Annotated in this window: 49 protein-coding genes (2 of these 49 running past the window's edge); 29 read left to right on the top strand and 20 right to left on the bottom strand. The window is 37.3% G+C overall.

What is annotated here, in order from left to right:
- The 6 genes from porM to P278_RS16005 all read right to left on the bottom strand — a co-directional run.
- Positions 1-1,419, bottom strand: the 5' portion of a protein-coding gene (gene porM, locus P278_RS16030) for a type IX secretion system motor protein PorM/GldM (RefSeq protein ID WP_152973953.1). Its footprint begins 177 nt before the window's first position; 1,419 of the gene's 1,596 nt are visible here — the first part of the coding sequence; the start codon lies at positions 1,417-1,419; its stop codon lies off the left edge, out of view.
- Between the two features lie 49 nt (positions 1,420-1,468).
- The gene (gene porL / locus P278_RS16025) at positions 1,469-2,122 is read right to left on the bottom strand and encodes a type IX secretion system motor protein PorL/GldL (protein ID WP_038268980.1); all 654 of its coding nucleotides are present in this window, start codon (positions 2,120-2,122) and stop codon (positions 1,469-1,471) included.
- Positions 2,123-2,192: 70 nt separating this feature from the next.
- Positions 2,193-3,548: a T9SS ring complex lipoprotein PorK/GldK gene (porK, locus tag P278_RS16020; protein WP_038268978.1), complete on the bottom strand. Its 1,356-nt coding sequence runs from the start codon at positions 3,546-3,548 to the stop codon at positions 2,193-2,195.
- Positions 3,549-3,702: 154 nt separating this feature from the next.
- Positions 3,703-4,863, bottom strand: a complete 1,161-nt coding sequence (locus P278_RS16015; protein ID WP_038268976.1) for a formimidoylglutamase — start codon at positions 4,861-4,863, stop codon at positions 3,703-3,705.
- Positions 4,864-7,362: a type I DNA topoisomerase gene (gene topA / locus P278_RS16010; protein ID WP_038268974.1), complete on the bottom strand. Its 2,499-nt coding sequence runs from the start codon at positions 7,360-7,362 to the stop codon at positions 4,864-4,866.
- A gap of 129 nt (positions 7,363-7,491) precedes the next feature.
- Positions 7,492-8,727 carry an LVIVD repeat-containing protein gene (locus P278_RS16005; RefSeq protein WP_038268971.1) on the bottom strand — a complete coding sequence of 412 codons (1,236 nt, stop codon included), beginning with the start codon at positions 8,725-8,727 and terminating at the stop codon, positions 7,492-7,494.
- A 143-nt stretch (positions 8,728-8,870) separates the two neighbouring features.
- On the opposite strand from P278_RS16005, the gene miaB reads away from it, so the two are divergent.
- The 8 genes from miaB (at position 8,871) to P278_RS15965 (ending at position 16,931) form a co-directional block, all read left to right on the top strand.
- Complete coding sequence (miaB, locus tag P278_RS16000) at positions 8,871-10,316, top strand: tRNA (N6-isopentenyl adenosine(37)-C2)-methylthiotransferase MiaB (protein ID WP_038269179.1); 1,446 nt, start codon at positions 8,871-8,873, stop codon at positions 10,314-10,316.
- Between the two features lie 81 nt (positions 10,317-10,397).
- Positions 10,398-11,672, top strand: coding sequence for a sigma-54 interaction domain-containing protein (locus P278_RS15995; protein ID WP_038268969.1), 1,275 nt, complete (start codon positions 10,398-10,400; stop codon positions 11,670-11,672).
- A 36-nt stretch (positions 11,673-11,708) separates the two neighbouring features.
- On the top strand, positions 11,709-12,200 hold the full coding sequence (gene lptE / locus P278_RS15990) for an LPS assembly lipoprotein LptE (RefSeq protein WP_038268966.1): 492 nt from the start codon (positions 11,709-11,711) through the stop codon (positions 12,198-12,200).
- Between the two features lie 3 nt (positions 12,201-12,203).
- Positions 12,204-13,022, top strand: a complete 819-nt coding sequence (locus P278_RS15985; protein ID WP_038268964.1) for a hypothetical protein — start codon at positions 12,204-12,206, stop codon at positions 13,020-13,022.
- Between the two features lie 3 nt (positions 13,023-13,025).
- Positions 13,026-13,379 carry a preprotein translocase subunit SecG gene (secG, locus tag P278_RS15980; RefSeq protein WP_038268961.1) on the top strand — a complete coding sequence of 118 codons (354 nt, stop codon included), beginning with the start codon at positions 13,026-13,028 and terminating at the stop codon, positions 13,377-13,379.
- Between the two features lie 153 nt (positions 13,380-13,532).
- On the top strand, positions 13,533-13,811 hold the full coding sequence (locus P278_RS15975; RefSeq protein WP_038268959.1) for a co-chaperone GroES: 279 nt from the start codon (positions 13,533-13,535) through the stop codon (positions 13,809-13,811).
- A gap of 76 nt (positions 13,812-13,887) precedes the next feature.
- Entirely contained in the window at positions 13,888-15,519 is a 1,632-nt protein-coding gene (gene groL, locus P278_RS15970) for a chaperonin GroEL (RefSeq protein WP_038268957.1), read from the top strand.
- A gap of 128 nt (positions 15,520-15,647) precedes the next feature.
- A complete protein-coding gene (locus P278_RS15965; RefSeq protein ID WP_038268954.1) occupies positions 15,648-16,931 on the top strand; it encodes a DoxX family protein in 1,284 nt (427 codons plus the stop codon).
- Positions 16,932-17,044: 113 nt separating this feature from the next.
- Here P278_RS15965 and P278_RS15960 read toward each other — a convergent pair whose 3' ends face one another.
- On the bottom strand, positions 17,045-19,546 hold the full coding sequence (locus P278_RS15960) for a heavy metal translocating P-type ATPase (RefSeq protein WP_038268953.1): 2,502 nt from the start codon (positions 19,544-19,546) through the stop codon (positions 17,045-17,047).
- 78 nt (positions 19,547-19,624) lie between these two features.
- The gene (locus tag P278_RS15955; protein WP_051413627.1) at positions 19,625-20,146 is read right to left on the bottom strand and encodes an AraC family transcriptional regulator; all 522 of its coding nucleotides are present in this window, start codon (positions 20,144-20,146) and stop codon (positions 19,625-19,627) included.
- A gap of 136 nt (positions 20,147-20,282) precedes the next feature.
- Between P278_RS15955 and P278_RS15950 the strand changes: the two genes are divergently transcribed.
- The 7 genes from P278_RS15950 (at position 20,283) to rodA (ending at position 27,917) form a co-directional block, all read left to right on the top strand.
- Positions 20,283-20,738 carry a GAF domain-containing protein gene (locus tag P278_RS15950; RefSeq protein ID WP_038268949.1) on the top strand — a complete coding sequence of 152 codons (456 nt, stop codon included), beginning with the start codon at positions 20,283-20,285 and terminating at the stop codon, positions 20,736-20,738.
- Between the two features lie 81 nt (positions 20,739-20,819).
- Positions 20,820-22,352: a bifunctional phosphoribosylaminoimidazolecarboxamide formyltransferase/IMP cyclohydrolase gene (gene purH, locus P278_RS15945; RefSeq protein ID WP_038268947.1), complete on the top strand. Its 1,533-nt coding sequence runs from the start codon at positions 20,820-20,822 to the stop codon at positions 22,350-22,352.
- A 55-nt stretch (positions 22,353-22,407) separates the two neighbouring features.
- Positions 22,408-23,436, top strand: coding sequence for a rod shape-determining protein (locus P278_RS15940; protein ID WP_038268945.1), 1,029 nt, complete (start codon positions 22,408-22,410; stop codon positions 23,434-23,436).
- Between the two features lie 9 nt (positions 23,437-23,445).
- The gene (gene mreC, locus P278_RS15935) at positions 23,446-24,276 is read left to right on the top strand and encodes a rod shape-determining protein MreC (protein ID WP_038268943.1); all 831 of its coding nucleotides are present in this window, start codon (positions 23,446-23,448) and stop codon (positions 24,274-24,276) included.
- Complete coding sequence (locus P278_RS15930; protein WP_038268940.1) at positions 24,269-24,778, top strand: hypothetical protein; 510 nt, start codon at positions 24,269-24,271, stop codon at positions 24,776-24,778. Before mreC ends, P278_RS15930 begins: the two co-directional genes overlap by 8 nt.
- Positions 24,775-26,637 (top strand): penicillin-binding protein 2, encoded by a 1,863-nt coding sequence (gene mrdA / locus P278_RS15925; RefSeq protein ID WP_038268937.1) that lies wholly within the window; start codon positions 24,775-24,777, stop codon positions 26,635-26,637. Before P278_RS15930 ends, mrdA begins: the two co-directional genes overlap by 4 nt.
- A complete protein-coding gene (gene rodA / locus P278_RS15920; RefSeq protein ID WP_038268935.1) occupies positions 26,634-27,917 on the top strand; it encodes a rod shape-determining protein RodA in 1,284 nt (427 codons plus the stop codon). The genes mrdA and rodA overlap by 4 nt, the downstream gene beginning before the upstream one ends.
- A gap of 4 nt (positions 27,918-27,921) precedes the next feature.
- Here the strand turns inward: rodA and P278_RS15915 are convergent, their stop codons facing one another.
- Genes P278_RS15915 through P278_RS15905 form a run of 3 tightly spaced genes read right to left on the bottom strand, consistent with a single transcriptional unit; the run spans position 27,922 to position 32,017 of the window.
- Positions 27,922-28,755, bottom strand: a complete 834-nt coding sequence (locus P278_RS15915) for a DNA/RNA non-specific endonuclease (RefSeq protein WP_038268932.1) — start codon at positions 28,753-28,755, stop codon at positions 27,922-27,924.
- A 1-nt stretch (position 28,756) separates the two neighbouring features.
- Positions 28,757-29,863 carry an ABC transporter permease gene (locus P278_RS15910; RefSeq protein ID WP_038268930.1) on the bottom strand — a complete coding sequence of 369 codons (1,107 nt, stop codon included), beginning with the start codon at positions 29,861-29,863 and terminating at the stop codon, positions 28,757-28,759.
- Between the two features lie 3 nt (positions 29,864-29,866).
- Complete coding sequence (locus P278_RS15905) at positions 29,867-32,017, bottom strand: carboxy terminal-processing peptidase (RefSeq protein WP_038269176.1); 2,151 nt, start codon at positions 32,015-32,017, stop codon at positions 29,867-29,869.
- A gap of 254 nt (positions 32,018-32,271) precedes the next feature.
- On the opposite strand from P278_RS15905, the gene surE reads away from it, so the two are divergent.
- The 3 genes from surE to lpxB are packed head-to-tail and all read left to right on the top strand — an operon-like array spanning position 32,272 to position 34,466.
- A complete protein-coding gene (gene surE / locus P278_RS15900) occupies positions 32,272-33,048 on the top strand; it encodes a 5'/3'-nucleotidase SurE (RefSeq protein WP_038268927.1) in 777 nt (258 codons plus the stop codon).
- Positions 33,041-33,331, top strand: coding sequence for a hypothetical protein (locus tag P278_RS15895; protein ID WP_038268924.1), 291 nt, complete (start codon positions 33,041-33,043; stop codon positions 33,329-33,331). The genes surE and P278_RS15895 overlap by 8 nt, the downstream gene beginning before the upstream one ends.
- A 19-nt stretch (positions 33,332-33,350) precedes the next feature.
- Positions 33,351-34,466 carry a lipid-A-disaccharide synthase gene (lpxB, locus tag P278_RS15890; RefSeq protein ID WP_038268922.1) on the top strand — a complete coding sequence of 372 codons (1,116 nt, stop codon included), beginning with the start codon at positions 33,351-33,353 and terminating at the stop codon, positions 34,464-34,466.
- A 122-nt stretch (positions 34,467-34,588) separates the two neighbouring features.
- On the opposite strand, the gene P278_RS15885 is transcribed toward lpxB, so the two are convergent.
- The 3 genes from P278_RS15885 to P278_RS15875 form a co-directional block, all read right to left on the bottom strand.
- A complete protein-coding gene (locus P278_RS15885; protein ID WP_038268920.1) occupies positions 34,589-35,041 on the bottom strand; it encodes a hypothetical protein in 453 nt (150 codons plus the stop codon).
- A gap of 127 nt (positions 35,042-35,168) precedes the next feature.
- Complete coding sequence (locus P278_RS15880) at positions 35,169-36,665, bottom strand: serine hydrolase domain-containing protein (protein ID WP_038268918.1); 1,497 nt, start codon at positions 36,663-36,665, stop codon at positions 35,169-35,171.
- 147 nt (positions 36,666-36,812) lie between these two features.
- Positions 36,813-38,540 carry a DUF885 domain-containing protein gene (locus P278_RS15875; RefSeq protein WP_038268916.1) on the bottom strand — a complete coding sequence of 576 codons (1,728 nt, stop codon included), beginning with the start codon at positions 38,538-38,540 and terminating at the stop codon, positions 36,813-36,815.
- 253 nt (positions 38,541-38,793) lie between these two features.
- Here P278_RS15875 and P278_RS15870 point away from each other — a divergent pair, with 253 nt between their 5' ends.
- The 4 genes from P278_RS15870 to P278_RS15855 all read left to right on the top strand — a co-directional run bounded on the left by P278_RS15870 (position 38,794) and on the right by P278_RS15855 (position 41,662).
- Positions 38,794-39,321 (top strand): hypothetical protein, encoded by a 528-nt coding sequence (locus P278_RS15870; RefSeq protein ID WP_038268915.1) that lies wholly within the window; start codon positions 38,794-38,796, stop codon positions 39,319-39,321.
- 25 nt (positions 39,322-39,346) lie between these two features.
- Complete coding sequence (locus tag P278_RS15865; protein ID WP_038268913.1) at positions 39,347-39,844, top strand: hypothetical protein; 498 nt, start codon at positions 39,347-39,349, stop codon at positions 39,842-39,844.
- Positions 39,845-39,917: 73 nt separating this feature from the next.
- Positions 39,918-41,192, top strand: a complete 1,275-nt coding sequence (locus tag P278_RS15860; protein WP_038268912.1) for a TlpA disulfide reductase family protein — start codon at positions 39,918-39,920, stop codon at positions 41,190-41,192.
- Positions 41,193-41,236: 44 nt separating this feature from the next.
- Positions 41,237-41,662 carry an RDD family protein gene (locus tag P278_RS15855; RefSeq protein ID WP_051413626.1) on the top strand — a complete coding sequence of 142 codons (426 nt, stop codon included), beginning with the start codon at positions 41,237-41,239 and terminating at the stop codon, positions 41,660-41,662.
- A gap of 72 nt (positions 41,663-41,734) precedes the next feature.
- Here the strand turns inward: P278_RS15855 and P278_RS15850 are convergent, their stop codons facing one another.
- Positions 41,735-42,499, bottom strand: a complete 765-nt coding sequence (locus tag P278_RS15850) for an oxygenase MpaB family protein (protein ID WP_038268911.1) — start codon at positions 42,497-42,499, stop codon at positions 41,735-41,737.
- Between the two features lie 131 nt (positions 42,500-42,630).
- Between P278_RS15850 and P278_RS15845 the strand changes: the two genes are divergently transcribed.
- A complete protein-coding gene (locus P278_RS15845) occupies positions 42,631-43,662 on the top strand; it encodes a DUF5694 domain-containing protein (protein WP_038268910.1) in 1,032 nt (343 codons plus the stop codon).
- A gap of 55 nt (positions 43,663-43,717) precedes the next feature.
- Here the strand turns inward: P278_RS15845 and P278_RS15840 are convergent, their stop codons facing one another.
- Positions 43,718-44,719, bottom strand: coding sequence for a DUF6340 family protein (locus P278_RS15840; RefSeq protein ID WP_038268909.1), 1,002 nt, complete (start codon positions 44,717-44,719; stop codon positions 43,718-43,720).
- Positions 44,720-44,883: 164 nt separating this feature from the next.
- Between P278_RS15840 and P278_RS15835 the strand changes: the two genes are divergently transcribed.
- The 4 genes from P278_RS15835 (at position 44,884) to P278_RS15820 (ending at position 48,016) form a co-directional block, all read left to right on the top strand.
- Positions 44,884-45,261, top strand: a complete 378-nt coding sequence (locus tag P278_RS15835; protein ID WP_038269171.1) for a DoxX family protein — start codon at positions 44,884-44,886, stop codon at positions 45,259-45,261.
- A 112-nt stretch (positions 45,262-45,373) separates the two neighbouring features.
- The gene (locus tag P278_RS15830; RefSeq protein WP_038268908.1) at positions 45,374-45,985 is read left to right on the top strand and encodes a GNAT family N-acetyltransferase; all 612 of its coding nucleotides are present in this window, start codon (positions 45,374-45,376) and stop codon (positions 45,983-45,985) included.
- A 192-nt stretch (positions 45,986-46,177) separates the two neighbouring features.
- The gene (locus P278_RS15825; protein WP_038268907.1) at positions 46,178-46,705 is read left to right on the top strand and encodes a GNAT family N-acetyltransferase; all 528 of its coding nucleotides are present in this window, start codon (positions 46,178-46,180) and stop codon (positions 46,703-46,705) included.
- A 21-nt stretch (positions 46,706-46,726) separates the two neighbouring features.
- Complete coding sequence (locus tag P278_RS15820) at positions 46,727-48,016, top strand: APC family permease (RefSeq protein ID WP_038268906.1); 1,290 nt, start codon at positions 46,727-46,729, stop codon at positions 48,014-48,016.
- On the opposite strand, the gene P278_RS15815 is transcribed toward P278_RS15820, so the two are convergent.
- Positions 48,008-49,276: an acetyl-CoA hydrolase/transferase family protein gene (locus P278_RS15815; RefSeq protein ID WP_038268904.1), complete on the bottom strand. Its 1,269-nt coding sequence runs from the start codon at positions 49,274-49,276 to the stop codon at positions 48,008-48,010. The two genes, P278_RS15820 and P278_RS15815, sit on opposite strands and share 9 nt — an antisense overlap.
- A 128-nt stretch (positions 49,277-49,404) precedes the next feature.
- On the opposite strand from P278_RS15815, the gene P278_RS15810 reads away from it, so the two are divergent.
- On the top strand, positions 49,405-49,950 hold the full coding sequence (locus P278_RS15810) for a C40 family peptidase (protein ID WP_038268903.1): 546 nt from the start codon (positions 49,405-49,407) through the stop codon (positions 49,948-49,950).
- Between the two features lie 77 nt (positions 49,951-50,027).
- Positions 50,028-52,037 (top strand): ComEC/Rec2 family competence protein, encoded by a 2,010-nt coding sequence (locus tag P278_RS15805; protein WP_038268902.1) that lies wholly within the window; start codon positions 50,028-50,030, stop codon positions 52,035-52,037.
- An 8-nt stretch (positions 52,038-52,045) separates the two neighbouring features.
- Here the strand turns inward: P278_RS15805 and P278_RS15800 are convergent, their stop codons facing one another.
- The 3 genes in view from P278_RS15800 to P278_RS15790 are tightly spaced (at most 19 nt apart) and all read right to left on the bottom strand, a layout consistent with a single transcriptional unit that may run on beyond the window.
- Positions 52,046-54,148: a peptide MFS transporter gene (locus P278_RS15800; protein ID WP_038268901.1), complete on the bottom strand. Its 2,103-nt coding sequence runs from the start codon at positions 54,146-54,148 to the stop codon at positions 52,046-52,048.
- A 15-nt stretch (positions 54,149-54,163) separates the two neighbouring features.
- Positions 54,164-55,564 carry a peptide MFS transporter gene (locus tag P278_RS15795; RefSeq protein WP_038268900.1) on the bottom strand — a complete coding sequence of 467 codons (1,401 nt, stop codon included), beginning with the start codon at positions 55,562-55,564 and terminating at the stop codon, positions 54,164-54,166.
- A gap of 19 nt (positions 55,565-55,583) precedes the next feature.
- On the bottom strand, positions 55,584-57,671 hold the 3' portion of the coding sequence (locus P278_RS15790) for a S9 family peptidase (RefSeq protein WP_038268899.1). It continues 123 nt past the right edge of the window; the window shows 2,088 of its 2,211 coding nt (coding positions 124-2,211); the start codon falls outside the window, past its right edge — the gene reads right to left on this strand; the stop codon is at positions 55,584-55,586.

The following is a 57,671-nucleotide window of genomic DNA, read 5'->3' as shown; positions in this document are numbered from 1 at the left end:
AGGAACTTTAAATTTAAATCCGCTAATAGCCAGGTTAAGGTCAAAGTCAAAGTCTTCTAAAATAGCACCTACAGTAGAAATTTCGAGGTTAGATCTAGGCATTTTAATTTCGCCAAATTCACCTCTTACGGTTCCTGAAGGTCTTGGAATATCCTTAATTCTAAATGTCTTTCTATCAGAAACACCTACTCCACCCGGTAATTTACCAGAAACTGAAATGGTTACTTCTCTACCCGTTCCAGGGTTCATAACATATCTACCTGCACCGCCTACCTTTTTTAAACCAGGAGCATTAGCACTTACATTACCAACTCCAGGTATTGAAATGGTCATCGGGTTAGAAACCCCACGATAAACCACATTCATTTTATCGGCAGAAATTACTGCAGAGTTCGGCTTAGGAATCACTGTGAATGTTTGCTTAACAGGAACTTCTATTTCTTCTCCATCCTGAGCAAAAATCAAGTTACCTTCTATCGTATGATCACCAACATTACCAGTATTAACAGTTAATCGAACACGACCATCTTCAATAACATAATCGTCTTCACCTAACTCTTTCCCATCTAAAGTAAGCTCTACTCTATTTGGCTTCGTTGTGGCATCCTTTCTTCCTAATACAATTTGACCATCGAAGTTCTCACCTGCAAAATAAGCAGACTTTGGAGCTTCTAACAAGGTTGTATAGTTTGTCATTGAAACCTCCTGAGTTAACTGACCTTGCAACATTGCTTTAAGAATCTCATCCTGAGTTGTTCTGATATCTGATTGTAAAAGGGTAATTTTAGTCATTGAGGCTACCAAAGGGAAACCTTCATAGTGATAGTTTAACCAATCTACCGGCCTACCATCTCTATTTTCTACTTGTCCTTTGTCATCTCCTGTGCTAAAACGAGCTTCGATTGCATCGACCAAAGCCTTTTTCTGAGCAGGTTTCATCAAAGAATCAGGTATCTTATTAATAACCTCTGAACTACTGGTTCTGAAATTATTGATCTTATCAACAAACTCCTGACCTTCTACAGAATAACGCTCTCCCTGAAAGAACTTCTGATCTAAGAAGTTGGATTTATCCATTACTTCATAATCCTGTTGATCTTCCTGAGCTAATCCGGCTAACATTTCAGATTTAAGGTTATCGAGGTAACCGTAAAATTCGCCAGATGATTCTTTTATTGTTTGAACATCTTTAAAAAGTGCCTCATACTTTAAAGGCTCTTCAGATGCTTTAAGTTCTAAACTTGCAAATGCATTTGCGTTACGTTCAGCTGCTTTATTATTAAAATTAGTCAACTTTTCGTTTAACAAACCAAATGCTGATAACACCTCTTTACTCATATTCAACGCTAACATCGCGATGAAAATCAAGTACATGAGGTTAATCATTCGTTGCCTTGGTGATAATTTTCCTGCCATGATCTCTTAATTAGTGTTAATTAAATTTTTAAAATGAATAATTATCAACTAATTAACCTCTACCATTCATAGCAGTAAGCATATTACCGTATACACCATTTAAAGAAGATAAGTTGCTGGTTAATGAAACCATCTCCTCTTTAAGTTTACCGGCATTTTCAGCTACTTCTTCGTTTATTGAAGCCTGTCTGTTTGCACTTTCTAATTGTACTTTATATAAACTATTTAATGATTCCATTTGCGCAGCAGCCAATGAAAGCTCTTCCGCATATTTTTTAGTAGAACCAATAGCCTCTGCTGTAGGAGCGATCCCTTTAGCAGCTCCTTCGAAGCTACGAATGCTTTCTCCTAAGCTATTCATTAATGAAGCATCTAATTTAGCCTCTTTAAGCATATCATCTAGTTTTCTAGACAATAACCCTTCAGCTTCTTTTGCTTCTTGCGCTTCATTTTTTCTAGATTTACTTTCTCCTCCTGCTAATTCCGGATAAACCAAAGACCAGTCAAGGTCTGCATCTACGGGTTCGAAAGCCGAAATAGCAAAGATAATAGCCTCAGTGATAAGACCGATAGCTAATAGAACTGTACCGTTCAGTGGACCAATTTCCCAGTGAGCGATTTTAAACAACGCACCCAATATTACAATTGATGCTCCAAGGCCATAGGCCATGTTAAATAGTTGCTTGGTTGATTTTGATTGTGCCATAGTAATTAAATTTTAGTTGTAGTTAAGCTTTATGGTTAATTCAATAATTGTGGGCTAAGCCAGAAGTAGATTATTTGCTTTGTGTAACATCGGTCCCCATGTAATCTTGCACGGTTCTGAAACCAATGTAACTCCTAGCAGTATCTTGATACTCATAATCTCTGGTACTTACTTGTAGGAAATATGCAACATCCTTCCAAGACCCACCTCGGATAACTTTACGCTGGTTATCGTCGTCCAGGGTATTTGGGTTCATTGTTGACACATATTCGTAAGCATTTGGATCATAAGAAGAGTTTGTCCACTCCGACACATTCCCCGCCATATTGTACAAACCATAATCGTTAGGCTCATATGACTTTGCCTCTACAGTGTACAACGCTTCATCCGCAGCATAATCACCGCGAAGTGGTTTAAAGTTCGCCATAAAACAACCTCTATCATTAAGTATATATGGTCCTCCCCATGGATACTTACCCGATTCGATTCCTCCTCGGGCGGCATATTCCCACTCCTCTTCTGTTGGAAGACGGAATTGGTTTGCCGGTTGTTTTCCTTTGCTTCTATTGTAATCGTTTAAATATTTTGATCTCCATGCACAAAATGCTTTTGCTTGTTTCCACGATACTCCAACTACCGGATAATCTCCGTAAGCATCATGCCAGAAGTAGTCATTGTGCATTGGCTCATTGTATGAATAACTAAAGTCTTTGATCCAAACGGTGGTATCAGGATAAATCATGATCTCCTCGTGTTTGATATGATCCTTTCTACTACCTTTTTTATCACGGGCAGCTGCCTGAATATCAATCCAATCGTATTGAAACTTAAGCTTCTGAACATTTATAGTTCTAATTCCGTTGTAAGATTCTTCACTTGGAATATACATAGAATCCATAACCTCTGCATAGAATTCATCTGGATAATCATTGATATTCCATTCCAAATCTACGCGTCTGTTAAGCATTCTTCCTTCATAGCCTGTCTCACCCATGCCTGTGTAATTCTCAAGCATGTATTTCTGATATACAGAAAGGTTAGACGTATCAGCATCCATAAAGGCATACTCTCCAATACCTCCATTTCCTGGAGTTTCTCCCATCATATCTGCCATAATAGCTAGATTGGTACGTACAATTGAGTCTTTAACCCATTCTACGAACTGACGGTACTCGGCATTGGTAATTTCTGTTTCGTCCATGTAGAAAGCTCGGACGGTTACGGTCTTGGCTGGTGCATCTGAAGCATCTGCGATGTCTTCTTCAGATTTTCCCATAATGAAGGATCCTCCTGGTATCAGGGCCATACCTTTCGGCTTCTCAGGGTACCATTTTTTTCCTTTAACACCCACTAACTGGCCACGGTCTCCAGAGCCACAGCTATACATAAACAATGTAACGAGTGCTAATAAAAATAGCTTTTTCATATACATAATTGAGGTTAAATTACAATTTTAAGATTGAGAAGGTAAACCTATCTAAATAATTTCAAAAAAACAATACTTATGTGAAATTTCTGTTAAACAGCTTAATTGTTTCTTTAAAATTCCGAACAGGTTTATCTACCCAACTTATTCTAAATCACACCATCATTTTCTTATAAGCCTTCCACCAGCGTTCTGGTAATTTATTGTTACAGGCTTCCAAATAATCATGATGGGTGCAAGGTATTAACGTATGTCTTTTGAATTTATTATCTAAAAATTCATTTTCTGACACTTCAACCCACCATCTTCCTGATGAAATACTCTTGTAAAAGTTAACATCAGCATCTTCTAATGGTACGATATACCGTTCATAATTATCATTTATAGCACTAAACGGATAATCATTTTTCCTACAATTATACCCTTCTATATAATACCATATTATTTGAGCCACTAATTGCTCAAACTGGCTATTATTAACACATTCATATATTCCGAACACTGAAACTTTATCACTTATTCCCGCATAACGTGCAATGGCACAAATCTCTCTGCCATCAAATCCATTTGGATGCAATCTGGCATCGGAGCCTAAATCTGCCGAACGGACCGACGTCATATCAAGACTAACCACATCTGCATCCCTCATAACGGGCTCCACCAATGTTATATCATGAACAATCTCCCCCAACCTGTAAGCTTCAAAAAACAGCTTCCCCATCAGATCGATTTCTTCCTGGGCATTATAATAAGTTTGATAACCTACGTTAGAAAAGTTAAACAAATTATTTGGCTGATCTACTACTATTTTACTTAAATATGATTGTGAGGATATCAACTCATCTGCCGAACCAAAATCAAAACGACTATCTACCGAAACCAGGTTCACCATCTGTTCCAGCTTATCAAACCCCCGGTAGGTAGCATACGTTAAATCCTGACTACCGCCTAGCACTATGAGATTTATTCGTTTTTTAGCTAATTCTTCCGTGAGTTTTGCCAAAGCGAAATACGTATCATCTACAGTTTCTCCCGGCTCTATATTCCCTAAATCAGCAATAGCAGCATTCCAATTCCCCAGGAAAAGCTTGTAAACAGATCTCCTGAAATCCGAGACCTTTAATCCTTCGCGAGATTTGATTGAAGCATTACGAATTTCGTTCACAGCAACAATTGCTACTTGTACTCCGTCCAGGTCAGGCACCCCACTGGCTTCTGTGTGAATCCTTATGTTTCTACCTAAAGATTGCACCGGTAAAAGTTCATTATGTGCCAGCACAACCTGCTCAACTGGTGATAAAAATTCTAAATCCACTTACTTTTTAGATTTGGTTGTTTTTTTCTTAGTGGTCTTTTTCTTAGTGGTCTTCGTCTCCTTCTCTATAATCTCTTTCACCTCTTCAAGCGTCAGCTTGGTTGCATCAACAGTTTTAGGCAAGTTTATCTTTTTCTTCCCTTTTGTTATGGTAGAGGTACCCCATCTTCCCTTCTCTAACTTTATATCTTCCTCTTCCCAATAATTAATGAGCTTTTCAGCATCTTTACGTATTTTATCCTCTATTAATGTCACGATATCCTCATCTGATAAATTATCGAAATCGTATTTCTTATTGACATTAATAAATTTGCCATCCCATTTTATATAAGGACCAAAGCGACCTTTTCCTTTGGTCACTTCTTTATCCTGATATGTGGCTATTGGCGCATCTGCTTTTTGTTTTTCTTTAATAAGCTCAATTGCCCTATCTAAAGTTACATCAAACACCTCATCATCCTTGGCAAGTGAAACAAATGATTTACCGAAGCGTACATACGGTCCGAATCGACCAACATTAACTGCCACCTCCTGATCTTCATAACTCCCAAGGATTCTTGGAAGTTCGAAAAGAGACAACGCCTCTTCTAAAGTTAAAGTTTCAATTGACTGATCGGGCAACAAACTGGCGAATCTCGGTTTTTCTTCTTCCTCTGAAGTACCAATTTGAGCCATCGGTCCGAACCTACCCAACCGCACACTAACCTGACGACCACTCTCCGGATCAACTCCCAGGACACGCTCTCCTGTTTCTCGTTCAGCATGCTCCTCAACATCTTTTACATTTGGATGAAAATCTTCATAAAAATCTTTCATCATTTTCGTCCAGTCTTCTTCACCGGATGCGATATTATCAAAATTTTCCTCAACCCTGGCTGTAAAATTATAATCGAGTATACTTGAAAAATGATTCACGAGAAAGTCATTTACAATCATTCCGATATCCGTAGGGACTAACTTACCCTTGTCGGAACCTACTTTTTCAGTCAGAGTCTCTTCCTTGACACTATCAGCCAACAGTGTTAACTGCATGTATTTTCTTTCAACACCTTCTACAGTTCCTCTTTCCACATACCCCCTGGTTTGAATGGTTGAAATTGTAGGCGCATAGGTTGATGGTCTTCCTATCCCTAACTCTTCCAGTTTCTTCACCAAAGACGCTTCTGTATACCTATACGGAGGACGACTGTATCTTTCCGTAGCAGACATATACTTCTTTTCAACTTGTTCACCGACTTTTAAAGCCGGTAACATTCCAGCCTGCTCTTCGTCCTCATCATCTGTTCCTTCGAGATACACCTTCAGGAATCCGTCAAACTTCAACACCTCTCCGCTTGCAGCAAAAAGTTCATTATGCTTATCTGCTGCAATTTTAACATTTGTACGCTCTAATTGCGCCTCACTCATCTGGGAAGCTACAGTACGCTTCCAGATCAGCTCATATAAACGAGCCATATCTCTCTCCACATCTCTCAAACTATGGACAGCCATATTGGTTGGACGAACAGCCTCGTGAGCTTCTTGCGCTCCCTTCGCCTTCGTCGCGTAATTTCTTGGTTTGCTATAGCGCTCACCATAAGAACGCAAGATTTCTTCCTTAGCAGCATTAACAGCCTCTGAAGAAAGATTTGTACTATCGGTTCTCATATAAGTAATGAGTCCGGCCTCATACAACCGTTGCGCCATGCGCATCGTTTTACTAACTGAAAAATATAACTTTCGGGAAGCCTCCTGCTGTAATGTCGATGTTGTAAAAGGTGCTGCCGGCGACTTTTTAGCCGGTTTGGTATCAAGGTCTGCTACACTAAAGTTTGCCCCTATATTTTTTTGCAAGAAAGCAGCCGCAGACTCCTTGGTTTCAAAAGTATTATTCAGCTTCGCCTTAAAAACCTTTCCTTCTTTAGTTACAAACTCAGCCGCTATCCTGTACGATGGTTCCGGAGCGAACCCCTGGATCTCTCTTTCTCTCTCAACGATTAATCGAACTGCCACAGACTGCACTCTTCCTGCTGATAATCCTGTTTTTATTTTTTTCCAAAGAATCGGCGAAATCTCATATCCTACTAAACGATCTAAAACACGTCTTGCCTGTTGCGCATTGACCAAGTTATAATCTATCGATCTCGGATTCTCGATGGCCTTTAAAATCGCATTTTTAGTGATGGAGTTAAAAACAATTCTCTTGGTTTTATCCTTATCCAGCTTCAAAGTTTCAGCCAAGTGCCAGGCTATCGCTTCTCCCTCCCGGTCTTCATCACTCGCTAGCCATACCACTTCGGATCCTTTAACCAAATCTTTAAGCTTCTTAACCAAAGCCTTCTTCTCTTTATCAACAACATATTTTGGTTTAAAATCTTTTTCCACATCAACTCCCAACTCGCGCGAAGGCAAATCAGCAATATGCCCAAAACTAGAGGTTACCTTAAAGTCTTTCCCTAGAAACTTCTCAATCGTCTTAGCCTTTGCAGGCGACTCCACTATCACTAAATTCTTTGCCATGAACAATCTTATTTAATCCTACAAAAGTAAATAAGTTTTTTTATTTCCAGCGAAATGTACCTATTCTCCACAAAAAAAGCCTGCTTAATTACAGGCTTAATAATAACTTAATGCTTTCCTGAAAAAAACTTAATCCAGACTGAACTGACTAATCAATTTCACCCCATCTTCCTGATATGAATATTGATACAGCCGCTGCTCCCCGATCATCATTAGTATTTCCTGCATCGGTATCACATCATAAGTCATCATTCCTTCCAAATGATTAATCAATTGTAAATCTTCAACATTCGTTTTATCATAAACCTTTAATCCAGATTCTCCATCACACACGAACAACATATCATCTTTTACTCCCAACCCATAAGGTCCATCCATACTATAGGTCTTCACTAAAAAAGGATTCGCAATATCCGTTACATCCACAATTTGCAGACTACTCTCAAATGCACCGCAAGAATTACCACCTCTTAATGTTATGTAAGCATAATCACCATCGACCACTACCGGGTCACAAGCCGTACCGTGTAAAAATTCAGCAATGTAATTTGGCGCTGAGGGAACTGACAAATCAAAAACAAACATTCCGGACCTACTACCTAAAAATAAATGTTCTCCCCGATTGAAAATTGTTTCGATATCGAAACCTGCGTGAACCTGATTTAATTTCTTAGGGGCTTCAAGATCTTTTATATCAAACACGTGAATAGAATGACTATCTACCGAATACATATAATCTTCAACAATTTTAAACCTGGCCAAAGAGCCACCTTGACCAGCCACGGCTGCGGAATTCTCAGAAGAAAAAGCATCCATCGTAAATATCCCCGTATCGTAACCATCTATCTCCCTGCGTTCTTTCTTCACCTCCCATCCTACAATCACCGCTTCTGTATCCGGAAACTTCGAATAATCTACAACATCAATGGTTTCATCATTTGGAAAAACCGGATAATACGAAAACACATCTTTTAGCCGGGAAATCTCTTGTATCTTATCAAGATCACTCAAGTCAAAAACTACCAAATCAACATAACTATCCGCATATAGAAAATCCCCCTTCATTTCCATATCCATATTCCCCGGAATTTTCACAAAAGCGATTTTTTCAGGATTTTCAGGATCACTATTATCAATTACATGAATACCTTCCTTCACATCATTAATGAGAACCAGATCTTCCTGAACATAAATTTTACCAGATTCTAAAACTGGCTGCGGAACTGTAATGTCGACAGAAGATCGCAAAGTCTCCATGGTCATATATTGAGGAACGGCTACATTCATCACCTCATATTCATCATCACTATGACATGAGGCAATTAACAGCGATAAAAAACACAGCAAAATCAATTTGGTTTTCATAATGTTAAATGGATTGGTTTCTTAAGAGATGGAATTGTTCGCTAAAAGTTGCGTTAAATTTGCTCTGACAATTTGTCACAACCTCGTATAAAATATTATCTTTGCACCCTATTTTCATTAAAGTTAATATTACAGATACAGGTATGGAGAAGATCATAGACGAAAAGAAGCAAGGTGAAAGTCTGGTAATTGAACAGCAAAAAGAAAACGATCGCAAGCTCTATATAGAAAGCTATGGCTGTCAGATGAATTTTTCTGATAGTGAAATTGTGGCCTCTATTTTATCTAAAGAAGGTTTCAATACTACGCAAAAATTAGAAGAAGCTGATCTCGTTTTGGTCAATACATGTTCTATTAGAGATAAAGCGGAACAAACTGTACGCAAAAGATTAGAGCAATACAATGCAGTAAAAAAAATAAACCCTTCTATGAAGGTAGGAGTTTTAGGCTGTATGGCTGAGCGATTAAAAAGTAAATTTCTGGAGGAGGAAAAAATCGTCGATATGGTTGTAGGCCCTGATGCTTATAAAGATCTACCGAATTTGATCAGGGAAGTAGATGAAGGAAGGGATGCAGTCAATGTTATTTTATCCAAAGAAGAAACCTATGGCGATATAGCCCCTGTACGATTGAACAGCAACGGCGTTTCTGCCTTTGTATCCATAACTCGTGGATGTGATAATATGTGTACATTTTGTGTTGTTCCATTCACAAGGGGCAGAGAACGTAGCAGAGACCCTCAATCTATAATGGAAGAAGTGAATGATTTATGGAACAGAGGCTTTAAAGAGGTAACCTTGCTGGGACAAAACGTTGATAGCTACTTATGGTATGGAGGTGGCCTAAAGAAAGATTTCGACAAAGCCACGGATATGCAAAAAGCCACCGCTGTAAACTTCGCCAAACTGCTAGCCCTGGTTGCCGAAGCGCAACCTAAAATGCGCATACGATTCTCCACATCAAATCCGCAGGATATGACTTTGGATGTAATTGAGTCGATGGCTAAGTATCCAAATATTTGTAAGTATATTCATTTGCCAGTTCAAAGTGGTAGTAATCGCATACTGGAGGAAATGAATCGTCAACATACCCGGGAAGAATATTTTGAGTTGATTGACAACATCAAAAAGCTGATACCCGATTGTGGTATCTCTCAAGACATGATTGCCGGCTTCCCAACTGAAACCGAAGAAGACCATCAAGACACTTTATCTTTAATGGAGTATGTTAAATACGACTTCGGATTTATGTTTATGTATTCGGAAAGACCAGGAACCATGGCCGCAAGGAAAATGGAAGACGATGTTCCTGAAGAAACCAAGAAAAGAAGGTTAACAGAAATCATCAACCTCCAGCAAAAACATAGTTTACTGAGAACTCAGCAACATTTAGGCAAGGTTGAGGAGGTTCTAATTGAAGGAAATTCGAAAAAGTCAAACGAACACTGGAAAGGTAGAAACACCCAAAATACCGTAGTTGTATTCCCAAAGGAAAACTACAAAATCGGAGATTTTGTCAATGTAAAAATTACTGACTGTACCTCAACAACCTTAATTGGTGAGCCTGTTGGTTATTCAGACAACAATTAAAAAAATACCGAAGGTATCGATCGAGAATAAGTTACGATCTTGATTCCTTCAGATCATTATAGCTGTTTTAAACTCTAAGAAATGGAAAATGTTCAAGCCATAAAACAACGCTTTGGTATTATCGGAAACGATATAAAACTAAATCGTGCCATTGAAAAAGCGATCCAGGTAGCACCTACAGATATTTCTGTATTAGTTACAGGTGAAAGCGGTGTTGGTAAAGAAGCAATTCCAAAGATTATACATTCACTTTCACACAGAAAACACGGCAAGTTCATTGCTGTAAACTGTGGGGCTATCCCGGAAGGAACTATAGACTCAGAACTTTTCGGACACGAAAAAGGTTCATTCACCGGTGCAACCCAAACTCGAAGCGGTTATTTTGAAGAAGCAAATGGGGGTACCATTTTTCTGGATGAAGTTGGGGAATTACCTTTAACTACTCAGGTTCGATTATTAAGAGTCCTGGAGAATGGAGAATTCATCAAAGTGGGATCTTCTAAAGTTCAGAAAACAGATGTAAGAATTGTGGCGGCAACGAATGTTAATATGTTTGAAGCCATTGAAAAAGAAAAATTCAGAGAGGATCTATATTATAGGTTAAGCACGGTGGAAATTCATTTGCCCCCACTGCGTGAACGCAGGGACGACATCCACTTATTATTTAGAAAATTTGCTGCAGATTTTGCTCAAAAATATAAAATGCCTACCATCAGACTGGATGATGAGGCCGTTGTTTTATTAAACAAATATCGTTGGAGCGGAAATGTGCGTCAACTTAGAAACATTGCCGAGCAAATATCGGTATTGGAACAAGAAAGAAGTGTTAGTGCCAACACCTTAAGATCTTATTTACCTGACTACAAACCAAACCTTCCGGCTGTCATAAACCATAGCAAGTCAGATACTGATTTTAGTAATGAAAGAGAAATTTTATACAAAGTTCTTTTTGACATGAAAAGTGACTTGAATGACTTAAAAAAGCTTACTCTGGAACTCATGGAGACTGGCGACAATGAGCAGGTTCAAGAAGACAACAAAACCCTTATTAATAAGATTTATGGGTCAGATTCAGAATCGGAAGACAGTTTTGATTCTGCCGAAGATATCGATGAGGCTTTAGAGGTTTTACCGCTCAATAGCCCTCCCGCCCTTCCTAATCATAATTCGCTAGAGGACAAATACCATTTTGCCGAAGATATTGAAGAAGAGGAAACGCTTTCTCTTCAAGAAAAGGAATTAGAACTGATAAAGAAGGCATTGGAACGAAACAACGGAAAGCGAAAAGCGGCGGCGAAAGAATTAGGGATTTCCGAACGAACTTTATATCGAAAAATAAAACAATACGATTTGTAACATTTTTTTCGTTCTTTTGAACGGAATTAAAACACTATGAAAAAACACATTTTCTATATATTACTTATTTTAAGTTTTCAGTCGTGTGGATTTTATTCTTTTACAGGAGTAAACACCACCGCCGAAACTTATCAGGTTAATTTCTTTCAAAACAATGCCCCCATTATTGAACCTGGATTGGATAGAGATTTCACTTTAGCCTTACAGGACCTCATCCTGAACCAGACAAATCTTGACCTTGTTAAGACAGGGGGTGACCTTGTATATGAAGGAGAAATTGTTGAATACCGAATATCCCCCATGAGTGCAACTGCCGAACAAACAGCTGCGCAAAACAGATTATCTATAGGTGTCATGGTTCGTTATTTTAACACCGACGATCCCGAGAAAGATTTTGAAAGACGCTTTTCCTTCTTTTATGATTTCCCAGCAACCACACAGGTACAAGCCATCAAAGAAGAAGCATATCAGGTAATATTTGAACGAATAACTCAAGATATCGTAAACGCAACACTAGCCGATTGGTAATTAATGAATGTTTCTGACTTCATACAGGTTTTACAGCATCCGGAAGAACTGAACACGGATCACTTTGCTGCACTGGAGAAAATCCTGGATGATTACCCCTATTTTCAATCTGCCAGAGCACTTTATTTAAAAGGTCTGAAAGACCAAGATAGCTTTAAGTACAATTCTGAGCTGAAAAAAACTGCAGCTTATACTACTGACAGGCGCATTCTTTTTGATTTCATAACCTCGGAAACCTTTCAACAAAATATTGTTGCCGAAAAACTTTTCACCCATTCTGTAAGCCAGATTGATGTTGCAGATCATGAAGAAATTAAGTTAAGAGACAATGAAACATTTGGTTTTAAAGAATCTGACGCTGATGCGGTATTAGACCCTGAATTGTTTAAGCCGAAAGACCCAACATCAAAAAAAAAACTAAAGATCGGTGAACCTTTAGATTTTAATGAAAATGAGAAGCATTCTTTTAACGAATGGTTGAAACTATCTTCGTATACTCCTATAGTAAGAGAGAAAACTTCAACCAAGAAAAAAAAGAATCCCCTCAAAAACAAACTCGACTTAATTGACAAGTTTATCGAGAACAACCCTAAGATAAGTCCTGTAAAAGAATTTGGGAATTCTGCGAACCTCGCCAAAGAAAATCAAGTCGAAAAAAGCGAGTTAATGACTGAAACTTTGGCAAGGGTTTACCTCGAACAAAAGAAGTACAAAAAAGCAATTCAAGCTTATAAAATTTTAAGTTTGAAATATCCGGAAAAAAGTGGTTTCTTTGCAGACCAAATTAATGCAATAAAAAAATTACAACAACAACATAATTAATTTATAATGACGTTTTCAATCTTTTTAGTGCTTATTATTATCGTAGCATTTTTGTTGGTACTAGTTATAATGGTACAAAACCCTAAAGGAGGAGGTTTATCATCAACATTCGGTGGTAACACACAAGTAGTTGGAGGTGTAAAAAAGACAGGGGATTTCCTGGATAAGAGTACCTGGACATTAGCTACTATTTTAATCGCTTTAATTTTATTATCCAACCTTTCATTACAATCAGGTCCGAATTCAGGATCTAAATTGTTAGAAGGACAAGAAATTGAAGCTCCTGCTCAGGATAATGCTCCAGCAGAAACTGAAACACCTGCTTCCAGTACAACAACAGATACTATAGCACAGTAAATAATAACCCTCTTTAGAGGTCAAAAATGCCAGTTTGTGTGACAAGCTGGCATTTTTTTATGCCGTATATGTCACTTTTTTGAATTGGCACAATTTCTGCCACATCTGAAACAGCAATTTGTAAAACATCTAAAAACATAAAAAGTTATCGATATGGCTAACTTAAGCATTAAACCATTAGCTGATAGAGTTCTGATAGAGCCATTGGCTGCAGAAACCACTACTTCATCTGGAATCATTATTCCTGACACTGCTAAAGAAAAACCACAAAAAGGAACTGTTGTAGCAGTAGGTCCTGGCACTAAGGACGAGCCACTAACTGTGAAAGTTGGTGACAGCGTATTATATGGAAAATACGCCGGAACAGAATTAAAATTAGAAGGCAATGAGTATCTAATGATGCGCGAGAGCGATATTCTGGCGATCGTATAACCCTTTTTAGTTTTCAATTCATTCAATAAGTTAAAATCATAATACTACAAATAGTATTCACAAAAATTAAAATAAAATGGCAAAACAGATTCAATTTGATACCGAAGCCAGAGATGGCTTAAAAAGAGGTGTTGACGCATTGGCCAATGCCGTAAAAGTAACATTAGGACCAAAAGGAAGAAACGTAACAATTAGCAAATCATTCGGTGCTCCAACCGTAACCAAGGATGGTGTATCTGTTGCTAAAGAAATTGAGCTTGAAGATGCTTTAGAAGACATGGGAGCTCAAATGGTAAAAGAGGTTGCTTCTAAAACAAATGACCTGGCTGGTGATGGAACTACAACCGCAACTGTTTTAGCTCAGGCTATTGTAAAAGAAGGATTAAAGAATGTTGCTGCCGGGGCTAACCCAATGGACCTTAAAAGAGGCATAGATAAAGCTGTAGAAGTAATTGTTGCTGACCTTGAAAAACAAGCCAAGGAAGTAGGTGACAGTTCTGATAAAATTAAACAAGTTGCTGCCATTTCAGCGAACAACGATAATTCTATTGGAGAGTTGATCGCTACTGCTTTCAATAAAGTAGGAAAAGAAGGGGTTATTACTGTTGAAGAAGCGAAAGGTACCGACACTTATGTTGATGTTGTAGAAGGTATGCAATTCGACAGAGGGTATCTTTCTCCATACTTCGTTACGAATTCAGAGAAAATGATTACTGACCTGGAAAATCCTTACATCTTACTTTTCGATAAGAAAATCTCTGCTATGAAAGACCTTCTTCCTGTTTTGGAACCGGTTGCTCAAAGCGGAAAACCTTTATTGATTATTGCTGAAGATGTAGACGGAGAAGCATTAGCAACTTTAGTGGTTAACAAACTTAGAGGCGCTCTTAAAATAGCAGCGGTTAAGGCTCCTGGATTTGGGGACAGACGTAAAGCTATGTTAGAGGATATTGCTATCCTTACAGGTGGTACTGTTATCTCGGAAGAAAGAGGCTTCAACCTGGAGAATACAAGTATTGATATGCTTGGTACTGCTGAAAAAGTAACCATCGACAAAGACAATACTACCATTGTTAATGGTGCAGGTGAACACGATACTGTAACTGCGCGTGTAAACCAGATCAAAGCTCAAATTGAAACGACTACATCTGACTACGATAAAGAAAAACTTCAAGAGCGTTTGGCTAAATTAGCTGGAGGGGTTGCTGTACTATATGTAGGTGCTGCTTCTGAAGTGGAGATGAAAGAGAAAAAAGACCGTGTAGACGATGCGCTTCACGCAACCAGAGCTGCAGTAGAAGAAGGTATCGTAGCTGGTGGTGGTGTTGCCTTGGTTAGAGCGAAGTCAGTTCTTGATGATATAAAAGCTGAAAACGACGATGAAGCAACGGGAGTTCAGATCGTAGCACGCGCTATCGAATCTCCTCTTAGAACTATAGTAGAAAACTCAGGTAAAGAGGGATCTGTTGTGGTAGCTAAAGTTTACGAAGGTAAAGATGATTTCGGGTATAATGCCAAAACTGACGAATATGTCAACATGTTAAAAGCAGGTATTATCGATCCTAAGAAAGTGACTCGTATCGCTTTAGAAAATGCAGCATCTGTTGCTGGAATGATTTTAACTACAGAGTGTGCATTAGTTGATATAAAAGAAGATAATCCTCCTGCAGGCCCTCCAATGGGTGGTGGTATGCCAGGAATGATGTAATAAAAAGACATCGCATAAATTTAAAAAGCCGTACAAATTTGTACGGCTTTTTTTATGTTAATTCTTACATAAGCAGAATTATTTTAGTTGAATTTTTAATACATTGTGCCATCATCAATCTTTTTATTATGGCTCAAACCACTACGTTCACTCCAAATTGGAGTTTTTCAAAGAAGCTTTATTTCAGACTTTCCTTTTGTTATCTTGCACTCTACATCATTCCGTTTCCATTAGGCAACCTGCCATTTTCTAACTATCCCTATATGGCTGTTTTCAATTTTTGGAAATGGATCACAACCCTGGTTGCAGAAAACATATTTCACATACAAAACTTCAAAATTCTTTTTAATGGCAGTGGCGACAAAACCTCTGATTATATAAAATTACTCTCTATTGCAGGCCTCGCCCTAATTATAACCTTTTTTTGGTCTATTCTTGATAGAAAACGTAATAACTACAACAAATTACTTCAGTTCTTCTTAGTAGCCTTAAGATATTACCTGGCTTATTATATGTTATCCTATGGGATGTCTAAGTTATTTACGAATCAATTTTCAAGTTTGTCGTTGTTTGACCTGGTTAAAACCTATGGTCAATCGTCCCCTATGGGACTCATGTGGAACTTCATGGAGTATTCTGACACCTATACCATATTTTCGGGGATAAGTGAAATTATCGGAGGGGTATTATTACTATTTAGAAGAACCACCAAACTTGGGGCACTCATAACGTTTGGCGTCATGTTAAATGTTTTTCTAATGAACGTCAGTTATGATATTCCGGTAAAACTATTCTCTTTTCACCTGATGCTGATCGCTTTTTACATTCTTATTCCACATTTAAAAAGCCTCATAAATTATTTCCTGTTAAACAAACCTATACCACCTGTTCAATATGACAAATATTTCAGCAAGAGACGATGGAACATCACAGCACTGATATTTAAAATCCTATTTATTACCTACACGGTGGTTAAATTTTCTATCAAGCAGGTTGAGCAACAAAAACAATATGGAAAATTCGCTGCATTACCTGCACTTTATGGAATATACGAGGTCGACAAGTTTACATACAACAATAATGAAAGACTGCCTTTAACAACGGACAGCATACGGTGGAAAAAACTAATTATCGACAAAAATTCTTCTCTTATAATCAATATGGATGATACTCCGAAAGGAGTTAGACATTTAGTTGATTCATCAAATAATGCATTGGAGCTAACCCCGTATAAAAAAGAAATGAATTATTATTACAAGTTTAAGTATTCCAAGCAGGACAGCATTCTAAATCTAGAAGGGACCTACTATCAGGACACCTTAAAAATAAGGCTCATCAAACAAGACCACACACAATTTCCTCTTTTAAAGCGAGGGTTTAACTGGATAAACGAGTACCCATTTAACAGATAGCCCCATAAAGAAGCTAAATCAAAAAAACAATGCGACAACCTGAGTTCAAATCAGGTTGTCAAAATATTTAACAATCCGCACGACAAGATTTTTGATACAGCCTCTTTTTCTCATTAATCAATATGCACTGCTTTTAACCTAAGCGCATTTGCAATTACTGATACCGAGCTAAAACTCATGGCCAAAGCGGCAATCATAGGAGACAGTAATAGTCCGAAAACAGGAAACAAAACTCCGGCCGCTATAGGCACCCCAATTGTATTATATATTAATGCGAAAAAAAGGTTTTGTTTAATATTCCTCATTACCTTATGACTCAGGTTAATTGCTTTCACGATTCCCTTCAAATCACCTTTGATTAAAGTCACCTCAGCGCTTTCGATAGCAACATCTGTTCCTGTACCCATAGCGATTCCAACATCTGCTTTAGCAAGGGCAGGAGCATCATTAATACCATCACCGGCCACTGCTACTTTTTTCCCTTCCTCCTGTAGCCTCTCTACCTCTTTCAATTTATCTTCAGGTAAGCATTCGGCTTTAAAACCAGACAAACCAAGCTCCTCTGCCACGGCTTGTGCTGTATTTTCATTATCACCCGTAAGCATAATAACCTCAACTCCTTCTTCCTTCAGGCGATCAATCGCTTCACTACTCGTTTTCTTTATCGCATCAGATAATACTACGAAACCTACTAATTGTGAATCAACAAACAACATTGATACAGTTTTTCCCTTCGATTGATATTCTGAAATAGCGTTCTCAACATCTTCCCCAACCTCAACATTAAAATCTTTAAGAAGTGAAAAATTACCAAGCCCCACCTTCTGATCATTATAAATACCAATCACACCTTTTCCAGTTACCGATTCAAAATCATCCACCTCACCAACATTTACCTTATTTTCTTTTGCATAAGCAACTGTTGCGGCACCCAGAGGGTGCTCACTATGACTATTCAAGGAAGCAATGATCTCGGTAACCCGTTCTTCAGAATAAGCATCTCTTACACCTCGTATAGTTTCTACCGACGGCTTCCCTTCAGTTATTGTTCCGGTTTTATCTATTATTAGCGTATCAATTTTACTCAATTTCTGGAGAGCTTCCGCATTTTTAATAAGGACCCCTGAGGTTGCTCCTTTACCAACACCTACCATAACAGACATTGGCGTTGCAAGACCTAAAGCACAGGGGCAGGCAATAATTAAAACGGCAATTGCATTCACAAAGGCATAAACCATTGAAGGCTCCGGACCAAATATTTTCCAAATGACAAAAGTAATTATTGCGATCAACACCACGATTGGTACAAAGTAAGCAGATATCTTATCAGCGAGCTTTTGTACAGGCGACCTTGACCTGCTTGCATTATTAACCATTGCTATAATTTGTGACAACAAAGTTTCACTTCCTACTTTTTCGGCTTTCATCAAGAAGGATGTTTTACCATTAATGGTGCCGGAGCTGACCTGATCATTTTCTGACTTATCAACCGGAACCGGTTCTCCGGTAATCGCAGACTCGTCTATGAATGCATTGCCCTTAACAATAACCCCATCAACCGGAACCTTATCTCCGGGTTTAACTTTTAATACATCCCCAACTTTAATAGCGTTGATAGAAACTGTTTCTTCATTTCCGTCAACAACCCTAATGGCAGTATTCGGAGCAAGCTTCATCAATTCTTTTATAGCAGCATTGGTTTTACTATGCGCCCGAGCTTCTAACAGCTGACCTAACAACACCAAGGTTAGTATAACCGTCGCTGCCTCAAAATACAAATGTACAGTACCAGCTTCTGTTTTAAACTGGTCTGGAAAAACACCAGGAAACAGCAATCCAAAAAAACTAAAAACCCATGCTGCTCCTGCCCCAATCCCTATCAGCGTAAACATGTTTAAATTCCAGGTTTTTATAGATTTATAAGCCCTTTCAAAAAACATCCATGTCGCATAAAAAACTACTGGCAGCGACAAGCCAAATTGGATCCAATTCCAATACTTTAGCGATAAAACATTGTATAAAGGATTGTTATGAAGCATGTCAGACATTGCTATAATAAAAATAGGCAATGTGAATATCACTGCAACTTTAAACTTAGCTAGCAACTTTTTATAGGTTTTCACCTCTGCACTTTCCTCTGCCTCTTTGGGAACAAGCTCCATTCCACATATAGGACAACTTCCAGGCTCGTCTTTCTCTATCTCAGGATGCATTGGACATGTATAAATTGTTGTGGCCGAAATCGCAGGCTGTTCAACCAGGTCCATTCCACATACAGGACAATCGCCGGGCTCGTCGTATGTTTTATCACCTTCGCAATGCATTGGACAATAAAAAACTCCATTCCCCTGCACCTTCTTACTTGACTGATCATGAGCTACTTTATGTTTTTTCGCCTCTTCTTCACTCAAATGTATACGATACTTTTCACCTGCTTTTCGAATACCCTCCTGGAGTTTTTCAATGGACAAATGCTTATCCATTTCAATTTCAGCTTCCTCTTTCTCAAGATCGACTGCAGCCCTTATAACTCCTTCAGTTGAATTTAAGGCTTCCTCAACATGTGTCCGGCATCCATTACAGGTCATCCCTGTTATTTTATATGTATGTTTCATCGAAAAACTTTTAATATGATAATATGAACTAAGGTACCAGATGATTCGGCATTCGTATTTTAAAATTTTAGAATATTCTTATACAATTTTGTCTATTGGATTTCTTTGAAAATCAGCAACGTTTTTATAATCAGAAAGACTTTTCCCCACCTCTTTTTTAAACTGTGCGGATAAGTGACTTAGGTTACTATACCCAAGTTCATAGGCTATTTCTGAGAAATTAAGTTTTCCTTCCTGAATAAGCTGTTTGGTACGCTCTACCTTTAACCTGATAAGATACTTTTCTATGGTAAGGTTATTTTTTTTTGAAAAAAATCTACTAATAGCAATATAATCTGAGTGTAAGTTGTGAGCTAAAAAATCAGACACATTGAACTTTTTAAACCACTGTCCATTTACATACTCTAACAGCAAGACCTTTATCTCCTCATTATGGGCCTCCTCCTTATCCAAAATCAATTCAAATCCATGTTCTTGAAGTGTTTTTTCCAAATCTAATTTATCCTCTTCGGATATATAATTGCTTTTAACTTCAACAGACCCCAAACTAATTTGCATCACATCAAACCCTAACTGTTCAAAATCATCTTTCACTACCATAATGCAGCGATCACACACCATATTTTTTACTAGAAAATTCACGAAATTTACCTGCTATTTTTTTAACAAATTTTACCTAATCAATGTAACGTTATCCACATCATTTTAAATACATTTGTACCCTAATATTACGATAATGACTTTTGACGTTTTAAAACCACAAGTTACTAATATACTTTCAGACTCAGGCAAATCTGTTGATGAACGACTCTCTGAAGTTTGTTCCCTATTACGTAATAGTATTGACTATTATGACTGGGTAGGCTTCTATTTCAAAAACGGTGATAAAGAAGAGCTGAAGTTAGGCCCGTATGCAGGCGAACCAACGGATCATACCATTATTCCATTCGGAAAAGGTATTTGCGGGCAGGTAGCTGTATCCAACCAGAATTTTGTGGTACCCGATGTAAAAGCGCAAAACAACTATATTGCATGTAGTATTCATGTGAAAGCTGAAATCGTAATTCCACTTTTTGTCAACAATGAAAACATCGGGCAAATAGACATTGACTCCCACACAGCCGATCCCTTTTCCGCACAAGATGAAGAGTTTTTACAGTTTGTTAACCAAAGCGTCGCTGGAATACTTTAATTTTCCTGTTTTTTTCTAATATGCATTGCGCTGTTTTGCAGCAAAAAAACTACTTTTGCACCCATACAAAACAACGCAACAATGAATGGTATAAAATCGGCAAAATCTGCTTTAATTTCGGTATTCAGTAAAGAGGGCTTAGAACCTATTGTACAAAAACTTAACGAGCTTGGAGTTACCATCTACTCAACTGGTGGTACAGAAAAGTTTATTAAAGATTTAGGAATAGATGTTGTTCCTGTTGAAGACGTTACGAGTTACCCTTCTATTTTAGGTGGTCGTGTTAAAACTTTGCACCCTAAAGTTTTTGGTGGAATTCTAAACCGTCAGGACAATGAAAGCGATGTGACTGAATTACAGAAATTTGAGATTCCGCAAATTGACATTGTTATTGTCGATCTATATCCATTTGAAAAAACTGTAGCCAGTGGAGCCTCTGAACAGGACATCATTGAGAAAATAGATATTGGAGGTATCTCACTTATTCGTGCAGCAGCAAAAAACTTTAAAGATGTTACCTGTGTTGCTTCCGTAGAAGACTATGCTGAGTTCCTGGAAGTAATTACAGAAGGAGAAGGAAAAACTTCAATTGAGCAAAGAAAACGTTTTGCTACAAAAGCATTCAACGTTTCTTCTCATTACGACTCTGCTATTTTCAACTATTTTAATCAAGATCAGGATATTCCTGCCTTAAAAGTGAGCGAAAATAAAGCACAGGTTTTACGTTACGGTGAAAACCCACATCAAAAAGGATATTTTTACGGAGACATGGAAGCTATTTTTGATAAGCTTCATGGAAAGGAATTATCATACAACAACCTACTCGATGTTGACGCGGCTGTAAACTTGATGAATGAATTTAAAAACGACGCTCCAACCTTTGCTATATTAAAGCATAATAACGCCTGTGGTGTTGCGACAAGAAACACTATTAAAGAAGCATATGTGGATGCCTTAGCCGGCGATCCGGTTTCTGCCTTTGGCGGTATATTAATTGCCAACACTGAAATAGATAAAGAAACTGCTGATGAAATTCACAAATTATTTTGTGAAGTTGTCATTGCTCCTTCATATACTGATGATGCCGTAGCGATTTTAAAAGGCAAAAAGAACAGAATCATTCTTGTTCAAAAAGAAACTGAATTACCAACAACTAATTTAAGAACATGCTTAAATGGAGTTTTGGTGCAGGATAAAGACCTAAAAACAGATCAAAAAGAGGATTTAACACAAGTGACCAACAATAAACCTTCAGAAAATGAGTTAGAAGACTTATTGTTTGCCTCTAAAATCTGTAAACACACTAAATCTAACACTATTGTACTTGCTAAGAACAAACAACTTTGTGCTAGTGGTACTGGACAAACAAGTAGAGTTGATGCGCTAAGACAAGCTATCGAAAAAGCAAGTTCATTTGAATTTGACTTAAAAGGAGCTGCTATGGCGAGCGACGCTTTTTTTCCATTCCCAGATTGTGTTGAAATAGCAGATAAGGCTGGAATTACTACGGTAATTCAACCTGGCGGTTCTATTAAAGACCAATTAAGCATTGATTATTGTAATGAAAATAATCTTGCTATGGTATTTACAGGAACACGTCATTTTAAGCATTAATTTGTTACATTTGATAAAATAGCATTTAACAAACAACTTAACCTGAACACAATACATGGGATTTTTTGATTTCTTAACCGAAGAAATTGCCATTGACTTAGGAACTGCAAACACATTGATCATTCATAATGACAAGGTGGTTGTAGACAGCCCTTCCATAGTTGCAAGAGATAGGATTTCCGGCAAAATCATCGCAGTTGGTAAACAAGCCAATATGATGCAGGGAAAAACACATGAGAACATAAAAACAATTCGTCCTCTTAAGGATGGGGTAATTGCAGATTTTGATGCTTCAGAAAAAATGATCAATATGTTCATTAAAAGCATTCCTGCATTAAAAAAACGAATGTTCCAGCCTGCATTAAAAATGGTCATATGTATCCCATCAGGAATTACTGAAGTTGAAATGCGTGCGGTTAAAGAATCTGCCGAGCGTGTTAATGGCAAAGAAGTTTATCTAATTCACGAACCCATGGCTGCAGCCATCGGTATTGGTCTTGACATCATGCAACCAAAAGGAAACATGATAGTCGATATAGGAGGAGGAACAACAGAGATTGCTGTCATCGCTTTAGGCGGAATTGTTTGTGATAAATCGGTTAAGATTGCAGGTGATGTATTCAACAATGACATCATCTACTATATGCGAACACAACACAACCTATATGTAGGTGAAACTACTGCGGAAAATATTAAAATTGCCATTGGAGCAGCAACAGAAGATCTCGAGGTCCCACCTGATGATCTAAGTGTACAAGGACGTGACCTTCTTACCGGTAAACCGAAACAAGTTCAGGTTTCATATCGAGAAATCGCAAAAGCTCTAGATAAATCGATATTAAGAATTGAGGATGCTGTTATGGAAACCTTATCTCAAACCCCTCCCGAACTAGCTGCAGATATCTATAACACAGGTATTTACCTTGCTGGTGGTGGATCTATGTTAAGAGGATTAGACAAAAGGATATCCCAAAAGACAGATTTGCCCGTATATATAGCTGAAGATCCTCTGAGAGCTGTTGTACGTGGTACCGGAATTGCACTTAAGAACTTAGATAAATACAAGCCTATACTGATAAAATAGAGATAGAGAATGCAGCAGATTATTAATTTTTTTATAAGGAACAAAACGTTCTTCCTATATCTGTTGCTCCTATCAATATCATTAGGATTCACGTTTCAATCGCATTCCTATCATAAAAGTAAATTCATAAATTCCGCCAACTGGTTATCTGGTGGAATTTATGAATCTATGAATGGTATTGGTGACTTCTTTGAGCTTAAGAAGTACAATCGACAATTGGTAGAAGAAAACCAGCGCCTTAGGTCCTTACTCATCAATAATAAGCCTATTTCCCATACCGATGACACCCTAATGAGCGATACTGCTTCCAATAGACAGTATAAAGTAATTCCTGCAGAGGTCATTAAAAACAGTTTTGATTTAAGAAAGAATTACCTCACTATTGATAAAGGTGAGCATGATAGCATACACCAAGATATGGGTGTCATATCATCCAAGGGGATTGTCGGCATTATCGAAAACACCTCCGGCAACTATTCCACGGTTCAGTCGGTATTAAACACCATCTCAGAGATTAACGCACAGTTGAAAAACTCCAATCACTTTGGCACCCTGGAATGGGACGGAAAAAATCAAAAAACCGTACAGTTGGTAGATATATCCAGAGTAGCCCCTGTGAAAGTAGGAGACACCGTGATAACAGGAGGCATGTCTGCCATATTTCCTAAAGGAATCCTTATCGGTTCGGTTAGTGAAGTTAACCCTGATGTTTCCGGAAACTATTTCATTATAGAAATCGATTTGTTTAATGACATGACGAGTCTGGGACATGTGTATGTTATAAATAATGAACATAAAAAAGAGATTAAACAATTAGAAAGCGAAACCATAAATGAATAACGACTTAATTAAGATCATTGTACGCTTTTTTATATTGGTGCTAGCCCAGGTTTTGGTTTTTAACCACATTAATTTATTTGGCTATATCAATCCTTATATTTACACTCTTTTTATCCTTCTGTTTCCTGTTAAAAAGGAATCCAGAATGCTGTTTATCTTTCTATCCTTTCTAATTGGCGTTTCTATAGATTTATTTTCAGACAGTGGTGGAGTACATGCCTTAGCCAGTGTTACTATCGCCTATATCCGCCCGGTAGTGTTAAGATGGGTATTCAGAAATGCATACGAGTACCAAACTTTAAAGATTGCAGCTACTTCGTTAGGCCAAAGATCTTTATATATAATACTTTTAATTTTAACACATCATTTAATCCTTTTTTGCCTGGAGATTTTTAGCTTTACAGATATACCTTTTATTCTCAAGAAGACATTATTTACCTCCATCTTTACATCATGCCTGTGCATTTTGTTTATGGTTTTATTTAGCAGAAAGAAACGATGAGAAAATTACTTTTAGCAGCTATTATCATTATTATTGCTATAGTATATATAGGCAGATTGTCATACCTGCAACTTATCGATAGTTCCAATAAAAATCCCCTTGAAGACACCGCCATCAAAGCGGTTTACGATTATCCGGAGCGGGGTTATATCTATGATAGAAATGGCGACCTTCTTGTTTCCAATCAACCAGCTTATGACATTATGGTTATACCTAAGGATGTAAAGCCTTTAGACACCTTAGAGTTTTGTAATTTATTAAATATTACCAAGGAAGATTTTATTAAAAAATACAATAAAGCTCGTGTATATTCACCACGACTACCTTCCGTTTTTGTCCCTCAGCTGTCAAAAAGCGAATATGCCACCCTACAAGAGAAAATGAGAAAATATGAGGGCTTTTATATACAAAAACGCTCATTAAGACATTATCAAACATCTTCCGGGGCGAATGTTTTGGGGTACATTAGTGAGGTGAATGAATATGAATTAAAAAGCAATCCATACTATCAGGCAGGTGAACTCATAGGCAGAAATGGTGTTGAAAAGGTTTACGAAGAGACCCTCAGAGGAAGAAAAGGTGTTAAATTCATTCAAAAGGACCGATTTAACAGGGACCTGGGGCCATACAAAGATGGTTTATATGATACGCTGCCCGTTCAGGGTAAAGATATAACTATCACCATTGACAAAACCCTTCAAGCCTATGGTGAGCAACTTATGATTAATAAAAGAGGGGGCATTGTTGCTATTGAACCTAAAACCGGTGAGATATTAGCCATGGTTTCTGCGCCATCCTATGACCCGGCTTTACTTGTGGGAAGGGAACGTTCTAAAAATTACAGCAGGCTATATTTAGATTCCATTGCCAACCCTTTATACGACAGAAGTATCTTAGCCGAATACCCTCCGGGATCTCCATTTAAAATTCTTAATGGTCTGATCGGACTGGAAGAGGGTGTAATTGACGAACACACTACCATCAGATGTTACCACGGATATCGATACGGACGTAACAGGTTTATGGGTTGTCATTGCGTAAGTGGTACTTTAAACGAATTGCAATCAGCAACCTATCGATCTTGTAATGCTTATTTTGCGGATGCTTATAAAAAAATTATTGAGAAGTACCCTACTCCTGAGGAGGGGCTTCAGGCCTGGACGAATCATGCTAAGAGCTTTGGCTTAGGTAATTATTTAGGCAATGATCTGTCAACAGGTCGTGCCGGACGAGTTCCTGACAGTTTAACTTATAACAGAGCATATCCTGATTTTCAATGGCGGGCTGAAACAACCATTTCAAATGGTATTGGACAAGGGGAAATATTAACAACCCCAATTCAATTAGCTAATATGACTGCAGCTATTGCCAACAGAGGATATTACTATACTCCTCATATCATCAAAGACATTGAGGGAACCCCGATCGACGAGAAGTTTACAACCCCCAACCAAACCACCATCTCTAAACGTCATTTCGATGACGTGGTTTTAGGTATGTGGGATGTATACAAACGTGGTACTGCCCGTTTTGTACAGGTTGACAGTATAAACATAGCAGGTAAAACCGGAACTGCAGAAAACTTCACAAAGATTGACGGTAAACGGCAGCAATTGACTGACCACTCTATTTTCATTGCCTTTGCTCCTGTAGAAAATCCGAAAATAGCCCTGGCTGTATTTGTCGAAAATGGATATTGGGGATCGCGCTATGCCGCACCTATCGCTTCGTTAATGGTTGAAAAATACTTACGCGGTAAGATAACGCGTACCGATTTAGAAAAAAGAATGTTAGAAGGAAGCTTAGCTGATGAGTATGCAAAACCTCTAAGTGGTGAACCATTTGAAATTAATCAATGAGAAACAGAGTAATTCAACAAATAGACTGGCTATCTATACTATTATATTTTGCCTTGGTTTTTATTGGGTGGTTGAACATCTACTCCACAACCATGACTGATGAAAATCCAACCATATTCAATTTCGATCAACCCTATGGCAGGCAGCTTATTTTTATAGGCCTCAGTGTATTATTAATCATTTTTGTTCTGGCCATAGAAACAAAGTTTTATGCCAGATTCTCGAGTGTCATATATCTTATCTCACTGGCCTCATTACTGGGGTTATTCGTTTTTGGCAAAAACATTAACGGAGCTACATCGTGGTATAACTTTGGTAGTTTTGGTTTGCAACCATCAGAGTTTGCCAAAGCGGCGACAGCATTAGCCTTGGCAAAGTTTCTTAGCGATATTCAAACGAACATCAATGACTTCAAAGATCAATTGCGTGCCTTTTTAATCATTATCCTTCCACCACTATTCATCATACCTCAACCAGACCCGGGTAGTGCCCTGGTATATACCAGTTTCTTTTTTGTCCTTTACCGTGAAGGTTTACCTAGTTACTATCTACTGGTAGGACTAACAGCTGTGATTTTATTTGTAAGCACCTTATTATTCGGCGCCATATGGGTAATCGCCGGATTGCTTATTCTGGCAACTATTTTCGTTTTATACCGCAAAAGAAAGAAAATCAGAATACCTGTATTCAAAATGCTGGTAATGACCACTACCGCCATTTTATTTTGTCTGTCGGTGCGCTATGTATTTGAAAATGTTTTTGAGCAACGTCACCGCGATCGATTTAACCTCTGGCTACGATTAGAGCATGACCCAAGCAAATTAAATGAAATAAGAAAAACGATTGGTTATAATACATACCAATCTGAGTCGGCCATTGGATCCGGAGGGTTAACAGGAAAGGGGTTTCTCGAAGGCACAAGAACCAAGGGTAATTTTGTGCCAGAACAGCATACTGATTATATTTTTAGTACTGTAGGAGAAGAATGGGGCTTTCTGGGCAGCGCAGGAGTTATTATTCTATTCTCATTATTAATTCTCAGGATATTATTTCTGGCGGAGCGGCAACGATCTCAATTCAGCCGCATCTATGGCTATAGTGTGGCATCAATTCTCTTATTTCACTTTGCCATTAATATTGGTATGGTGATCGGATTGCTTCCAACCATTGGTATTCCTTTACCGTTTTTTAGTTATGGTGGTTCCGGGCTTTGGGGCTTTACTATTCTACTTTTTATTTTTATCAGACTGGATGCCAACCGGAGGGATGACTGGATGTAATTGATTAATCAAACCAAGGTTGTTTTTTTAATTCACTTTCTAATTTGAATTCGACCTCATCTTTAAGCCTGTAAAAAAAGTCAATTCCTGTCAATGACTCCAAGGTATCAACGGGAACTATAAAAGTATCTAACGGTGCCTCTGATGCCTCATGTGGTATAAGAAAAGTAATCACCTCATAACCAACAGCAGATTGCTTAAAAACAATTTTATAAAACTGCTCCGGAACCGAAACCTTTTCACTACCGATAGTAGCTAAGCCATCCGTAAGGACCGCACCGGTAATTACCAGGAGGTTGTTGTGCTTTTCGGCCCAATAACGCACTTGTTGTTCGAGACGGTTCCAGACACCACTGTTAAACTGATGATTTTGCGGACTTATATTGCTGGTTAAAAAAGTTTCCTCATAAGCAGCAATTGAAAATCGTCGATCACCGGCAGGACATAAATGGCCACGATCGTAACCTGAGTTTTTAAAATTCTGCCAATGAGCGGAACCGGTACCCACCTCAGGATCCATTTCAAAATAAGGACGTTTTCGATCATCGTTAGTCAGATGCTCCTTCTTTAGCTCATATGCCACCCATTCTGATTGCTCATGATCTTCATTATAGGACAAGCTGTAAAAATTATGATGAATGATTGTATTGGTTGTTGTGGAAGGCAAAAAGTCCCTGAAACTCTCAGGGGATGAGATATCTCCGGAGTCTATTATAAATTCATTATTACTGTTTTTTTCAGATACTGCACTTGCATTAGCATCATAATATTTTTCAAACAGGAAGAAACTAATCATAACTAAGGCAAGCAGCACTCTGTACATATGTTTTTTTCGCATACTAATTCTTTACATCCATGGCATCTCTTAATGCATTACCTACAAGCATGAAAGCCATTACTAAAATCATAATTGCCAAACCTGGTACAATTGCAAGATATGGTTTTCCTAAAATAATGTAGTTATAATGATCTTTTATCATGGCGCCCCAGCTAGGGGTAGGCGGTTGCGCACCGATTCCGAGAAAACTCAACCCGCTTTCAATTAGAATTGCTGCAGCAAAGTTAGCTGCCGAAATTACAATAATAGGAGCCATAATATTAGGAATAATATGATGGAAAATTATACGATGACTTTTAAACCCTAAGGCTCTGGCCGCCGTCACATATTGCATTTCCTTCACCCCCATTATTTGACCTCTCACAACCCTGGCAACCTCTACCCACATCGTAAGACCTACGGCTATAAAAACCTGCCAAAATCCTTTGCCTAAAGCTAAAGTAATCGCAATTACCAATAACAGTGTAGGAATGGACCATGTAATATTGATAATCCACATAATAAAGGCATCAACTTTACCACCAAAATAACCGGCGACAGCCCCCATAAACATCCCAATTACCAATGAAATGATCACAGCGACAAATCCTATAGAAAAAGATATTCTTGCGCCTACCAACAATCTACTGAGAAGATCCCTTCCATACTTATCAGTACCTAATAAAAACTTCTTTTCCTTGATATATTGATCTGTGATATTTCCGGCATCGCCGTTATTTGGGAAATTCGACAATACCACCTTCTTTTCTATCCCACTCTCCCCTTCTTCGCTGTAAGGAGTATAAATAAGCGCATCCTCCTCAAAACGGAATGAGCGTATAGGTATTTCAGTATCGGAATTTTTCACACCAAACAACATTTTATCTAACGCTGATTGTTGACTCGGACTACCGGGAATCGTAAGCATGCTTACCTTAAAGCCAGGTTTTTTAGAGTGGATTGATAAATGCATTTGATTTGCATTTGTCGATTTATCAGGAGCCAACACATAGGCTAATAATGCCACCACTCCACAGAGTATAATAATCCAGAAACTTAAAACGCCCCAAAAGTTCCTTTTGAACTTTTGGAGCGCAATATGAGTTAATGAGTTTGAACTTACGCTCATAAATTACCCTTTAATATCGGCCAATTTACCTCTTTTAATATTACTTAAGTGCAGATCCTCTAACACGTTAAGAGCTTCCTCCATATAAACATCTTTAGAAAGATCTCTGTGCCAACGGTCTCTCTTTTGTTCTAAAACACTATCCTTCGCCATTAAAGTCTTCTCATATGGTAATGAACTGAAGGTAAGGTTGGTTTTATAATCAGAAATCGCTCTGAATTGTTTTACTGTCTCCTTATCTTTATTCATCTCATTCACATATTCGTCATAATTCAATGAATATTGCTTAATATCCTGCTGGCTTTTCACCCAACGCGCATTTGAATCAATAAGTTTTAATTGTGGATTTTCAGCCATACGTTTTTTACTTTTATTTATGGCCTCTTCATAGTCTATATAACCATCCCATGTTTCGTAAGTAGCAGGATCAATTTTATCCCATGGAAGTGGATTCTCCTGATCTTTTTCTCCAATATTGATATAACTATAACGATCTGGAACCACCACATCACTTTTAACTCCTTCTAATTGGGTAGACCCCCCATTAATTCTATAAAATTTTTGGGTAGTTAACTTCATGGCGCCTACATTTCCAAAATCATTATCTCCTCTTAAGAATTGGTTTAAATCAATTATATTCTGAACTGTACCCTTACCATATGTCTGTTTGCTCCCAATTACAATTGCACGTTTATAATCTTGCATTGCAGCAGCTAAAATCTCTGAAGCAGAGGCAGAAAGTTCATTTACCAAAATCACCAATGGTCCATTCCATTGAATTTCATCATCAGTATCTTCTAAAACTTCCTGACGTTTTCCTGTTGATTTTATTTGAACGATAGGCCCTTCTTCAATAAACAAACCTGCCATATCGACTACAGTTTTTAAGGAACCTCCACCATTATTACGTAAATCAAGAACAAGACCTTGCATTCCCTCTTTCTTAAGTCTGGCAATCTCCTTGGCAACATCAGATGCCGCATTTCTATTACTATAGTCTGTGAAGTCTACATAGAATTTCGGCAAGTTAATAACGCCATAAGTATTACCATCTTTATCAACCGTAGAAGACTTAACATAAGACTCCTCCAGCTCTACAACATCTCTTGTGATTGAAATCTCTTCGATTGTACCATCTACACGCTTAAGGGTCAAAAACACCTTAGATCCTTTTGGTCCTTTGATCAATTTAACGGCATCATTCAAACGCATTCCAACAACATCTACAGGCTCTTCATTTTCCTGGGCCACTTTTATTATCTCATCTCCCACTTCCAGCTCGTTCTCTCTCCAAGCCGGTCCTCCAGAAATGATCTCCACAATTTTAATATAGTCGTTCTTTTTCTGTAAGCGCGCTCCAATACCTTCGAATTTCCCTGACATATCAGTATCAAAACGCTCTTTGGCTTCTGGCGCCATATAAGAGGTATGAGGATCAAACTCCTCGACAATAGAATTTAAATAAATCACAAACCAATCTGTACGCTCCAAATCATCCATGAAATTAAAGTAATCATCCATGGCTGTTAAAGTATTCTCTCTTGCTTCCTTTTCGGTTGCTACCTTATCGGTTACTTTACCATTGGGAGCAACATCCTGAAGTTCTCCATCTTCTTTTACTATTTTGTCATTTTCAAGAGCTCCGGCATAACGCTCTAATGCACTGAACTTCAACTGTTGTCTCCAGCGTTCCGTAAGTTCCTTTTTATTTTTAGCGTAGGCATGCTTTTCATAATCCAAATCGATACGTTCTTCGACATTAAAATCAAATGGCTTTTTTAGTACTTCCTTGTAGATTTCCCTCGCCTCTGACATTCTTTGCATCAATCGATCATAGGTCAGATTAAAAAAGGCCACATCGGATGCCTTTATTTGATCATCAATGGCTTCGCGGTACTTACTGAATTCTTTAATATCTGATTCAAGAAAATAGCGTTTCAATGGATCTAAGGCCTCTATATAATCATCGTAAACATCTTTAGAAAACGCATCATTGAAATCTTTAGGGCTCAAATGTCCTTTCTCCAATACATATGCAATTAGATCTACCAATAATTTATCTTTATCTGAACCTTCGAATGATTTATTGGTAAAACTACATGAAGCTACTAATATTAATAGCCCTCCTAACAAGTATACTAAATTTCTTTTCATCATATTTTTATTTTTAAATGTACCGAAACCATCATCATCATTATTAACCATTGGGCTTCGGATAATATTTTTTCAATCTATAAAAAAACTTACTTATTTAACAATAATCTCATTTTTTTATCAATAGATTCGACTAAAGGTCGACTAAAATACAGAAAAAACCGTGCCATCAACAGCGAATGCTACTAATTTTTTGTTAAACGTAAAAGTACGGTCCAAATTGCTTATTTTAGTGCCTCAATACTCATAAAGATATGCAAAAAAAGCCATTAATCTTGGTGACCAATGACGACGGAATTACCGCTCCAGGACTAAGGACATTAATACACATAATGAATGAAATCGGCAATGTAGTTGTAGTAGCACCCGATAGCCCGCAAAGTGCTATGGGTCATGCTATTACAATTAACAGCACCTTATACTCCAACGCCGTGAAGATAGATGATGGTCCGCAAAAAGAATATAGCTGTAGCGGGACCCCGGCAGATTGTGTTAAATTGGCAGTTAATGAAATACTTGAGCGCAAACCTGATCTGTGTGTCAGTGGCATCAATCACGGATCGAATTCTTCTATTAATGTCATTTATTCCGGTACTATGAGTGCCGCAGTGGAAGCTGGGATTGAAAATATTCCTTCAATAGGGTTTTCTTTATGCGATTATGCCATTGAGGCGAACTTTGAACCGGTAAAAGAATATGTTAAAACCATCACTATCGCTGCTTTAAAAAATGGGATTCCCAAAGACACTGTTCTCAATGTTAATTTCCCAAGGCTTCCAAAAGAAGAAATAAGAGGCATTAAAATTTGTCGTCAAGCTCGTGCTACCTGGATGGAAGAGTTTGATAAGCGCACCAACCCTCTTGGAAAAGAATATTATTGGCTTACGGGTAAATTTGTGAACCTTGATAAAGGTGAAGATACTGATGAATGGGCCCTGGCACATGGTTATATATCTGTTGTCCCTGTTCAATTTGATCTAACTGCACATCACACGATTCAAGACCTTAATACCTGGAACCTCAATGATTAAAAGAAAAGAAATGGTTATAGGATTTCTGGTAGGAATTATAGCCAATACTATTGGTTCTTTAATGTATATGTTAATCTTCTCAAAACTAAGCTTAAGTCAAACCTACGAAATTGCCCAGGAACAGGGTTATTTAGGAAGCATCCTTGCGCTTGGTGCTCTTTTAAATTTATTAGCCTTTTTTGGATTTTTGAAAATTAAACGAGATTTGAGAGCAAGAGGGGTTCTTGTCGCCACCTTACTTACCGCACTAATTATCTTATTTTATAAAATTTTCGGAAATTAGCCCTTTGTAATAAAACGGTATGAAGTACTATATAATAGCTGGTGAAGCCTCGGGTGATTTACACGCCTCCAACCTTATGAAGTCCCTAAAAAAAACTGATCCGGAAGCCGAATTCAGATTTTGGGGAGGTGATCTTATGCAAGATGTTGGCGGGACTCTTGTAAAACATTACCGAGACCTGGCTTTTATGGGGTTCATGGAAGTATTAATGAACCTAAAAACAATTCTCAACAATATTAAATTTTGTAAAGAAGACATTACCAAATACCAACCGGACGTATTAATTTTCGTTGATTACCCTGGATTCAATATGCGGATTGCCAAATGGGCAAAAGAAGAGGGTTTTAAAACTCACTACTATATTTCTCCGCAAATATGGGCCTGGAAGGAGAATCGAATCAAAGCTATTAAGCGAGATATTGATGAAATGTACGTAATTCTTCCTTTTGAAAAAGATTTTTACGAGCAGAAGCATCAGTTTCCCGTGCACTTTGTGGGCCATCCACTCATAGATGCCATTGCTAACAGGGAACAAGTATATCCTGAGGAGTTCAGAAAAGAAAATAAGCTAGATGACCGACCGATTATTGCTATCTTACCAGGCAGTCGAAAGCAGGAGATTACCAAGATGTTATCGGTTATGTTGAGTGTTGTCGACGAATATGAATCTTATCAATTTGTCATTGCCGGAGCACCAAGTCAGGAGTATGAGTTTTATCAACAATTTATCGGTTCAGCCAATGTACATTTTGTCACTAACAAGACTTATGATTTATTAAGCCTGGCAGAAGCCGCACTGGTAACAAGTGGTACTGCTACTCTTGAAACAGCACTATTTAAAGTACCTGAGGTCGTTTGTTATAAAGGCAATTGGTTTTCGTATCAGATCGCCAAGCGTATAATTACGCTTAAGTATATTTCTTTAGTAAACCTTATCATGGATAAGCCGGTCGTTACTGAGCTCATTCAAAATGATTTTAACACCAAACGTTTAAAACAAGAACTTGACAAGATTTTAGATCCGGAACATCGTAAGCAAGTCTTCTTAGACTATTATGAACTTGAAAAACAATTAGGCGGTAAAGGCGCCAGTCTGAATACTGCTAAACTTATATTCAATAAGCTAAGCGATTAACAGAACCTTCTTAAAACTATTTGTTTTCGGCTCTTTAAGACAAGGTATACAAATGGCTGATAAACATTATTAAGTGAGCACCTCGCTGAGCTTATTCAGCATTTAGATGCAAAAGGATCAGACTACCATAGTACACTTATAGCATAATCTACGTACGAGGCGGTATAAAATGTGAGTCCTATGTAGCTTAGATTGTATGTGGCTCGAAACAACCATGGCAACCTGGAAAGATCGTGTTTCAACCAACGGCTTATCAGCACCCCGACTGCCATAAATAAAAACCAAATCATAAAGAAATACGACATCCTTCCTCTAATTGACAGCACTACCAGGTCGTGTATAAAACCACAAAAAACAAAAGTAAACACAAGAGAAAGTCTTGCAGGCATATACCTTCGTAAAGGTTTAAAAACCAGTTTTCCCAGATAATACCCAAAAATAGGATTCCAGTAATGCCAAAAAACACCAAAATTTTTTGCACCCAAGGATCTGTACAACATATTACGTAAAGATTTTGGATGCCCCATTGGCACACCATTTCTTTTCTTCACATATTCTCTTAAGGTAATTTTCAATTTTTTATGGTTTGGGATGGCAATGTAATAATTAATCCTGGAACTAAAGAAGAAACTCCATGGGTCCGCTTCTCCTTCACCTATCAGTCTCCTGCTGCCAACTACCTCCCGTTTGAAAAACCTAAAATTACTCTTTGATGTAATTCAATGAACCCGTAAACAAACTATCATTCTCTATTAGAAAATCTCTTTGCATAACTCCAAGATCTGCCTGATAAGCTTCGCCATTCATATAAACGACACCCTCTTGTATTCCCCATTTAAAAATGTAATGGTCATCTTTAGTCATTAAGGTTATATCTGGCCATCCCTTATCATTTACATACCTCCCTAAAATAGGGTTTATCGAATCAGCTACGACAAGGACATTGTCTTGCAATGGATACCTAATTTCATTTTCTTTTTCAAAACTCTCCTGAAACAATGCCAACTCTTTTTTAAAAATGGAATCCGCATGAGTAGGTCTAAAGAGGTAATTATATGCATAATTAGCGAGTAAATGTGGCAACAGGTAAGCACGACTATCATTTGAAAAAGCGATTATTCCAACCTTCTTTTTCGGAATAAAGGATGCATGAAATGAAATGCCCGCCAATCCGCCAAACCGTGTTAATATCGTATCATTTTGATAAGTTGCTACATCCCACCCCAAACTGTACCCGTTTCGATGATAGGTGAAATAAGTGCGATCTTGTCTGGTAGTTGAAGTATGCAATTCATTCCAACTTTCCTGGGTTAACAAATTTTTCTCCTGATTTATATTTGCACATATCCATTTTGATAAATCGCTGACACTAGACAGTACACCCCCGGAAGCATGCATGGTAATATCGTCTTTAAAAAAACCTGAATTTACTATTGAATTACTTCCATCTATGGTATACGATGGCATAATTTCATTTTTCTCAAAATCAGACACCTCCGTTGTTGTACCCCTCATTTGCAAGGGGTTGAATATTTCATCCTGCATACATTGTTTCCATGATTTTCCAGAAACCTTCTCAACAATCATTGCAGCCAAAATAGGTCCGACATTACTATAGCGAAATTGATGAGATGAATCATATTGAAAATCATTATTGAAATCTTCTATCAATTCAATATTGTTTCCACTATACCCTAAAAATGCAGTTTTCCAAGCTAACTGGGTATTAAAAAGACCATGTGTATGGTTAAGCAATTGCTTAACGGTTATACGATCTAAATCTATCTTGTCATTTAAATGTAGTTCCGGCAAATACTTTTTTACAGAAGCATTTAAATCGATTTCACCTTGCTCTTCCAAAATCTTTAAAAGGGTTCCTGTAAAAGATTTTGTATGTGATGCTATATACAAGGGAGATTCATCGTTATATTTCGTTGGCCTTTTTTCCAGCACATCCTTATTAACAATATATGAATATGCCAGGCCACTACTATCAACAATTGCAAATACAACATCCCCCTGAATTTGATAGTCTGTATATATCTTTTGAATTTTATACTGAAGATCGCTATGGAAATTCGGATGATTCATGGAAAACACATTCGTATTGACAACTTGCTTATCGGGTAACTTTTGACAAGAAAACAACCATAAGATCATGACCAGGAACAGGATAAAGCTTCTAAGACATTGTATCATAAGTAACTTAAGTTTTTTTGGTAAGACGACCTTTTAAGGTATTTGGTTACATACCCTTATAAGAAATTGCCATTTAAAAAATGGCAACATTCAAATTACTTATGTTACGCACATGAATATCTGCCAGAGCCACTAATAAAAACTAAACTATTTGCTTCTTTTTTTGGCAATATATGTGTTTACTTGATCTTCAAGTATCGGGATGGTAACCGTCCCTTCTTTAAGAATTACATGGTGAAATTCTCTTATATCAAAATCAGCACCTAATTCCTTTTCGGCTTTTGCCCTGAGTTCTTTAATTTTCAACTCTCCAATCTTATAACTAAGTGCTTGTCCGGGCCAACCAATGTATCGATCGGTCTCGGTATTGATCTCATGTAAAGACAATGCCGTATTTTGCGACATAAAGTCTATTACCTGCTGTCGACTCCATCCCAGGGCATGAATTCCAGTATCTACCACTAACCTGCAGGCGCGCCACATTTCATAAGTTAACTGCCCGAACTTTTCGTAAGGTGTTCTATAAATCCCCATTTCATCTGCAAGTTGTTCAGTATACAAGGCCCACCCTTCTCCATAAACAGATAAATACAAATTTCTTCTGAAGCCAGGAACCGATTCTTTAAGTTCACTATTCAAGGCAATCTGTAAATGATGTCCTGGCACAGACTCATGTGCTGCTAAGGCTGGTAAGGCATATAATGGCCTGCTTTCCAGTTTATAGGTATTAACCAAAAAGTATCCCGGCTGGGTTCCGTTTATACTATTTCCTGAATAGCGTCCGGCCGTATATTTTGGAGCCATTGCATCCGGAACGGGGATAACTCCATAAGGTTGACGGGGTAGCCTGTTGAAATAAGCAGGGAGTTGCGCATCGATACGTTTGCATATATCGCGAGCAAAAGTCAACAAGTCCTCTCCACTGTTTGCATAAAACTGCTTATCCGTTCTTAAAAAATGTAAAAAATCATCGAAACTACCATCAAAGCCCAACTCTGCTATAATCTCTTTCATTTCTTTACGTATACGTGCAACCTCCTTTAATCCTAATTCGTGAATGGATTCGGCCGTATATTGGGTAGAGGTGGTATAGTAATTTATTCTATTCTGATAAAAGTCTTTCCCATTGGGTCTTGCCGAAACGCCTATGGCTTTCCTGGCATTAGGGATGTATTCATTTTCAAAAAACTCTTTTATTCTTTTAAAACTCGGTACTACACTATCCTTTACCACCTTTAGCGCAGCCTGTTGTAATGAATCCTTTTGATGATCGCTTAAAGTATTAGGCAAATTCATAAATGGACTATAGAAATAACTATTTTCAGGATCCTCTAGAATATGCGTATCATAAGACGCATTGTAGCCGTTGAAAATAACTTTCGGCTGGTCGATTCCTTCTTCAAGTCCTTTTTCAATCATTTTTATTTGACTATTGGTGAAATAAGGAATTGCTTTTAACCTATTCAAATATGAAACCGCGTTTTTATAGCTTGTTATTGGTCTCACCTGATAATTAAGATTTAAATGAAATCCCTGATCGGCCTGAATAGGGTTCAAATGCATTTTATATTTATACCTATTCACTTTATCTTCAAGTACAAACTTCAGAAGTTTTACATTTATTCTATTTTCATCAGAAAGTGACGCAGTATCCAGCTTATATATATCCTTCAATAAAGCGCTGGCAAAATCGGCTTCATTCCGAAACAACGCTTCATCATACCTGCCAAGCGGGTACTCTTGATAAGAGTAAGCCTTATGCTCCTGATATTGCTTAATAATTGAATCTAACTGATCATTCGCCTTTTGGGCATACCCAATATGAAATGTTTGGAGTCCAATAGTTATAAGTAAGAAAAATGATAATCGGTTCATAAGATGCGCTTTATTGAGATGCTAAGATGTTAAATTTATGAATAGGATTCAATCATTCATGACCATAATTAATAATTATCCTATTTATAATCCATAATTCCTAACAAAAAATCTTCTTCCTAATCCCCAAAAGTTCACTCACCGGATAAAGACCCGCGGTAAAAATTCGACATATTTGTAGTAGTACACCTTCTTTATATACCACTATAATTCTTATATTGTTCATCAAATTTAAACCAAACGTCTAGTTGTAATGCTTAAAAAATTCATCTCTTTATCTGTACTTCTATTTTGTTATGTTTTCATTTCATGTAACAGCAGAACCCAAAAAGCTTCTGAGACCGAATTCATTAATGAGATCTTACCTCAAATAAATATTGGATCTCTTGAAATTGAAAATAAGAAATCATTAAAAGTCATTACAGAAAAGGATAAAACCTACTTAGTTGAATTAACTTCGACTAAAGAAATAAACGATTTAGTTGAAAAAATACTTGAGGAGAACCCTAGCATCCCTATTAGCCGTTTCTCAAAAACTAATAACTCCTACTTTAACCATGCAATCTTCTATATGTTGATTCAATTTTTAATGCCTTTCTTGATAATTATACACCTGATATTATTATGGGTCTGTTTAAAAAAGATTTTAAAATCTCCTGTACACGGATCAGATAAACTGACCAATACCATTATCGTAATTTTCGTTCCGCTATTAGGTAGTATTATTTATTTAACTACAAAAAAAGAACTAAATAAGAGGCCAAAGCAATCTGAATCGTAATTAAAAACCACCAAAACTTGACATTGTGAAAAACCAAACGGACACCATAACACCCAAAGAATTTTTAAAAACAATAGGCATTATTTATTTAGCGCTTTTGACTGGATTAATAGGTTTCGGAATTTATATTTTTTTGCAAAAGGAATCCTGGCAATTTAAGTTCAACAATGAAAGCGACCCTTTTTTTTATCTGGTGCCTCTCTTGGCTATCAGTGGAATTTTCATGGGACAATACCTTTTTAACAAACAGATCTCAACCACTAATGACAAAGAAAGTCTGAGGGAGAAACTAAGTGGTTTTCAAGCAGCTGCCATTCTGCAATATGCATTAATTGAAGGACCCGCCATGCTTGGGCTTGTAGCTTCTTTAAAAACCGGCAACCTGCTTTATATTTCCATTTCAGGATTATTAATTCTCTATTTCATAGTGCTAAGACCTGGTAAAGAGCGCATAGAAAAACACTTACGTCTTTCTCAGGAACTAAAGAAACAATTCGACATGAGTGAACATCCGCTGAGTTAATAAAGCCTTACTTAAATTCTGAAATAAAAATCATCTTTTCATTTAAAATCAATCAAAAAACGCATTCACTATTATGAAATTACCTTTTAAACTTATACTTCTTACCCTAACGATTAGTTTATTCAATTGTACACCGGAAAAGGCAAAAATGCTTGAAATTGATGGAACCGTGCTCGATCCGGACATCAAATCCATTTTATTAGTTAAACCTAATCAAGATTTACGTTTGGATTCCATTCTGGAAATTCCTGTAATAAACGGTAGGTTTAATTATGAAGCTAAGCTCGAATACCCCGAGGCAGTAACACTTATGCTAGGGAAGGCAAAGCAAAATGGAAGAGGAAGTTTTATGCCATTATTTTTAGAAAATGACGCTATCAAACTTACCATCAACAAGGAAGAAGAGTTTAAAAACAACACCGTTGAAGGAGGATTATTTAATTCAGCCTATCAGTCGTATAAGAAAAATATGGAGGCAAAGTTTTTTGATGAGCTACTCCCTATACAAGACAGTCTCAATGCCCTTTGGAAATCAGGCGAATACCATAGCAAGGAAATGAAAGTCATCATGGACCAACTCAAAGAAAAGGAAGACCAGGATGAGCGCATCGTTCTTTATCAAGCTATGGATGATTTAAGAGAGAAGGGCTTGGATAAATCTGCCAAAGGGCAGGAGTTAAGTGACCAAAGAGCTGCCATTCATGAAAAAGCCAAAGCTTTCCAGCAATCGTATATTGAGGCAAATCCAAATCTGGTTTCTTACCATTTTTTACTTGATGACCTCAGGTTTCAAAAAGAAACCATAGACATTGAAATGGCTGAAAAAAACTATGAATTATTAGCTCAGGCTAACCCCGATCATCCTTATAATGAAATTGTTTTGAACATGATTAATGCGATTAAAAACATTAAAATAGGAAAACCATTTATAGACTTTTCAGCTCCGGATCTGAAGGGAAATATGATCACCCTTTCCAATCAAATAAACGGCAAGATTGCCTTATTGGATTTGTGGGCTACCTGGTGCGGGCCTTGTATTTCTAAAACCAGAACCATGCTACCGCTTTATGAAGAATACAAGGATAAGGGCTTTACCATATTAGGGGTAGCTGGTGAATTCAAAAACACAAATCGATTGATTAAGTTTCTGGAAAAAGAAAAATGGCCATGGCTTAACCTGGTTGAATTAGACCGTGAAAATGCTATTTGGCAAAAATATGGTGTTGATGGTGGTGGTGGAGGTATTTTCCTAATCGATGAGCAAGGCACCATTCTAGCCAAAGATCCCACGGCCGAAGAGGTTAAAGAGGTGCTGGAAAACAGATTGGGTAATAAAGATGTTATCTAACTTTGATATCATTTCAAAAGAAAAGTATTCACAACATCCAGAATATGAAAACAGCAAATTCCAACGGACCTGCATCCCACCTGACCTATGCAGGTCTTTTTGACAGGGTAAAAGCTATTATAATAGATTCCCTCGTGGTCGTTTTAGCACTTTACATTGTATCTGATGTCCTACAACTTTTTGACGCTGTCCCAACTATAATACGCAGCTCAATATTTTTATTATTGTTTGCCTTATATGAACCGTTAATGACTAGTTTTTTCGGCGGCACTCTCGGACATAAAACGCTAGGTCTTAGCGTGAAAAGTGAAATAAATCATAAAATGAATATCCCAATACACAAAGCTCTTTTAAGGTGCTTAGTAAAGTATCTTTTAGGTTGGATCTCGCTTTTATCCATTTCCTTAAGTCCACAAAATCTGGCAATTCACGATCACTTATCAGGTTCAGTGGTGCTCGTAGATGAATAAATATATTCTATACATTTAAAATCAGATTCCCTTTATTGTTGCCATCAAAAAACATTCAAGAAAGATAAACGTTTATGAAGTAAACTTATCCAGTTCTGCTATCTGCACCTTATAGCTATTGGGGAGTAATATATTTTTTATCAGTCTATCCATTTTTAATAATCTGCATATCTTATAAACGGGAATTGCAGGGGTAAGCCACGAAAACGAACTAAACTGCAATAATTGTTTTACGGGTTTAGGCACAATTAGCTTCTGTGCTTCGCGTAGTAACCAATATCGAAATGATCCCAGGTGTTTATTATATTGCTCAAATAAATTATGAGTATATAAACTCCATTGTAAATTATTCTTTAAATGTTCTTTCCGGACCGGAAGCCAATCATTGTATGTAGGTGGCAGTTCTTTTAAACCCATTCGAGTTCCCACCTTATAAAAAACATTGTATACATCTTCTTTTTCATCATCTGTCAGCTTACGTTCCAGCAATTCATATGATGCTTTAGAATAATAAATCAACATGAATAGCACATCACGATAAGCCCAGTCGGGTATAACTGCTCCCCTGTTGTCTTCAACAGTTCTGTGAATTTGACGAATGGTGTCTAAAGCCTTATACGCATCTTCTTTTGATGAAAAAACAATTTTTCGGGCATATGCTACGGTAGAGAATAACCTTCCTATAGGGTCAGCAGGGAGTTTGCCCGTGTAATAGAGCCAATCTACTGCCTTGTTCAGAGCAAATTCAGCAGCAGCTCCTGCAAAAATAAGTAATATGGTATCACTCTTACCCCATATTTTCTTTACCACCGATTCATTTTCTACAAATAATGACATTTCCTTAAATAACTTCTTACTAAGTTACAAATTAGATGACTTATAAGATTCTCATAAAAAAGCTAAAAATTCCGTAACGATTTCCATGAATACTCGTCTCCTAGGAAACATCTAACAAATCACTAACAACTATGCGCCTATTTTCAGTTTTTACCCTTCTGTTTTTCACCTTCTTTATTAATAACGCTCAAGATCGTAACACCCAAATTCTTATTGTTGGTACTCCGCACCTGCATCATATAGATGGATTTGACGCTGCAATGGTCTCTCCTGTAATAAAAAAATTGGACACCTATAATTTCGATGTAGTATGTATTGAAAATATGCCTGCTGAAATGCTATACGACATTCGTTCACGCAAGGATAATGCTTTTTCCGGGGTGATAGATAATTTCGGAGGACATCGATTAATTCTGGCTGATAGCGCACAAAAAATATTGGAAATTAATTTTGTCACTGCTGAAAAGAAAATTTCTGAATTACGCAAAACGGAAATATTAACTGATCAGGATCGTCTAGCCTTGATTGAATATTATATCGCTGCTGCTGATATAACTTCAGCAATTCTTCAATACAATTACCTGAAAGACCGAAGTATCCTAAAGCAATCGCGGTTACCGCACGATCTTATTGAAAAAGTTTTGGTATTGTCTTATGGGGCTAATGAGATTTATTCAGTAGCTGTTCCTGTGGCACAACACCAACATTTAGAAAAGATAGATTATATAGACAATTTTCAGGATGAAGCCTTGCTTTTAAAGCATTACCCGGACTTTATATCCGATTATCAGAAAAACAAGGACCAATTAAATGGTATTTCCGAACATCCGATATATAAAAAACAACAAGAAATTTTGATCAAAGGAATCGCTGATAAAGACCTGTCTGCTTATTATAGCTTTTTAAATGATAAAGAATATGGCTCTCAAGATTTTCAAGCCCAATGGGCGGTTTGGTTTAAAACAAATTTTGAGTCCGGGTCTGATAAAGCTCGATTTTATTTATGGGAAATGCGAAACCTGCAAATTACGGCTAACATTGCCAAAGTATGTGCTTTAAATCCCGGTAAGCGCATCATGGTAATTATAGGTGCTTCTCACAAGACATTTCTGGAAAAGTACCTTAAACAGCTTCCTCATGTAGACTTGTTATCCTATAATTAAATCGTTGATTCAACGAAAAAAGCCGGAGTGATTCACTCCGGCTTTCTGTTAAACCCTATAATTCGAATCGTTTTCTTCTGAGTAATATTTTAGCATAATCACGGCCCTGCTTATCCCCATAGTCTTCATATGCACGCTGTGCCCATTCTAATGCCAAATCTGTTTTCCCTAATACTTCATAAGCAACAGCTACATTGAGTGCGGCACGTCCGGCAGATTTACTATTAGGATTAGCAGCTATTCCTGTCCAAATTTCTATGGCACTATCCCAATTAGCTACTTCACTTCTACGCCATCCGGCATCAAACTTTCTTTTATCCCGACCTTTTCCTTTTTTATACATATCACGTCGAACTCTGTAATAGCTCGGTAAAAATCTACTGATATAATCAAACCCGGCAGCATAAGCTGTTTCGGGCAATGCATTTAATGGCGGCACTCCATTTACCAAATTAAAATTCATGTAATGCGTTTGCTGAAACTGATCTATAATGGTTTTCGAATAAGGATCATATAAACGCCAATAACTTCGGACATCAACCCGGGTTTGCTGCGGTAAACGACCTTTAACTTTTCCTGTATTGATAACGGATGAAACCTGATCTGCAACTGTATTCAAAAGAATATCAGAATTGGAATCGAAGGTTTCAAGAACTAAGAGGACATCGGCATCACTTGCTTTACAAATAGCATCTACCTTTTCCCATTTTAGTACATCCGGAGTTCTTCTTGTACCCGTACCATACAATCTAAGGGTATCGGGAATTAAAACAGTTAAATTACTATGATGTTGTACTCCCGACATCACACCTTTTACAGCTTCATCAGAAGCTAATTTATCTGAACCTGCTATCTCTCCGGTAGCCACAGACTCCAAGGTTTTATTTTGTTGATCATCCTCCCTGGTTAAGGAACGGTTTACTACTACAATATTCTCAACCCCTTTCGGTAAAATAACCTCAGGTTCCTGAGGATAATTAAGGTAAACATACCCCGAGCTACATGCTTCTAATCCCAAGGCACATAGCATTAGATATAAAAAGTAAAGTTTTTTCATAATTTTAAAATTTGGTTCAGTCAGGAAAAATACAACAAATGTGCCACAACTTCAGCAATGAGGTTATTTCCTTAAAAATAACTAACTTACTGTCAGAAACATACTTCAATAATCTTGAACAAACCAATGACTTAAGAACATTATTAAACTTTAAAACTTTTACTATGAAATCAAAAATATTATTTGTTATCAGCCTATTGTTCGGACTTATGTTTATAAATGGAGGCCTTAATAAGTTCTTCAATTACATGCCCCCTCCGGACAATCTTCCGGAAGAATTAGTTAATCTAATGACTGCTTTTGTGGAATCCGGATGGATAATGCCTTTACTCGCCATTGTTGAGATTATTGGAGGCATCTTATTTATCATTCCTAAATACAGAGCTCTAGGGGCTGCAATGATATTCCCGGTTATGGTTGGAATTCTTTTGACACACATTATTATTGCTCCATCAGGTTTACCGATTGCTATGGTACTATTTGCTATCAACCTATGGGTTATCTATGAGAACAGACATAAATACAGTCCTATGATTCAATGAAAATCACAGACTCCTTAATAGAAGAAATTTAAACGCAGCCAGTCTTTTAAGTAAGCGTCGTCTTTATTATCTTCGATAGGTATTTCACCAATATAACAAACCAACACACACCATGATAAACTGGCTTGACAATATTACCCTGGAAGGTAACAAAGCAACCCTTGCACCTCTTGATGGAACACATAAAAATGAACTTTTAGCTGCAGCTGAAGATGGAAAGCTTTGGGAGTTATGGTATACCTCCGTTCCATCAGCCGCCAATATTGACAATTATATTGAATTTGCTTTAAAAACTAAGGAACAGGGTACTTCATATCCATTTGTCATCATCGATAAAGCCCAAGGAAAAATAATTGGCTCAACTCGCTATTGTAATGCCACTCCAGAACACAGACGTCTTGAAATAGGATATACCTGGTATGCTAAATCAAGACAACGTACCGGGATAAACACAGAATGCAAACTATTATTATTAAGTTATGCATTTGAAGCCTTACAGTGTATTGCTGTAGAATTTAGAACGAACTGGTTTAACCTACAGTCGCGCAATGCCATTGCAAGTCTTGGTGCCAAACAGGATGGGATTTTACGAAATCACAAGATTAATCCAGATGGAACTTTCAGAGATACGGTGGTCTTCTCAATTACGCAGGAAGAATGGCCCAGCGTAAAGAAGTCATTGTTGTATAAACTAGAAAAATATAACCTTAATAAACGTATGTGATGAGAAAAGGCATTGCGCAACTCATACTGACCACGAGTATTATATTCTTTATCCTTAATCTTTTTACCTATGACAGAAATGATTCAAATCTCGGGTTTTGGTTAAGATTCTTAACTTTTACCCTATTAATAATCTCCATGATTCTTAGGTTAAAAAAGAAATCTCATATACCCCAAAAATAACACCTTAAAGATGCCTAAAGTCAAAAAATCATACGAAACAGAACGACTTTTTATCATCCCGACAAAAGAGGAGGATGCAGCATTTATATATGAATTAATGAATACCCCTAAATTCCAAAAATACATTGGTGATCGAAATATTAAAACCGTTAATGACGCAGCAAATTATATAAAAGAACGGATGATTCCTCAGTTAAACCGTCTGGGTTTTTCTAACTACACTCTTATTCGTAAATCTGATAATTGCAAGGTGGGTACTTGTGGACTATATGACCGGGAAGGCCTTGAAGGGATTGATATCGGATTTGCCTTTTTACCGGCCTATGAGAACAAAGGTTATGGGTTCGAGGCTTCAAGTAAACTCCTTGAATTAGCCTTTACATGCTTTGGAATTTCAGAGGTTAAAGCCATCACTACCAAGGATAATATTCCTTCTCAAAGGTTATTAGAAAAACTTGGGCTAAAAAATGAAGGAACAACAAGGATTCCTGATGATGAAGAAGAGTTGTTATTATTTGTATTAAAAAGAAACAGCTGACTATTCATAAAAACCTAGGGGATGGATAAAAAAATCGGACTTAGAGAAGCAATCTCCATTGGCATTGGAGGCATGGTAGGAGGTGGTATTTTTGCAGTTTTAGGATTAGCCGTTTCATTAGCAAAAGGTGGCACTCCTCTGGCCTTCTTAATAGCTGGTCTTATTGCTCTTTTAACTTCCTATAGTTATATTAAACTTTCCATTGCCTATCCAGACCGGGGAGGTACGGTTAAATTTATCAATCAGGGGTTTGGAAAAACAATTTTTAGTGGAGCTATCAATAATCTACTTTGGTTAAGCTATATTATCATGCTTGCTCTGTATGCTTCTGCATTTGGATCTTATGCCCCTAATTTATTTCCCATTTCTCCGAATGCCTCTTTAAACTTCCATATTTTTGCGAGTTTCATCATTCTACTAGCTACAGCAATTAATTATTACAGCATTAAAGTTGTTGGAGCCATAGAGTCGTACGCTGTTATAATTAAGCTCCTCATCTTAGTATCGTTTATAATTATTGGAACCTACGGACTATTTGGAAACTCAAATCTGGAACAATTAGCACTCTCCAATTGGGAAACTCCAATTCATTTATTAGCAGGTGGCATGGTTATATTTGTGGCCTATGAAGGTTTTGAACTTATTGCGAACGCTGCACCTGACATTGAAAATCCAAAACGTAATATTCCGAAGGCCTATTTAGGTTCGGTGATTTTTGTAATTGCTTTATATATAATTATAGCTATTGTAACAGTTGGTTCTTTGCCATTTACTGACATTGCCAAAGCAGAAGATTATGTATTAGCAGAGGCGGCTAAACCTCTACTTGGAAAAATAGGCTTTTCTATTATTACTATTGCTGCCTTAATATCTACCTTTTCGGCCATCAACGCTTCTATTTACGGAGGAAGTAGAGTAAGTTATGAAATTGCAGAGGACGATGAACTTCCTCATGAATTGACCGGGAGTTTCTGGAATCAACCGATTGGACTTATCATTACTTCGGTTGCAACCCTAATCGTCACCAATATTCTCCCTCTTAAAAGTATCTCGACCGCTGGCAGCATCGGGTTTCTTCTTATTTTCGCCATCGTTAACTTAGTTTGTTACAAGAAGAGAAGTCAAATTGGAGCTTCTAAATTCATCCCTCTAGCAGGTTCTTTGGGTTGTCTAGCGGCCTTAATTACATTAATCGCTCAGCAATTCAGCACCAACAAAACAGGAATTATAGTTGCTCTAGGCATAATTCTCTCATGCTTTATAATGGAATGGCTCTTTAAGAACTATAAAAAAGACTCATCTTCAGCTTAACTGTTCAAAAAAGACTTTTTCAATGGTTTCCTGATGTGAGGGATGCGCAATATCAATGAGTGCCTTCGCTCTTTGGTTAATATTTTTCCCATAGAGGTTAGCGACGCCATTTTCGGTAACCACATAGTGCACATGGGCCCTGGTGGTCACAACACCTGCTCCAAGTTTAAGATTAGGAACTATACGACTTATTCCTGTTTTGGTCATTGAAGGAAGTGCTATAATGGCTTTTCCTCCCTGGCTTAAAGAAGCTCCTCTAATAAAATCCATTTGCCCCCCTACACCTGAATACATTTTGGTTCCTATCGAATCTGCACAAACCTGACCGGTTAAATCCACTTCAATAGCCGAATTAATTGCTACCATCCTACGGTTTTGCTTTATGGTTGCAACATCATTTACATAGTCAGAGGTTCGCATTTCAATAAACGGGTTATCATCGACATAGTCATACAAACGCTTCGTCCCCATTAAAAACGTAGCTAAAGATCTTCCGGGAAGAATATTTTTATAATTGCCATTGATCACATCTTTTAAGATGAGGTCTATAACCCCATCTGAAAACATTTCGGTATGCAGTCCAAGATCTTTATGGTTTGTCAACTTTGACAATACCGCATCAGGGATTACTCCAATTCCCATTTGCAAAGTACTCCTGTTATCTATAAGCGCTGCAACATACTCCCCTATTTTTTCTTCTACAGAGGAAGGTTTGCAAAGTTTATGTTCAGGTATGGGCTCATCACACTCTACAAATAAGTTAATTTCAGATATATGTATAATTCCATCACCATGAGTTCGCGGCATTTGTTTGTTTACCTGGGCAATGACCACATCGGCATTATCTATGGCCGCAAGTGTTGCCTCCACCGAAACTCCCAGCGAGCAATACCCGTGTCTATCAGGTACCGAGACATGAATTAAGGCTACATCCAAGTTAATAATATTACGTTTAAATAATATTGGTAGCTCACTTAGAAAAACTGGGGTATATGAGCCATTTCCTGCAGTTAGTGTATGTCTAACATTTTTCCCGATAAAAAAGGAGTTTACATGAAAGTGTTCTTTGAGTTTTGGATCTGCGTATGGTGCATCTCCTTCGGTATGCAGATGGCAGATTTCAACATTAAAAAGATCTTCATGTCTGTTAGTTAAAGCTTTAATCAATAATTGTGGTGCAGCTGCAGCTGCCTGAATATAAACTCGCTGATTCGATTTAATTGTCTCTACGGCCACTTCGGCTGAAACTGATTTATACATAACCCCTATATTTTAACGATAAATCTATAAATCATTTAAATTAAAAAAACTGTTTTTTATCATATCAACTTAAAAGTTCACCATAAAGATTCATTTAATTTTATTAATTTGGCATCAAAACCTGCTTCATGAAACGATTCTTGCCTTTTCTAATTCTTCCACTATTCATAATAACTTCATGTGGATCCTCTAAAAAAGCGTCAAGGCAAAAAGAAACGAGAACAGTTTCGGTAAAACCGAAACCTCCAATAGAAAACAATGATAGAATTGAAGGCAGTAAGGAGAAGCTAACGACCCAAACTGAAAATATTATTAAAACGGCATTATCCTATCAGGGAACAAGATACCGATATGGAGGGATGTCAAAATCAGGAATGGACTGTTCCGGGTTGATCTATAAAAGTTATACTACCCATGGAGTTTCAGTAAATCGTTCCTCTTATGAAATAGCCAAACAGGGTGTCGATATAAACCTGAAAAAGGTCCGTGAGGGCGATCTGTTATTTTTTGCCACAGGGAAGAAAAGCAAACGAATTAATCACGTTGGATTAGTCGTTGACACTAAATCTGAAATTTTATTTATTCACTCCACCACTTCAAGAGGGGTTTTGGTTTCTTCCTTAGATGAAGGCTACTGGAAATACGCCTTTATCAAAGCAAAACGATTGCTCTAAAACTACGATACCTCTTTAACAGTCAATATCTAAAATTGTAATCTTATAATGTAATAATAATTAAGTAATTTCGTACAATGAAATCACTTAATTATGTGGCTATAAAACTAACTCTTTCCTTAATTACGGGGCTCATATTTGGATTTCAACTGCATGTTAACATCCTATACATCCTGGTAATTTCCATTTTATTATTCGGTCTGCTCTTATACTGTTTAAGTAAAGGAAGGAAAACATCTTTACTCTTCACTTCCACATCCTACTTGATCATTTGCGCTATAGGTTATATTTCTGTTTACATTCATAATCCCAAAAACGCACCCAATTTCTTTGAAAACATCGCAAGTTACAACCGTAAGAATATATTCACCATAAAAATTAATTCCACATTAAAATCCAGCGATGATCATTTACGGTTTCAGGGTGAAGTAATCAGCGTTAACAAAGCAAAAAGCTCAGGAAATCTCATCCTCAACATTGAAAAAAATAACATAAAAGGTACAATTCTTCCAGATGACTTAATAGTTACTAATATTGCTCCCGAACTGGTTCATACCTCTTTAAACCCTCATCAATTCGACTATCGAAAGTACCTCGATAAAAAGTTCATCTATCACCAACTATACTTGAAAGAAGGAAAATTTCTCATAGTAAACCAAGAGCCTAATACTATCATTGGTCTGGCATCTCATATCAGGTCAAAAATTCAAGCTTCGCTCAACAGAGAGCAATTTAATCCTGAGGTTCTTGCCATCATCAATGCACTATTACTCGGCGACAAGAGACTCATCTCTAATGAAATGTACCAAAATTATGTAGATGCGGGTTCGATTCACATTTTGGCCATTTCAGGCTTACATATAGGAATCTTACTCCTTATGATTCATTTAATGTTATCGCCACTGCTTCGTTATAAAAATGGAGCACCAATAAAACTAGTTATTTCACTTGTTATACTGTGGATCTATGCCGTTGTTGCAGGCTTAACTCCTTCTGTAGTACGCGCAGTTACGATGTTCAGTTTTGTCGCCTATGCACTGAACCTAAAAAGGCCTACTAACACCTACAACGTTATTGCAATTTCCATATTCTTTTTATTATTATTTCACCCATCATTTTTATATGATGTAGGTTTTCAATTGAGTTATGTCGCCGTTTTACTTATCATCTGGTTACAACCCATGATATATAAGCTTTATAGTCCAAAATGGAAGATCACCAAATATCTATGGTCATTATTTACAGTTTCGCTTGCTGCCCAAATTGGGGTTGCTCCTCTAGGTCTTTATTATTTTCATCAGTTTCCCGGTTTGTTCTTTCTATCCAACCTGGTTATCATTCCATTTCTGGGTATAATTATAGGTGTAAGCCTTTTAATTATGATACTATCAACCATAAACATCCTTCCCGGGTTCTTAATCACCTTTTATAATTATTTGATTGTTCTGATGAATGATTTTGTTCAGTGGATTTCTCAGAAAGAAATGTTTATTTTCAGAGATGTCTCATTTAACAAATACACCCTCTTATTCAGTTATCTAATGATTATCTGCCTGGTCTTCATGATGAAGAATTTCCACCTCAAAAGGAAAGCTGCTTCCTTTGGTTCGGCATTACTTCTGTTTACAATCATCTTAGTTATCTCTGTAAATAAATCAGACACAAAACGTTTCATCATTTTTCATAAAAGCCGGCAAACACTTATAGCAGAACAACAAGAGTACCTGATTACATATACCAACGATATCAACTCCGTAAAAAATATAATTACCAATTACAGTACCGCCGAATACATCGATAGTGTTTTAACCCTCCCACTAAAAAAGGAATATCGCTTTAAACGCGAGTTGATCGTTGTAATCGATAGCAGTGGAGCGTACAACCTTGATACATCTAAGGCTATCATCCTTTTAACCCAATCACCTAAAATTCATTTAAAAAGATTAATAGACAGTATACATCCCGTTAAAATTATTGCTGATGGAAGTAATTATAAAAGCTTTGTAAAACGGTGGAAGGCTACTTGTAAAAAAGAAAAGCTCCCTTTTCACTATACAGGTGAACAGGGAGCTTATATTATTGAATAAGATAGTGTTTACTTTACACCATGCATTAATTTCTTCATTACCGGATTCAATAACCAAACAATTAAGCCTGCTAAAGCCGGTACTATAGTAAATATTAAAAAGAATGTAGACAAGCTATATTCCTTGGTTATATTGTCTATTTGTCCTCCCAAGGTCGCCGCAAGTTTTTGGCCTATTGCTATGGCAAGATACCACATTCCGAACATAAGGGCTATCATACGAGCTGGTACAAGCTTACTCACATAAGAAAGTCCAACCGGAGATAAGCACAATTCTCCAAGGGTATGAAATAAATAAGCAAAAATCAACCAAACCATACTCACCTTTACGCCTTCCTGGATTCCATAAGATCCAAAAGCAAGCAATCCAAAGCCTACTGCCATTATGATAAGTCCAAGGGCATATTTCGTAGCGGCACTAGGATTGTATTTACTTTCCCACCATTTGGAAAAGAAAGAAGCAAATGCAATGATAAAAAATGAGTTCAATATACTGAACCATGAAACAGTTATTTCAACTTCATTACTTTTCACCTCAGACACCGTTGCCCTAACGACACCAGCATCAGTGTTTTGATTTTCACCATTTTGTCGGGCAGCCACTAAACGCTCCTCATCCAGATAACCGAATGAAATCTTTTCATTATCCTTATGAATAATAAACAATTCTTCACCAACAGCAAAGTCTAAAGGTTCGGCAATTCGTGTAATTCGCTCTACAATCACTGCATTGTTATCGACTTGCATATTTTCAGTTACCGGGTCGTATGCATACATTTGATTCCCCTGGTCATCTTTCTTTTGATTACCAGATTCGTCTAAGAGGGGTGTTTGAACCGCTTTGTATGTCACATCGTAAGCGGTGGTACTTAAGTCTCTGTTAAGCATCCATCCAACGATACCCCACATTAGGGTAAAACAAATAACGAGTACAATATTTGACCCCGGAATCTTTTTAAAAGTCTTTTTCCAAAGAAGATATAAAACCCAGGATATAATAGCCAAAGGGATAATGGTTAGGAGCGCGTTAACAACATTAAAGGCAATAGCAGCATTACCGCTCAACACTCTATCTACACTATCTCTGGCAAATAAAATTAAAGAAGAAGCACCTTGCTCAAAGCTCATCCAGAAAAACACCGTAAAGAAAGCGAAAACAATAAACGCTATCATACGATCTCTTATGACACGCGTATAACGTGCAATTCTTCCTATTACAAGAATTAAAAACAAGAATAGTCCAACTAAAACGACTGTGTACTGTCCTTCTAAATCACCTATTCTGGCCCAGGCAAACATGTCGATATTAGCAATCTTCGACATAGGGTCATTAATTGCATAGCCCAATCCAACAATTGAACATATGGTAATTAAGATTTTATCTAATTTAGTAAACGGGTTTCTTTTCTCAGCTTCAGCATCTTCTGCAGACATGGAAGTATTTTCTGGCTTTAATTCTTCCTTCTCAGGTACGCCCCCAATTTTACCGAATAATGGTTTTGCCAACCAAAACTGCAGGGTTCCTAAGAGCATAAATATTCCTGCTAGACCAAACCCCCATGACCATCCAATTCTTTCTGCCAAATATCCACATAGCATCATTCCAAAAAAGGCTCCTGCATTAACCCCCATATAAAAGATTGTATATGCTCCATCCTTCTTTTCGGGATTGTCTTTATACATTCCTGATATGATGGAGGTAATATTCGGTTTAAAAAAACCGGTTCCTATAACCAACAGGGCTAATCCTAAATACAGCGAAAATTCAGTTTCCAAGGCCATTGAAGCATGCCCTAAAGTCATAATTAAAGCACCTACAACAACAGCCCAACGATAGCCAATAAATCGATCGGCTATGATTCCACCTACAATTGGGGTTATGTAAAGTAGCATTGCATAGGTACCGAACAGCGCTCCAGCATTTTCTGCAGACCATTCCCAGCCAGGGTTGTACCCAATCATCGCCATGGTTAAAAAATTCACCAGTAAGACACGCATTCCATAAAAGGAAAAACGTTCCCACATTTCGGTGAAGAATAAGACAATTAATCCTGCAGGATGTCCTAAGACTTTGTCTTTAAACAGATTTTCAATATCCGTACTTGAGCTCATTTACATGCAATTATATTAAACTCTTTTATCCTCTAATTCAAGACTTCCAATACCGTCAACCTCACTAATTTCTCTCTCATCATCTTCCGCCCCATGAGTAAGGTTTTTAAGTTTTTTGAAAAATACACCAACGAGGAGTCCAAAAGCAATACAAAAAATTGCAATACCTGTAAAAACAGTAAACTCGCCAAAAGTTGAAGCTGACTCACCTAATAACCCTGCTACTTTATTACCTAAACCTGTTGTTGCAAAATACAATCCCATCATTAATGAGGCATACTTCGCGGGTGCAAGTTTAGTAACAAAAGAAAGTGATACCGGCGATAAACTAAGCTCACCAATTGTATGAAATAAATATGCTAAAACTAACCAATACATTGCTGAAGATCCAGAGCTTTCAAACTGTGCTGATGCAGCAGTCATAAACAAGAACCCGGTACCCATAATAATAAGTCCCATGATCATCTTAAATAATGAAGAAGCCTCTTTTCCTTTGAGTTTTCTTTTAGCCCAGTATCCTGCAACCAAGGTTCCTAAAGTGATTATAAAAAATGCATTAAGTGACTGAAACCATGAGGCTGGTACTTCCCATCCCATTAGCATTCTATTTGTTTTTTCTGCAGCATATATATTCATCAATCCTCCTGCCTGCTCAAAAGCTCCAAAAAACACTATTACCATTAAAAACGAAAGTACAAGTACAATTACTCTGTCTTTTTCAATCTTCGTTAAAGGCCTCTTTAATGCTTCTTTATCTTCTTCCTTCTCTGACTTACCAAGATAATCTCCAACTCCTTTCAAATACTTTTGTCCTAATAAAAACTGAACAAGCCCAAAGAACATACATATACCGGCCAGACCGAATCCATAATGCCATCCGTAAACTTCTCCAACATAACCAACTATTAAACTGGAAAGAAATGCTCCAACGTTAATTCCGATGTAGAAAATAGTAAAACCTTTATCTCTTCTGATATCTCCTTTTTTATAGAGGCCACCTACCATCGTTGATATATTTGGTTTCAACATACCCACACCTGATATAATAAAGCCCAGACCCGTATAAAAAGCCCACATTTGTTCAATAGCCAAAACCGTATGTCCAATCACCAACAAAATGGCTCCAACTATAACTGATTTCTTCTGGCCTAAAATTCTATCTGCAATTATACCTCCGGGAATCGAAGCAACATACACTAACATGGTATACCACCCATATAATTGTAAAGCCTCTGCATTAGTCCATCCCAGGCCTGGATTATCCTTGGTTGTTTCTGCTACAAGATATAATACCAAGATGGCCCGCATTCCATAATAGGAAAAACGCTCCCACATTTCGGTAAAAAATAGAATATACAACCCAACCGGGTGCCCAAATAACTCTTTCTGGTGTGCTTGTTTAACTACGTCCGACATATCTATCCAATTAATTTAATTAATTTTTTATTTCTTTTAACTCCAGGGATTCTTCAATTTTATCACCTAAGTGCTGATCAATAAAATTGGTCATTTTAGTATATAGTTGAAGTCTTGTTTTACCTCCGTAAATTCCATGATTTTTATCTGGATATATAGCCCAGTCAAATTGTTTATTTGCCTGAATCAGGGCTTCTGCCATTCGCATAGTATTTTGTACATGGACGTTATCATCTGCCGTACCATGAATTAGCAAATAATCGCCTTTTAAATTCGAAGCATAATTGATTGGAGAATTATCATCATAACCACTTGCATTTTCTTGCGGGGTTCTCATGTAACGCTCTGTATAAACAGTATCATAAAAGCGCCAGCTTGTAACCGGTGCAACGGCTATTGCCATGCTGAAAACATCATTTCCTTTAAGGATACAGTTCGAACTCATAAATCCTCCGAAACTCCATCCCCAGATACCTATTCTTTCTTCATCAACATAAGGCAAAGAAGCCAGTTGTTTTGCAGCAGCTATCTGATCTTCTACTTCATATTTCCCTAATTCCTGATAAGTAACCTTCTTAAAATCTGCTCCTTTAAATCCAGTTCCTCTTCCATCGATACATACCACTATATATCCTTTTTGCGCCAACATCTGATACCAATAATCATTACTGCTATTCCATCTGTTTGCCACTTGTTGAGATCCAGGTCCGGAATATTGATACATTAATACAGGATATTGCTTACTGGAGTCAAAATCTTTTGGCCTTATAGTCCACATATTAAGATCGTTGCCATTCACACGGATGGTTGAGAATTCTTTTTCTGACAATTCGTAATTTGTTAATGCTGACCTCAGCTCTTCATTGGTAACGATCTCTTTTATCTCTTTACCATTTTTAGCACGATTCAGGGTATATTTATAAGGCGTGCGGGCATTAGAGAAGGTATTGATATAATACGTAAAGTCTGTACTAAAAACTGCATCATTAGTTCCATTCCCAGAGGACAAACGAACCTTTCCTTTCCCATTTAAACCAATAGAGTATATATCTCTGTTAATTGAACCATTTTCTACTGATTGATAAAATATCCTTGAAGTTTTCTGATCGAATCCATAGTAATTGGTGACTTCCCAATCGCCTTGAGTTATCTGGTTTACTAATTCCCCCTCCTTTGAATATAGATAGATATGATTATAACCATCTTTTTCACTCGTCCAGACAAAACTATTATCATTTAAAAAAGTCAGGTTATCGGTAATATCAATGTATGCTTCATCAGTTTCCTCCAGAATTACCTTTGATTCTTTATTCTTTGCATCATAAAAATATAACTTAAGATCATTTTGATGACGGTTCATCACCTGAGCGCTCAGTTTATTTTTATCGCTAGTCCATTGAATTCTTGGAATGTAATATGCGTTTCCTAAATCAACATTTGATGTTTCTTTGGAGGCTAATTCATAGACATGAAGGCTAACTTCAGAATTCTTTTCCCCCGCTTTAGGATATTTAAACACTTGTTGTGTCGGGTATAGTGATTGCCCATATACATCCATAGAAAACTCCGGCACCTCTGACTCATCGAAACGGATATAAGCTAAATGCGTCCCTGACTTATTCCAATCAAATGCACGAACAAAACTGAACTCTTCTTCATACACCCAGTCAGTAACCCCGTTAATAATCTTATTTTTCTCTCCATCACTTGTTACCTGAGCCAAACCATTATCTTCAAGGTTCTTGATATATATATTATTATCAAGTACATAGGCAACTTTTGAAGCATCCGGCGAAAAGGTAGGTTCCTGAATTTTATGATCAGAGATTTTAGTAAGCTTTTTAGATTCAATATCATAAACATAAAATACCCCTAAAGTTGATCTACGGTATACTGATTCCACTTCGGTAGCCAAAATTAGCTTTGATTCATCTTCACTGAATTCATATGATTGAAAGTACTGTATGCCATCCAGTTCTCCAGAACTAAGAATAGTTTCAACCTTCTCTAAAGTCTTGTAATCGTACTTGTCTATTGAGGTTGTACGTGAATTCCTGTCAAAATTCAACACTGAGTATTGTTGCCCATTGTTCATTGAATGTAAGGC

The organism is Zhouia amylolytica AD3 (assembly GCF_000511935.2).
GTDB lineage: Bacteria > Bacteroidota > Bacteroidia > Flavobacteriales > Flavobacteriaceae > Zhouia > Zhouia amylolytica.
Note: the sequence above shows the minus strand (reverse complement) of the source record. Positions and strands in the feature narration are given on the sequence as shown.

Excerpts from the sequence above, each read along its gene's own strand:
- porL (WP_038268980.1), bottom strand. The coding sequence starts at position 2,122 with ATGGCACAATCAAAATCAACCAAGCAACTATTTAACATGGCCTATGGC.
- porK (WP_038268978.1), bottom strand. The coding sequence starts at position 3,548 with ATGAAAAAGCTATTTTTATTAGCACTCGTTACATTGTTTATGTATAGC.
- topA (WP_038268974.1), bottom strand. The coding sequence starts at position 7,362 with ATGGCAAAGAATTTAGTGATAGTGGAGTCGCCTGCAAAGGCTAAGACG.
- P278_RS16005 (WP_038268971.1), bottom strand. The coding sequence starts at position 8,727 with ATGAAAACCAAATTGATTTTGCTGTGTTTTTTATCGCTGTTAATTGCC.
- miaB (WP_038269179.1), top strand. The coding sequence starts at position 8,871 with ATGGAGAAGATCATAGACGAAAAGAAGCAAGGTGAAAGTCTGGTAATT.
- P278_RS15995 (WP_038268969.1), top strand. The coding sequence starts at position 10,398 with ATGGAAAATGTTCAAGCCATAAAACAACGCTTTGGTATTATCGGAAAC.
- lptE (WP_038268966.1), top strand. The coding sequence starts at position 11,709 with ATGAAAAAACACATTTTCTATATATTACTTATTTTAAGTTTTCAGTCG.
- P278_RS15985 (WP_038268964.1), top strand. The coding sequence starts at position 12,204 with ATGAATGTTTCTGACTTCATACAGGTTTTACAGCATCCGGAAGAACTG.
- P278_RS15975 (WP_038268959.1), top strand. The coding sequence starts at position 13,533 with ATGGCTAACTTAAGCATTAAACCATTAGCTGATAGAGTTCTGATAGAG.
- groL (WP_038268957.1), top strand. The coding sequence starts at position 13,888 with ATGGCAAAACAGATTCAATTTGATACCGAAGCCAGAGATGGCTTAAAA.
- P278_RS15965 (WP_038268954.1), top strand. The coding sequence starts at position 15,648 with ATGGCTCAAACCACTACGTTCACTCCAAATTGGAGTTTTTCAAAGAAG.
- P278_RS15960 (WP_038268953.1), bottom strand. The coding sequence starts at position 19,546 with ATGAAACATACATATAAAATAACAGGGATGACCTGTAATGGATGCCGG.
- P278_RS15955 (WP_051413627.1), bottom strand. The coding sequence starts at position 20,146 with ATGGTAGTGAAAGATGATTTTGAACAGTTAGGGTTTGATGTGATGCAA.
- P278_RS15950 (WP_038268949.1), top strand. The coding sequence starts at position 20,283 with ATGACTTTTGACGTTTTAAAACCACAAGTTACTAATATACTTTCAGAC.
- purH (WP_038268947.1), top strand. The coding sequence starts at position 20,820 with ATGAATGGTATAAAATCGGCAAAATCTGCTTTAATTTCGGTATTCAGT.
- P278_RS15940 (WP_038268945.1), top strand. The coding sequence starts at position 22,408 with ATGGGATTTTTTGATTTCTTAACCGAAGAAATTGCCATTGACTTAGGA.
- mreC (WP_038268943.1), top strand. The coding sequence starts at position 23,446 with ATGCAGCAGATTATTAATTTTTTTATAAGGAACAAAACGTTCTTCCTA.
- P278_RS15930 (WP_038268940.1), top strand. The coding sequence starts at position 24,269 with ATGAATAACGACTTAATTAAGATCATTGTACGCTTTTTTATATTGGTG.
- mrdA (WP_038268937.1), top strand. The coding sequence starts at position 24,775 with ATGAGAAAATTACTTTTAGCAGCTATTATCATTATTATTGCTATAGTA.
- rodA (WP_038268935.1), top strand. The coding sequence starts at position 26,634 with ATGAGAAACAGAGTAATTCAACAAATAGACTGGCTATCTATACTATTA.
- P278_RS15915 (WP_038268932.1), bottom strand. The coding sequence starts at position 28,755 with ATGCGAAAAAAACATATGTACAGAGTGCTGCTTGCCTTAGTTATGATT.
- P278_RS15910 (WP_038268930.1), bottom strand. The coding sequence starts at position 29,863 with ATGAGCGTAAGTTCAAACTCATTAACTCATATTGCGCTCCAAAAGTTC.
- P278_RS15905 (WP_038269176.1), bottom strand. The coding sequence starts at position 32,017 with ATGAAAAGAAATTTAGTATACTTGTTAGGAGGGCTATTAATATTAGTA.
- surE (WP_038268927.1), top strand. The coding sequence starts at position 32,272 with ATGCAAAAAAAGCCATTAATCTTGGTGACCAATGACGACGGAATTACC.
- P278_RS15895 (WP_038268924.1), top strand. The coding sequence starts at position 33,041 with ATGATTAAAAGAAAAGAAATGGTTATAGGATTTCTGGTAGGAATTATA.
- lpxB (WP_038268922.1), top strand. The coding sequence starts at position 33,351 with ATGAAGTACTATATAATAGCTGGTGAAGCCTCGGGTGATTTACACGCC.
- P278_RS15880 (WP_038268918.1), bottom strand. The coding sequence starts at position 36,665 with ATGATACAATGTCTTAGAAGCTTTATCCTGTTCCTGGTCATGATCTTA.
- P278_RS15875 (WP_038268916.1), bottom strand. The coding sequence starts at position 38,540 with ATGAACCGATTATCATTTTTCTTACTTATAACTATTGGACTCCAAACA.
- P278_RS15870 (WP_038268915.1), top strand. The coding sequence starts at position 38,794 with ATGCTTAAAAAATTCATCTCTTTATCTGTACTTCTATTTTGTTATGTT.
- P278_RS15860 (WP_038268912.1), top strand. The coding sequence starts at position 39,918 with ATGAAATTACCTTTTAAACTTATACTTCTTACCCTAACGATTAGTTTA.
- P278_RS15855 (WP_051413626.1), top strand. The coding sequence starts at position 41,237 with ATGAAAACAGCAAATTCCAACGGACCTGCATCCCACCTGACCTATGCA.
- P278_RS15850 (WP_038268911.1), bottom strand. The coding sequence starts at position 42,499 with ATGTCATTATTTGTAGAAAATGAATCGGTGGTAAAGAAAATATGGGGT.
- P278_RS15845 (WP_038268910.1), top strand. The coding sequence starts at position 42,631 with ATGCGCCTATTTTCAGTTTTTACCCTTCTGTTTTTCACCTTCTTTATT.
- P278_RS15840 (WP_038268909.1), bottom strand. The coding sequence starts at position 44,719 with ATGAAAAAACTTTACTTTTTATATCTAATGCTATGTGCCTTGGGATTA.
- P278_RS15835 (WP_038269171.1), top strand. The coding sequence starts at position 44,884 with ATGAAATCAAAAATATTATTTGTTATCAGCCTATTGTTCGGACTTATG.
- P278_RS15830 (WP_038268908.1), top strand. The coding sequence starts at position 45,374 with ATGATAAACTGGCTTGACAATATTACCCTGGAAGGTAACAAAGCAACC.
- P278_RS15825 (WP_038268907.1), top strand. The coding sequence starts at position 46,178 with ATGCCTAAAGTCAAAAAATCATACGAAACAGAACGACTTTTTATCATC.
- P278_RS15820 (WP_038268906.1), top strand. The coding sequence starts at position 46,727 with ATGGATAAAAAAATCGGACTTAGAGAAGCAATCTCCATTGGCATTGGA.
- P278_RS15815 (WP_038268904.1), bottom strand. The coding sequence starts at position 49,276 with ATGTATAAATCAGTTTCAGCCGAAGTGGCCGTAGAGACAATTAAATCG.
- P278_RS15810 (WP_038268903.1), top strand. The coding sequence starts at position 49,405 with ATGAAACGATTCTTGCCTTTTCTAATTCTTCCACTATTCATAATAACT.
- P278_RS15805 (WP_038268902.1), top strand. The coding sequence starts at position 50,028 with ATGAAATCACTTAATTATGTGGCTATAAAACTAACTCTTTCCTTAATT.
- P278_RS15800 (WP_038268901.1), bottom strand. The coding sequence starts at position 54,148 with ATGAGCTCAAGTACGGATATTGAAAATCTGTTTAAAGACAAAGTCTTA.
- P278_RS15795 (WP_038268900.1), bottom strand. The coding sequence starts at position 55,564 with ATGTCGGACGTAGTTAAACAAGCACACCAGAAAGAGTTATTTGGGCAC.